This is a genomic window from Aquisalinus luteolus (assembly GCF_009712425.2).
GTDB classification, from domain to species: domain Bacteria; phylum Pseudomonadota; class Alphaproteobacteria; order Caulobacterales; family Parvularculaceae; genus Aquisalinus; species Aquisalinus luteolus.
Genome location: NZ_VCJR02000001.1, coordinates 286899 through 342142, shown reverse-complemented (window position 1 = coordinate 342142; position 55244 = coordinate 286899). Strand labels below are relative to the sequence as shown.

The window sequence follows — 55244 nt, the reverse complement described above, 5'->3', positions numbered from 1 at the left end:
GGCATGATGGCGCACATGGAAAAAGGTCGTCCAAGCCAAAGGATCGGAGTTGCCATCTTCGTGAACGCGCAGGATCAGCCCGCCATCGCGAACAGTTACGCGCGGCCACTCATAGATGTAGGACCGGTAGTTGGCGGAAACGATAATGATCGGAAAGTCATGAAAAGCGAAGGGTACGTGGCGCTCGAGCCGTTTCAACTGCTCCGCCGTATGCGCACAAGCTTGCTCGATATTACCTTCATATTCCGCCGAGATGAAAATCGGTGCTCCACCCTGCGCCGGACAGGCGATGTCCTTGTCGACCGCAATGATGGTCCTGAAATCATCCGACGTATCGTCATTGCGCCGTCGCAGCGTCGCGTAGGTGATGCTGCGTCCGATGACATATGGACGGTAACCGACGGCATCCAGACGTTTGGAGACGACTGCCTTATCATCGACCGGCTCAAGAAAGGCATAAAGCGGGCTGTACGGATCACTGACGCATGACGGCAACATTGCTGCCAATAGCGCCAGCATCAGTCCAATGCGCATTTTTCGAGCCGCCGAAGTCACGCTGCAACCGTTGCGCGACGGGCTGCCCGGGGTCAACCCGCGCCAACAAAAAAGCCCCCCGAAAACCGGGAGGCTTTTGCTTGATCAGATGATGATTTGATATCAACGCGAGGCGTATACGGCGTCGGTCTGCACGCGGGTTACGCGGGTGCGCAGGTCGCTTGTCAGGGCAACTGCCTTGCCATTGTAGAACAGCACCGTGTAGGTGCCCGCGCCGCGGGACGAGCGGCCGAGGTCGGCGCGGACGTCATAATCGACAGCCCAGCAATTGTATTCCTTGTTGCCTTTCAGCTTGGCGACAACCTGATAAGGCTGGCTGGCCTGGCGCACTGTGGCGCCGACGGAATCGCTCAGGCGCGATTCGATATAGTTCACGGCCTTGCTGTCATAGCTGGCAGGCTGTGCAGAGAAATCGCCGGCGAAAGCGCTCATGGCCGGCATGGCGATGAGGCAGGCTGCGGCGGCGAGACAGGTTTTCAGAGTGTTTTTCGTCATAATGTTTGCTCCCTTATAAAGTCGGGTTTCGGTATGGATTTGTCATCGAAACGAAACATATGTGTCACATTTCCTTCACATTAGTGACACGACTGCACTGAGTGCGCAAGAGAAAACATGCACTGAGTGCCTAAAAAGTGCACAGAGTTCGCCCCTAAACGGGTGCGAAAATCTCATAATCTATTGAAAATACTGAGATATCATTCTACAGCGCAATCAGTGCGACTCCTCTGGATAAGCTAGGTTGATCAGGTCAAAAGACCGAAAAACTGTCGCAAAACGTGACAATAACCGGAAAAACGACACAAAGAATCACTAGCTTTGGCTTCACGGCACGGTGTTTTCCGTTATTCTGAAACAGGCCTGCCTGCCCGACGACGAGTTTGGGCGGGGCTGTGGGGTCCCGTGTTGTATGAAGGGGTATTAACGCATGTCACGCTCTCTCGACCGATCCGTCCGTTTCAACGGACCCGGCGGTTACATCATCAACATGGTCATCTTCCTCGCAGGTGTCGGCGCGATCGCGTTCTACCTGTCGCCACTCAGCCCACAGCCGACGAACCTGCTGGTCGAGGCATTCCAGGCCAACGTCGCCTTGAACGGGCTGATCCTGTTCGTCCTCGGCCTCGGCATCATCTACAATCTTCGCCAAGCCGCCGTCGTCGGGCCAGCTGTCAGCTGGGTCAATTCATTCCGCAATTCCGTTGATCCGTCACGCACCCGCCTTCCCCGCCCGCCAGCGCTGATCGGCGCCATGTCGCGTATGCTGCTCGATGCAGACGAGCGCGGCGGCCGCCTGTCGCAGGCCTCGACCCGGGCGATCCTCGATTCCCTCGGCCAGCGTGTTGACGAGGGCCGCGAGTTCGGTCGCTATATCTCCAACCTGCTGGTCTTTCTCGGCCTGCTTGGCACGTTCTGGGGCCTGTTGCAGGTCGTCTCTTCCGTTGCGCTGGTGATCGGCTCTCTGGCCTCTGCCGGTGGCGGGGGTGAAGCCGGCGATGCCGTGCGCCAGCTGATCAACGGGCTGCAGGCGCCGCTCTCCGGCATGGGCACGGCGTTCTCCTCATCCCTATTCGGTCTCGCCGGATCGCTGATCATCGGCTTCCTCGATATCCAGGCCGGTCAGGCGCAGAACCGTTTTTATACGGACCTTGAAGACTGGCTGTCCGGCATCACCGAAACCGTCACGACCTCCAGCGGCGGCGACCGCGCTTCCATGGAAGTCGGCAAGCCCGAAGACCTGCTCTCAGGCCTGCAGCGTATCGAGGCTGCGGTCACCCGCCTCGCCAATGCGCAGTCCGAAGCGCAGACCAAGGCGAGCGAGGACGTGCGCCGCGAGATCCGCATGCTTGGCCGCACGCTGATCGAGGGCGTGCCCGCCGAGGACACACCGCCTGCGCCGAATTCTCCCAACAAGGGCCGGTAAACCATGGCCCGCCGCCGCTCACGCCAGGACGCCAATATATGGCCGGGCTTTGTCGACGGATTGTCGACGCTATTGCTCGTCGTCATGTTCGTCTTGTCGATCTTCGTCGTCGCCCAGTTCTATCTGGGCGAGGAACTGACCTCCAAGGAAACAGAACTTGAACGGTTGCAGGCGCGCATCGCCTCGCTCGCCGACCAGCTGGGGCTGGCCGAGACCGAGCGCGACCAGTTGCGCCAGCGCGTCCTAGCCCTGCAGGACACGATCGAACAGAAGGACGATGAACTCGCGGGCCTGACTGCGGCGCTCGCCGAATCCCAGAGCGCCGTCGCCGCCTCCGCCGAGGAGCTGGAAGCGGAAAAGGCGCTGAGCGAGGAACAGAAATCCGAGATCGCGACGCTGAACGCCCAGCTCGCCGCCCTGCGCCGCCAGCTTGCCTCCCTGCAGGAAGCGCTGGAAGCGGCAGAGGCCAAGGACGCTGAGCAACAAGCGCAGATCGAGAACCTGTCATCGCGCCTCAACGCCGCCCTTGCCCGCAAGGTGCAGGAGCTGGCCGATGTACGCTCGCGCTTTTTCGAGGCGCTGCGCGAGGCCTTGGGCGACCGGGACGATGTTCGCGTCGTCGGCGACCGTTTCGTGTTCGAGAGCGATATCCTGTTCGGCTCCTGCTCGGCGACAATCAGCCCGGCGGGGCAGGCAGAACTGCGCAAGCTCGCGGTCGTGCTCCTTGATATTCAGGACGATATCCCGAGCGAGGTGAACTGGGTGCTGCGGGTCGATGGCCACGCCGATTCCCAGCCGCTGGGGCCGGGCTGCCGCGCCTATTTCGAGGATAACCTCCAGCTGTCATCGGAGCGGGCCATGTCGGTCGTACGCTTCCTCGCCCAGAATTCCGTGCCTGAACGGCGTCTGGTCGCTGCCGGTTTCGGTTCCAACCACCCGCTGGTACAGGGCGGCGATCTCGCCCGGAACCGCCGGATCGAGTTCAAGCTGACGGAGCGCTAGACCCTTCATCGGATTGCTCGGTGACGTCGTGCCTGGCCCGCCAGTCGCGCCAGATCGTAGTGCCTGCGGCGATTGTCTGTGCCGCCATCAGGAAGCACAGCGGAATAGACCCAACCACGGCAAAGGCTCGCGTCGCCATCTGTCCCTGTGCTGACAACAGCGCACCAATGGTCAGCGCGATCAGCACCACGCCCCAGAATATCCGTTCCCAGCGCGGGGGCGACAAATCGGTGCGGGCCGAAAACATCGCCATGACATAGGCGCCGGAATCTGCGCTGGTTACAAGGAAGATGAAGACCAGCGTGAAGGCGACGATCTGGGTGATCAGTGTCAGCGGCAACTGCTCCAGCATCATGTAGGTCGCCATGGCAGCTGTGGAGAAATCGCTGACGCCGAGATCGACACCCTGTTCCAGCTGCAGGGAAATCGCCGTGCCGCCCATGATCGCGAACCACAACAACGTGACTATGCATGGCACCAGCATAGCACCGAGCACGAACTGGCGGATCGTCCGTCCACGGCTGACCCGGGCGATGAAGACGCTGACAAAGGGCGTCCACGCGATCCACCACAAAAAGTATGTCAGCGACCAATCGCGGGTCCACTCGCGCGCCACCCCTTCCGGGCGCAGCGTGAAGGACAGCGGCACGATATCGCCAAGATAGGCGGCCGCCATGTCCCCCATCGTGCCGATCAGCTCGCGCGTCGGCCCAACTGCGAAGACGAAGATCGCGAGCACGACGACGAGGATCATGTTGAAGCCGGAAAGCGGCTCGATGCCGCGTTTCAGCCCGCCCCAGGCAGAAAGCAGGAACACACCACCGAGGATCAGGATCAGCACAGATTGCAGGACCGGCCCGTCGATGCCCTCAACACCGCTGATGATCTCGACGCCTGCGCCCATCTGCAGGCCGCCCTGCCCGATCGAGGCGATGACACCGAAGATCACCGCCATCAACGCGATCATGTCTATGAGAACCTTCGCCCAGCGCGGCAGGAACCCGAAAACGACGCTCGGCAGCGGCGGCTTGCCCAGCCGAAACGCCATATAGGCAACGGCAAGCGCGGCGACGGTATAGATCGCCCAGGCCTGGAACGCCCAGTGAAACATGGTCAGCGCATAGGCCTGCCGGATCGCAGCCTCCGTTTCCGGTGGCGCGGTTCCGGGCGGTGGAGAGACGGTGAAGATCAGCGGTTCCGCCGCCCCCCAGAAGACGAGCCCCGCGCCCATGCCGGCGGCAAACAGCATCGACATCCATGACAGGGTCGAGAATTCAGGCTTCGATCCTGCCGTGCCGAGCCGCATGCTGCCCCAAGGTCCGAGCGCCGCGGCAAGACATGCGATAACGGCGAGCGAGGAGACGCCCAGCGTCAGCCAGTCGAAGTGGAGGAGGAACCAGCCTGCCGCCGCCTGCATGGCAGAAGTGACCGCGCCGGGAGAGAAAATGCTGAGCGCCGCGAGCAGGCCAATGATCGCGTGCAGGGCGTAACGTCTGATAAAGGAAGTCATTGCGGGCGAGCTTAACAGCCCTGCCCCTCAGCGCAACCGACACGAAATTCAGTCGCGCTTCATCGAGAAAAGGACAAACATTGCCAGTAGCGTCGCTGCGAGGCCGAACCACGTCCATGCATATTCGAGATGCCTGTTGGTGAAGGTGACCCGTGTGGTACCGCCGCGCGGCCAGTTGGCCGTGTTCTCCGCCCCGAAGCTGTCGATATACGTGCCGGTACCGCCATCTTCATAGAGGATTGTGCCGGTCACCTCGCCATCCTCATCGATTATGGGAACAGCGCCGAACAGGCGCGGGTCGCGTACATACCACTGATTGCTTTCGGGATTACTCGGTGCACTGACCATGCCGGCGACACCTGCTGGTTCCTCAGGCATCCGGAACAGGCCGGTGACCGTGACAGTGCCTTCGACCTGCCCCTCGATGCGAGATTCGGCGTCCTTCAGCCGATCGGGGACGAAGCCGCGATTGACCCAGATATGGCGGGGCGCCACGGCGGCACCCGGTGCCGTTACCTGTAGCGGCGTGAAGACATTCCATCCCGGCTCGCCTTCATAGGTTCCGAAGACATGGCGCTCTTCCTCGTGCAGATAAGTGCCGGAAATCGTCACCGGCGTATAGGTCATGGATTCGCCCAGCGCCTGCCGGTCACGCGCGATACCATAGGGGATTGGCTGCTGGTCGAGGCGCGTCTCGACCGTCTGAATGAGATCACGCTTCCATTCAAGGCGCTGCAATTGCCATGTGCCGAGCGAGATGAGGATGGCAAGGCCAACCAGCGCAAAAACCGTCAGGACAGGCTTGAACCGGAACGCCATCAGCGCCCATCCCCATCGGTATCGGACCAGTCGCTGCCTTCCTCTGTCAGCTGCCCTTCACGTGCCTTGTTGGCATATTGCAGGGCGATCATGTAAGCCTTCAGGGGACGGATCGATATCCATGTCGCAAAGACACAGGACAGCAGCGAGGCCAGCAAAGCCGCCCATGCCGGTGCCCCGAACCCGAAGCGCAGCAGGATCAGCACCAGCACGGCGATGAACCCGACAATGAACAAGAGAAAGATGGCCGGCCCGTCACCGGAATCTGCGCGGGAATAGTCAAGGCCGCAGCGCGGGCACCGCTCTGCGACCTTCAGGAAGCCGTCGAACAGCCTGCCCTGACCGCAGCGGGGGCATTTGCATGCCATGCCCGCTGAAAGGGGGGAAACAGGCGGATAATAGGCCAAGGACGCCTAGGACAGCAGGCCCTGATTGCCGAGCACATAAATGGCAGCAAACAGGAACAGCCAGACGACGTCGACGAAGTGCCAGTACCAGGCCGCAGCTTCGAAACCGAAGTGACGGTCCTTGGTGAAGTGACCGGCAAGGGCACGGCCAAGGCAGACAGCAAGGAACAGCGTGCCGATGATCACGTGCAGGCCGTGGAAGCCCGTCGCCATGAAGAAGGAGCCGCCATAGATGCCGCCGGAGAACGAGAACAGGCCATAGGCGATTGCCTCGTAATACTCGACAGCCTGCAGGAAGGAGAAGAAGACGCCGAGCGCGATGGTGATGGCGAGGCCCTGAACGAAACCCTTCTGGTCGCCAATGGTGATGGCGTGGTGCGCCCATGTGACGGTCGTGCCGGAGAGCAGCAGGATCAGCGTGTTGATCAATGGCAGCTGCCATGCGGACAGCGGCTCGACACCAACCGGCGGCCATTGCGCGCCCGTGGCATAGAAGCGGCCTTCATTCATCATGTAAGCCGGATCGCCATTGGCGTTCAGCATCTGTGTGCCGTCCGCCAGCAAGACCGGATCGCCAGCGCCCGGGAACAGGGCTGCCCCGAAGAACGCCCAGAACCAGGCGGCGAAGAACATGACCTCGGAAGCGATGAACAGCACCATACCATAGCGCAGGCCGATGCGGATGACCGGCGCAGTGTTCTCGCCCTTGAGGCTTTCCTTGATGATGTCGCGCCACCAGCCGAACATGGTGAAAAGGACGCCGGCAAGACCGAAGAAGAAGATCCAGTTACCCTTGAGGGCAAAAAGGCCTGCAACCTCTACGCCGTTCTCATTGGCACCTGAATGCGCCCAGGTTACGGCGCCCAGCATCATGATCATGGCGGAAACAGAGCCGAGGAGCGGCCAAGGGCTCGGATTGACGAGGTGATAATCGTGTTTAACGGCACCGGCCATCGGGCAGTATCCTTCTTATCTTAACGCGACGTCATAAAGACATTTAGAGGGTTCTCTAGCCTGCTTGTGCAGGAATTTCAAACGGTCAATGCCGTTTTCAGGCGGGACATTTTGGCCCTACGGTCCGGAAAAGATCAAAGGTCGCCGGATTGTCCCGGCAGGGCAGCGAGTTCGCGTGCTTCGGCCTTTTCATCGCGATAGAAGGTGTAGGACAGCGTGATCTCGAAGACATCGTCGAGATTGTCCTCGTCCTCGATCGCCGGATCGACGAAATAGGTAACCGGCATGTCCATCGTCTCGCCCGGCAGCAGCACCTGCTCGGTGAAGCAGAAGCACTCGATCTTGCGGAAATAAAGACCCGCCTTGGCCGGCTGGACATTGAAGGTGGCCGTACCGATGACCGGCTCGTCGGAATTATTGGTCGCGGAGTAATAGGCAAGATTGGTCTGACCGACCTTTGAGGTCTGGGAGACCTGCTGCGGCTTGAAATGCCATGGCAGCCCGTCGGCCGTCGTTGCGTCGAAGCGCACGGTGATCTCCCGGTCGATAACAGTGCGGGACGGTGCATCGGCACGCTGTGTCGTGCCATCAAAGCCTGTGATCTGGCAGAAGGCGCGATAGGCGGGCACAGCGGCGAACGACATGCCGACCATGCCGGCCACAACCACACAGACAGTCAGCGCGGTTTTCGAATTACGATTCATCGATCAGCCTCCAACATTCTCGGCAAGGCGCAGCATGGTGATGAGATAGATCAGGACGACAAAAGCGACGATGCCGAGCGCGATGGCGATGGAGCGGCGCTTCCGGCTTTTCTCTTCCTCTGGCGTCATGCGGTAATGTTCGCCCGTGGCGCGGGCATCGCGTGCAGAGAGGAAGTCATCATGCCCGGTATGCCCCTGGCCGCTGTCGCTTTCCGCAGCGTCGCGATCGAGCTGTTCCGCAGCCTCATCCGTGGACTGAGCGCGGTAGCGCCGGTCCTCTACAGCGCCTTCAGCAATTTCCGTCTTCTTGTCGTTATTGTCAGCCATGCAGCCCCAGCAGGTGTTCCGCCAGCAAGGCGGCATAGATCAGGAATAGGTAGAATATAGAGAAACCGAACAGGGATTTGGAGGCACGCATCGTCGCAGCCTCGTCCTTCGCCGCATACAAGCGGATCGATCCGGCGAGGAACACGCCCCCCAGAATCACGGCGACGGCACCATAGAGCCAGCTGGCGAACGCGAAGAAGACCGGCGTGATAGCAATCGCCGCGACGATCACGGTGTAGATCAGGATTTCCAGCTTCGTGCGGGCCTCACCCTTGACGTTCGGCATCATCGGGATGCCCGCTGCCTCGTAATCCTCGCTCTTGAACAGGGACAGCGCCCAGAAATGCGGCGGCGTCCAGAAGAAGATGATGGCGAAGAGGAGCCAGGCTTCCAGCGGCGCCGTGCCGGTGACCGCCGCCCAGCCGACAACCGGCGGCAAGGCCCCTGCCGCGCCGCCGATCACGATGTTCTGCGGTGTCGAGCGCTTCAGAAACATCGAATAGATGACGGCATAAAAGAAGATGGTGAAGGCCAGGAGACCGGCGGCCAGGTAATTGGCGGCGAGCGCCAGAACGATGACCGACAGGACCGACAGGAACAGCCCGAAACCGAAGGCGTCTGCGCGCTGGACCTTGCCGGAGGGGATCGGCCGGCCCTTCGTGCGGGACATGACGGCGTCGATGTCTGAATCCCACCACATGTTCAGCGCGCCGGAGGCCCCTGCCCCGACAGAGATGGCAAGCAGGGAGATCAGCGCTAAAGGCCAGTTGTCGATGGCACCCGGTGCGGCGACCATGCCGACCAGCGCGGTGAAGATGACGAGCGACATCACACGCGGCTTCAACAGCGCGAAATAATCGCCGGGCTGAGCCAGGTTGAAGGCCAGCGTCTCGTTTTGATCGTCTGTCAGATGGTCGGTCATTTCCGGCTGCTTATGCTCTTTTTGCCCGCCCAGGACAAGATAGCCCTGCCTGAAAGAGCATATGAAAAGGCCGGGCTGATACAGCCCGGCCCTCGTTCAGGTGATGATCCCGATTGCCCTATTTGACTTTCGGCAGTTCGTTGAACTGGTGGAACGGCGGCGGTGAGGACAGGGTCCACTCCAGCGTCGTCGCGCCCTCGCCCCACGGATTGGCTTCCGCCTTGCGGCGGCGCATGAATGCCTCTGCCACACCCATGGCCCAAATCAGGATGCCGAAGGCCATGATGAAATAGCCCCAGGTCGAAACCAGGTTCCAGAGGGCAAAACCTTCCGCATAATCGATATAGCGGCGTGGCATGCCCTGCAGGCCGAGGAAGTGCTGCGGGAAGAAGATCAGGTTCACACCGATGAACATCACCCAGAAATGGGCGGCACCGATGATCTCGTTATACTTCACGCCGAACATCTTCTCGAACCAGTAGTACCAGCCAGCGAAGATCGCGAACACGGCGCCGAGCGAGAGAACATAGTGGAAGTGCGCAACGACATAATAAGTGTCGTGCAGCGTGTGGTCGATGCCGGCATTGGCCAGAACGACGCCCGTGACACCGCCGACGGTGAACAGGAAGATGAAGCCAATCGCCCACAGCATCGGTGTGCGGAACGAGATAGACCCGCCCCACATCGTTGCGATCCACGAGAAGATCTTCACGCCAGTGGGCACCGCGATGACCATGGTCGCCGCGACGAAATACGCCTTCATATCGACGGACAGGCCGACCGTATACATGTGGTGGGCCCAAACGATGAAGCCGACAAAGCCGATCGCAACCATGGCATAGGCCATCGCCATGTAGCCGAAGACCGGCTTGTTGGAGAAGGTCGACACGATGTGCGAGATGATGCCGAAGGCCGGCAGGATCAGGATGTAGACTTCCGGATGGCCGAAGAACCAGAACAGGTGCTGGTACAGGATCGGGTCACCACCGCCGGCAGCATCGAAGAATGTCGTTCCGAACATGCGGTCGGTCAGCAGCATAGTGATGGCGCCAGCCAGAACCGGCAGCGACAGCACGAGCAGAAAAGCCGTTACAAGCACCGACCAGGCGAACAACGGCATTTTGTGCAGCGTCATGCCCGGAGCGCGCATGTTGAAGATCGTGGTGATGAAGTTGATCGCGCCGAGGATCGAGGAGGCACCGGCAAGGTGCAGCGACACGATCAGCAGGTCCATGGCAGGCCCTGGCGAACCGGAGGTCGACAGCGGCGGATAAAGCACCCAGCCACCGGCAAAGCCCAGCTGGCCCGCATAGCCCGGTACGAACATCGACAGGGTCAGCAGGAAGGCAGAAGCACCATAAAGCCAGAAGGAAATGTTGTTCATGCGCGGGAACGCCATGTCCGGCGCACCGATCATGATCGGCACGAACCAGTTGCCGAAGCCGCCAATCAGCGCCGGCATGACCATGAAGAAGATCATGATCAGGCCGTGATAGGTGATCAGCATGTTGTAGAAGTTCTTGGCCGCATCCAGCTGCGCTGCCGGCGGCAGGCTCTGGTCGGTGAAACCGGTCAGGAACGTCACGCCCGGCTCCATCAGCTCGATCCGCATCAGGCCGGACATGGCACCGCCGATCAGGCCGGCCAGGATGGCGAAGATCAGGTAGAGCGTGCCGATATCCTTGTGGTTGGTCGAATAGAACCATCGAACGAGGAAAGACGGCTTGTGGTCGTGGTCGGCCGCGTGGGCGTCGGTGTGTGCAGCATCAGCCATGATAGCTTAACCCTCTTGTCTTCTTACTGGGCCGCGTCGCTGCTGTCGGCAGCGTCGGCAAGTCTTGTTTCATTGTCAAAATACGGGTCCATGCCAGCCAGCGCGCGCTGCTCGTCGACCCATGCCTCGAATTCGGCATCGGAGACGACCCGCAGGCCAATCGGCATATAGGCGTGGTCCTTGCCGCAGATCTCGGAGCACTGGCCGTAATAGGTCGTGCCCGGCGTTGACGGCGCACGGAACCAGGTTTCGTTCAGGCGGCCCGGCACGGCGTCGATCTTCAGCGTGAAGGCCGGCATCGCCCAGGAGTGAATCACGTCGCGCGCCGTGGTGATGATGCGCACCGTCTCGCCGGCAGGAACGACGATGTCATTCGTTGCGGCTAGCAGGTAGAGCGAGGAATCTTCCAGATCATCTTTCTGGGCCAGCAGGGCGTCGAACTCGAAGTCGCCGTAATCTGGATAGGCATAGTTCCAGCCCCACTGATACCCTGTCGCCTTGATCGTCAGGGTCGGGCGGGTCGCGATCTCGGAATTGTCCTCGCCGAAGAGGTCGAGAAACTTGCCGCGGCCTATACGCGAACGGCCACCGACAACGGTGATCTCTGAACCGGCAGCCGGTGCGCTTTCAAGACTGACAAGAACTTCCGGCGTGCCAAGCCCCTCAAGGGAGTAGGCGTCACTGGCGAGCCTGGTGCGCTCACCTGCAGGCGATGTCACATAGACTTCCATATGCCTGGACTGCGTGACCATACGGTCTTGCTGGAAGTCATTCTCGAACGCATAGGCCGTCGATGTACCATCGCTGACATAGCTCACCTTTTGCCCGTCAGGCAGGACGTCTTCCTTGTACAGCAGGTCGAAGGAGAAAACAGCGATGTAGGCGAGAATGAAGATCGGGATCAGCGTCCACAGAACCTCGACCGTCGTGTTGTGCGAAAACTTGCGGGCGACCGGATTGGCGCGGCGGTTATAGCGCAAGATGACCCAGATCAGCAGCCCGAGCACGAAAAGGCTGATGAAGGTGATGATAGGCAACAGCACCACATTGTGGAAACGGTGCACTTCCTCTGCCAGCGGCGTCGCGGCAGCCTGGAAGCCAAGCTCGCCATCCGTGGGAACCTGGGCATGCGCGGCCAACAGCGTCGTACCGGCAAGAATGGCCAGCGTGGCGATGGAGGTCTTGAAGATATTCGTCATTGTCATCTCGGACTTCATTCCGTTTTTTGTCAGTCTGGCTGAACGTGAGCGTCTTATACGCCCATCCCTCGATAATTTGCACCGCTTATGCGCCGGATAAATGGTCGCATCAAGCGCCTTTACCGGGATTTTTTCCGGAAGAACAGGCTTCTTTTCACCTGCAACGGGGATCACCGGAAGGCACATGGTCCGGCTGCCCTCTTCACAATTTGCATATGCCAGGCACGCGGCACATCAAGGCGCAACTGGCACCCCTTGCGCAGGTGCTGCGCTTGGCTCACATATGAGGCATGTCAGATTCCTTTTTCTTTTCCCGCACAGACCTCGACCGTTCCCGCACTCAGGCGATTCTCGACGACGCGCTGCACCAGACCGATGATGGCGAGCTTTACCTCGAATATTCCCAGTCGGAGGCCTTCGTTTTCGACGATAACCGTCTGAAAACAGCCAGTTACGACGTCTCCTCGGGCTTCGGCCTGCGCTCGGTCCTCGGCGAGACGACCGGCTATGCCCATACGTCGGAGTTTTCCGAGGCAGCCCTGCGCCGTGCGGCTGATTCGGTGCAGGCGATCCGCTCCGGCCATACCGGCACCCTCGCCGACGGCCCGGCCAAGACCAATCTGCGGCTTTACGAGGATACCAATCCGCTGGAAGAAGTCGATTTCGCGACCAAGACCCGCCTGCTGGAAGAGATCAATTCCTATGCCCGTGATCTCGACAGCCGCGTGCGGCAGGTCTCCTGCTCGCTCGCCGGCGAGTGGGTTGTTGTCGAGATCATGCGCCCCGGCGGCCAGCTGGTGCGCGATGTGCGCCCCCTCGTCCGTCTCAACGTCTCTGTCACCGCCGGCGATGGCGACCGGCAGGAATCAGGCTCCTGTGGCTTTGGCGGTCGTCAGGGCTATGCCACCTATATCGACCCGACCGCGTGGAAACCGCAGGTAGACGAGGCCCTGCGACAGGCGCTGGTCAATCTCGAAGCAGAAGCTGCCCCCGCGGGCGAGATGGAAGTCGTGCTCGGCAATGGCTGGACCGGCGTCCTGCTGCACGAGGCTGTCGGCCATGGCCTTGAAGGCGATTTCAACCGCAAGGGCACCTCCGCCTTTGCCGGCCTGATGGGCCAGCGCGTTGCCGCCCCGGGCGTCACCGTCATCGACGATGGCACCATGGAAAAGCGCCGCGGCTCGCTGACGGTGGACGATGAAGGCACCCCGACCTCGCGCACCACGCTGATCGAAGACGGTATCCTGACCGGCTACATGCAGGACCGGCTGAATGCCCGGCTGATGGGCATGAAGGCGACCGGCAATGGCCGCCGCGAGAGCTATGAATACCAGCCGATGCCGCGCATGACGAACACCTTCATGCTCGCCGGCAATCATACTCAGGAAGAGATGATCGCCTCGGTGAAAGACGGCATCTTCGCCGTCAACTTCTCCGGCGGCCAGGTCGACATCACCTCCGGCAAGTTCGTGTTCAACTGCACCGAGGCGTATCGCGTGCAGAACGGCAAAGTCGGCGCGCCGCTGAAAAACGTTGCGCTGATCGGCAATGGCCCGAGCGTCCTCCACCAGGTTTCGATGATTGGCAACGACCTTGCCCTCGACCCCGGCATCGGTGTCTGCGGCAAGGGCGGACAGGGCGTGCCAGTCGGCGTCGGCCAGCCAAGCCTGAAGATCGACAAGCTGACCGTCGGCGGCGCCGGAGCGTAAGCCGTTGCCGGGGGGACTACAACGCCTCACCGCCCTGCCTGACAGGCGGGGCTGGTTGCTCAGTGGGCTGATCTATTTTCTTTTTGCTGCAATTTCGGTTCTGTTCGGTCTGGAGACAGGCATTTTGCGTTGGCAGCCGGATGGCAGCGGTCTCCTCGCAATGGCGCTCATCGCGCTAGTGATCCCTTCCCTGCTGGAGGAGCTTTTTTTTCGGGCTCCTCTGCTCTGGGCGACGCGCGGTCGGGCCTTCTTCTGGGGCGCTATATCACTTGCTCTCTTCATTCTCTGGCACCCACTGAACGCGTGGCTGTTCTTGGCCGAAGTCCGCATCCTCTTTTTCGATCCACGCTTCCTGATCATCGCAGCGGGTCTCGGCCTCGCCTGCACGATGTCAACGGTCATGACACGGAGCATCGTGCCGGCGACCCTGATGCACTGGCTGACGGTGACTGGCTGGAAAGGGCTGTTCGGCGGCGAACAGTTTATCGGCGCATGAGCGATTTCGTCACCCGCTTTGCCCCCTCGCCCACCGGCCATATGCATGTGGGCACGGCCTTTGCGGCCCTTCAGGTCTGGGAAGCGGCGCAGGCTGCAGGCGGACGCTTCATCCTGCGCATCGAGGATATCGATCGGACACGCTGCCTGCCGGAATATACCCAAGCCAAGCTGGAAGATCTCGCCTGGCTGGGGCTGGAATGGGACGAGCCGGTGCGGATCCAGTCGCAGCATCTGGCCGACTATGATGCGGCTCTCGCCCCGCTGATCGAGAAAATGCTCGTCTATCGCTGCTTCCTCACCCGCAAGGAGATTGCAGCGGAGATCACCCGGGCGCCGCATCTGGGCGCTGAGGGCCCGGAGGGACCGGTCTTCATGGGCGGTCCGCTGCCCGCGGAAATGGAGCAGGAAAAGCTCCGGGCGGGCGAGCCCTTCGCCTGGCGCCTGTCCATGGACGCCGTCCGCCAGCATCTCGGCGACGATTTCGACACGCTGTCCTTCATTGAGGAAGGCGAAGGGCCGAGCGGCGAATCCGGTGAAATCCACGCCACTCCGGAAATTTTCGGCGACGTCATCATCGCCCGCAAGGATATCGGCACCAGCTATCACCTCGCCTGTACCCATGACGACGCCCTGCAAGGCATAACCCATGTGATTCGCGGGCAGGACCTGTTCTTTTCCACGCACCTTCACCGGCTGATCCAGCGCCTGCTGGGCTTCCCGGAGCCGATTTACCGCCACCATCGCCTGCTAACCGGCCGTGACGGCAAGAAATTCTCCAAGCGTGACCAGTCCCTGACCATACGCGCCCTGCGCGAGGCGGGGGAAACCCCGGCAACCATCCGGCAGCGCTGGTTCCACTCCTGAAGCAGCAGGATACCCCTGATCACGAGGATTTCAGGTCACAGAGGCCTCTTTTTTGCGGCGCACGCTTAACGGCTCTTGCCAGAACCGTTACAGATGGTGAGTGTTGGGTAACCATGTCGCGGGCTTTGGGGGCTTGAGAGAGTGATACTGAAACGGCTGATTACTGGACTTGCCTGCCTCGCCACCGCGACGCTGGCCTTTTCCTATGCCCAGTCGGATCAGGCCGATAGTTTCGACTTTCCGCCATTGCTGCCAGCGGACGGCACTGTCGAGAGCCCGACCCCTTCGCCTGCAATACCGGCCTCCTCTCCGGTGGATCCTGCACCGGTTAATCCTAACCGCATCATCAGCAATGAAATCAAGCCACCCGAACAGCTGTTCGGTGGCGATACAGCCGAGTTGATGGCGCTGATCCCGCCAGCAAGGAACACCACCGACTACTGGCACATATACAAGACCGAATGGGACGAAGGCGACGAGCGCGGCTATCAGGCCTTCGTTACCGCCATCGGCCGCTCGCAATGCTCGACGCTCGACGAATGCATCCGCGACCCTGCGAACCCTTATCGCGACCTGTCCTCTGAAATCATTTATCTCGGCGACTGCGCCGACATGGCCTATTTCCTGCGCGCCTATTATGCGTGGAAAAACGGCCTGCCTTTCTCCTATCAGCATGTTGTGGCGACAGCCGACGGCTCGGGCCAGGACCTGCGTTATTCGGATAGCGGCAATATCATCATCGACCGGCGCGTCGTCATCGACTCCGCCAGCAGCGGGCCGATCCACGCGCCGACATGGCTGCAGCGCATCGGTGGCGAGGTGTCCACTGCAATGTTCCGTACACACCCGGAACCCGATGGCTCACGCACCCATGACGATTTCTTCCCGGTCGAAATCTCCCGCGACCATGTCGTGCCGGGCTCGATCGCTTATGATGTCTTCGGTCATGTCGGGCTGATCTATGAGGTAACGAAAGACGGGCGCGCGCTGATCGTCGCCTCCCACCCGGACATGAGTGTCACGCGCACGCTCTATGGCCCGAACTTCCTGCGCACCGGGCCGGACCATGGCGGCGGCATCAAGGCCTGGCGGCCGATCCGCCTTGTCGGCGCGAAGCTGCGCGATGACGGCACTTATGTTGGCGGGCGGATAGAGGCAGCGGGCAATGACGGCCTGCCCGGCTATTCCCTCGTCCAGTATTACGGCAATGGCGAGCATCCGGTCACCGACTGGCAGAACAGCGAATTCATCTGGCAGGGCCGCACGATGCAGTATTACGACTATGTGCGGTATGCCCTCGCCGAGCAGGATCACAAGTTCGACCCGAGCTACGAGATGCGGGCAGCGCTTCAGGGCCTCTGCTCCGACGTACGTGCCCGCCGCGTTGCCGTCGACCAGGCAATCCGCGACAAGCTGCACCTCAAAGACCATCCCGGTCGCCTGCCCCCGAATATCTATGGCACCTATGGTGACTGGGAATCCTACTCGACGCCGTCGCGCGATGCCCGTCTGAAGACCGCCTTCCGCGACCTGATGCGGATCAGCCGCCAGCTGGTCGCCGATGCCGGGCCGAACGGGCCTGAGCTGGCAGCCGAGCTGTTGCATATTTTCGAGGAAGAAGAGCAGGCCTGCCGCATTGCCTACAAGCGGATGGATGGGTCATTGGTCAAGCTGACGCTCGCGTCTGTCATGGACCGCCTGTTCGACATGTCTTTCGACCCCTATCACTGCCCGGAACGGCGCTGGGGCGCCCGCGGCGTTGAACTCGCCACCTGCGAGGAAACGGACGAGAAGCGCGACTGGTACGACGCCCAGAAATATCTCCGCAACCAGATCGACCGCACCTATGAGGTCTCGATGAGCTTCACCCTCGACCAGATGCGCTCACCACTAGATGCACCGCCTTCACGCGGCGGGCTGGGCGAGGCAGAGGCTCCTGATGTCGATGTCATGACCTGGCTTGCCAGCGTCGCTGCCCCGCACCCGTCGGAACGCCGGGCCATCGCCTCTTCCGTCGATACGATCTCCCAGGACGGTGCTGGCGGTCAATAGGCGGCTGCCCATCATCACACAGCACTCAAAGCTGCGACCATGCGCGCGGCTTTCCCTTTGCCCTGAAAGACACATATAAGGGGCAAGGAAAAAAGGTAAGACCGATGAGCTTTTTGCAATATGTCCTGATCCCCATAGCCATGCTGGCAACACTGGGTGCCCTCGGATTTGGCATCTATTCCCTCGCCAGGGGCGGGGAATTCGCGAAGAATAATTCCAACCGCCTGATGCGGCTGCGCGTCCTGTTCCAGGCGATCGCTATCGCCCTGATGATGCTGTTCCTGTGGCTGCTGACGCAAGGCAACTGATCGGCGGTCTTCCATGGTCAAACTGACCAAGATCTATACCCGTACAGGCGATGACGGCACCACCGGTCTCGTTACCGGTGACCGTGTGGCCAAGACCCATCCGCGCGTCGGGGCCATGGGCTCTGTCGACGAGTTGAATGCTGCCATCGGCATGGTACTGGCCGCCCTGCCAGCCGGTCACGACCTCTCAAAACCTCTCGGCGCAATCCAGAACGACCTTTTCGACCTCGGCGCCGATCTGGCGACACCGGGCGAGCTGGAGGGCGCGCTGCGCGTCACGCCGGAGCAGGTCACCTGGCTGGAGGAGCGCATCGACGCGGTGAATGAAACCATTCCGCCACTCACATCCTTCATCCTGCCCGCTGGCAATGCCGCTGCGGCGAATGCCCATCTCGCCCGCGCCATCGCCCGGCGGGCCGAGCGGGATGTCTGGCTGCTGATCGAGAACGACAGCGACAAGGCTGTCTCGCGTCACATCGCGACCTATCTGAATAGATTGTCTGATTTCCTGTTTGTCGCGGCCCGCCAGCTCGCCCGTGACACAGGCGAAGAGACGCTGTGGCAGCCTGGTGCGAACCGGCCTCGATGATCAGGGATGATCTTGGGCTGAGTTTGGTTGATCTGCTGCATACGCGAATTGAAAAGCCCGGACGGCCCGACTAGGGTGCCGGGCAACAATCCGGCGCAGTGCAGGACCAGCCTGCCACTCTCGCCTCGTAACAACGACCTGAAGGAGAAAATGCCTTGAAAGTCCTCGTCCCCGTCAAGCGCGTGATCGACTATAACGTCAAGGTCCGGGTCAAGCCCGACCAGTCCGATGTCGACCTCGCCAACGTGAAAATGTCGATGAACCCGTTCGACGAAATCGCCGTCGAAGAAGCCGTGCGCCTGAAAGAGGCCGGTACGGCAGAAGAAGTCATCGCCGTCACCATCGGCCCTGAGAAAGCCCAGGACCAGCTGCGCCAGGCCCTCGCCATGGGCGCCGACCGCGCGATCCTGATCGAGACGACCGAAACCGTCGAACCGCTGTCGGTTGCCAAGCTGCTGGCGAAAGTTTGCGAGGAAGAAAGCCCGCAACTGGTCGTCATGGGCAAGCAGGCGATCGACGATGACTGCAACCAGACCGGCCAGATGCTCGCCGCCCTGATGGGCTGGCCGCAGGGAACGTTCGCGTCAGCCGTCACCAAGGAAGGCGACAAGCTGCATGTTACCCGCGAGATCGATGGCGGCCTGCAAACGGTCGCCCTGAACCTGCCGGCGGTCGTCACCACCGACCTTCGCCTGAACGAGCCGCGCTATGCCTCGCTGCCAAACATCATGAAGGCCAAGAAGAAGCCGCTCGACAAGAAATCGCCGTCCGATTACGGCGTCGAGATCACCGCCCGCCTGAAGACCCTGAAAGTGACCGAGCCGCCGAAACGCGAAGCCGGTATCAAGGTCGGGAGCGTTGCCGATCTCGTCGAAAAACTGAAAAACGAAGCGGGGGTTCTGTAAGCCATGACCATTCTCGTTATTGCCGAACACACAAACGACCACCTCTCCGACGCGACGGCGAAAACCGTCAGTGCCGCAACAAAAATCGGTGGTGACATCCATGTGCTTGTCGCCGGATCCGGTGCCAGTGCCGCCGCCGAGCAGGCCGCGAAGATCTCCGGCGTTGCCAAGGTGCTGCACGCCGAAGACGATCATTACGCCAAGCAACTGGCAGAGCCGATGGCGGCGCTGATCCTGTCGCTGGCCGATGACTATGACGTGCTGATGGCCCCGGCCGGCACCGACGGCAAGAATTACATGCCACGCGTCGCCGCCAAGCTGGACGTGATGCAGGTCTCCGACATCATCGCCGTTGAAAGCGCGGACACGTTCCAGCGTCCGATCTATGCCGGTAACGCCATCGCAACCGTACAGTCTTCGGATGCCAAGAAGGTCATCACCGTGCGCGGCACGGCCTTTGATGCCCCGGCCATGGATGGCTCTGCCAGTGTCGAGACCATCGGCGCGGCGGAATTCCCGTCCATCTCCGAATTCGTCAAGGAAGAGCTGACGAAGTCCGACCGCCCGGAACTGCAGGGCGCGAAGATCGTCATCTCCGGCGGCCGGGCGCTGGCCTCCGGCGAGAATTTCGAGAAATATATCTATCCGGTCGCCGACAAGCTGGGCGCCGCCGTCGGTGCTTCCCGCGCTGCCGTCGATGCAGGCTATGTGCCCAACGACATGCAGGTCGGCCAGACCGGCAAGGTCGTCGCGCCTGAGCTCTATATCGCCGTCGGCATTTCCGGCGCGATCCAGCACCTCGCGGGCATGAAGGACTCCAAAGTCATCGTCGCCATCAACAAGGACGAGGAAGCACCGATCTTCCAGGTCGCCGACTACGGCCTCGTCGCCGACCTGTTCGAGGCGATGCCGGAACTCGAAAAAGCGCTGTAGATCGAGGCGACACCATCAAGACAAAAAAGCCGGCGCATGACGCCGGCTTTTTTAATGAGGTTTAATCTGTATCGTTACTTTAATATTTGCCCTGCGAACCGCTCCCCAGAGTCGGTGTTTCTTCTCCGGGACGCTAATGTTCCCCATGGAGATGAAAATGCCCAATACCGATCATGTCAAAGGTGAAGCCAAGAAAATGGAAGGCCGCGTGAAGGATGCCGTCGGTGGCGCGACCGACAATCCGAAGCTCCAGGCCAAAGGCAAGAAAGACAAACTGGAAGGCGAAGCCCGCAAGGCCAAGGGCGACCTGAAAGACGCCACCAAGCCAAAGAAAAAACACTGACACGACAAAGCCGCCCCATATCGGGGCGGCTTTATTCTTCCGTAAGCTGATATTAGAAACGCTCCATCCAGACAGACACCCTGTCCATGACCGCCGGATCGTTTATCAGCCCACCATGGGTTTGTCCCGGCACAACCACTGTTTCACCATCGCTGTTTGCCGACACGATTGGCTCGTAAGCCGAGGCGATGAAGGTGTCGTCATTCTCTCCCACCAGAACCAGCAGCGGTACATCTATGGCTGCAAGGGCCACAAACGTATCTGCAGGCGCGATCGGCTGGCCCGACATCACTGACGAGAAGGAATAAGCCGGCATTTCCGGGGGCGCATTGAAGTACAGCACCGGCTTGTCGTTGAGGGCGCTGACGCCGACACTGTCAAACATGATCAGGCCAATGAAGCGCTTCAGCTCGAAATGGACGATTGCCCGCACGAAAGCCCGTGTCTGTTCATCCATCGCTGCCGGATCAGCCTGCGTTGGCCCCTCACCGAAATTCGGCGCGAACAGCAGATACGCATCGGGCGCAACGGCATCATCCAGCAGAGCATGGCGCAACATGACCCCGCCACCCATGGAATGTCCGGCGAGGATGATCCGTTCATCCGGATTATCCTTTCGCAGTTGGGCAACCATGTCGGCAACGTCATCCTCATACTGACCGATATAGTCTACTGTATATCGATCCCCGCCGGACTGCCCTACGCCGCGCATGTCCGGTGTGATCACCCGGGCCCTAGTTGCTGCGTGCAACAGCCCTGCAGCATTATTCAGATAGGTCGAATCCGCCGCGACGCCGTGCAGGAAAACGATAGTCGTGCCAGTAGATGGACCGTAAACACGCGTGAAGAGATGCTCGCCATCGCGGGCGGAAAAAACCCGCTCCTCAAATGGTTTATCAAGGGTCATCACCGTACCGCCCGCCTGCTGCATACCGCGCCAGCTTGCCTCGTCCATAGGGTAATCGGCGAAAGGGTCATCGCCAGGCGAAAAGACCAGCCATGACGCCAGCCCGAAATAAATTGCCGCAAGACCCGCGACAATGCCCAAACCAATCTTCAGTGCTTTCATGAGAGTTCTCCCTTGCTATGGTTTATCATGTAAACCTGTTTACAGGCTGCGCAAGACTTAAGAACATGAATGTTTTCAAGCTTATGTAAAATCAGGGAAAATTCCGTGATTACCCACTCCGTCAAAGTCGATAGACGCAACTCTGGCGCCGCCATCGTGTTGGTAAAGCAAGGGAGCGAGGCGATGAAAGGAGATCGACATGACTGACGAACAACACATCAAGGGTGAAGCCAAGAAAATGGAAGGCCGCGCCAAGGACGCCGCAGGCGCCGCGACCGACAACGCAGAGCTTCAGGCCGAAGGCAAGAAAGACAAGGTCGAGGGCGAAGCTCGCAAGGCCGCCGGTGACGTGAAAGACGCGGCCGACGACGATAAGTAAGTCTGCGTCTCGCATTGCAAAAAAAAGCCGCCCTTGAAGGGCGGCTTTTTACTGTCAGAATTACTTTCCCTGAAGCCTGGGTGTTCCTAGAGTCTGGGCAAAGGCGAGAACAGTACGTTGCGAGCGCGTCCCGCCCAGTCGCGCGGCAACAGGCTGTTGACCTTGAGAAACAGGATCAGCCCGGCCAGCAACAGGGTGACGGCATTGGCAATGATCACCGGCAGAGAGCCGATGAACAGGCCATAGATGAACCAGGTCAGCACACCTGTGGTGAACATGATGTACATAACCAGTGAGATTGCACCGGTTTCCTTGGTCCGAAGGACCTGAATAGCTTGAGGGGCGAAAGAGGCCGTCGTCAGAACGGCGGCGAGCATTCCGATAAGTTCAATTGTCATACTCTGCTCCTGTTTTGCTGCGTTGCAGCATTCAATTTATAGATACAGCGTATGGGTGTGGTTGGCAAGGGGTCCCCGGCCAATCCGCCATGAATTATTCATGGCGGTACCGGTGTCATGGGCAGTCATTCGGGATGACTTAGTAAAAGCCGGCCAGAATGACAGCGACGGACAAGAGGCCAACAGTGCCTGCAATGATGAACAGGCTGGTCAGCACACCGGCAAAAGGATGAAATTGCTTCATTTTTTCCATAGTGCACCTCACGAAAGATATATGTGTATCGAGGCACCTTCGCGCAATATGCCAAGTGGCAGAAACGGCCACACACAGCTGAGAGTTATGCTTTGCTGCACCGCAATAAGGTGTTATCGTCCGGCAAAAATCGGAGAAAAAAATGCAAATCAACAAAATCGGGGTGATTGGCGCAGGTCAGATGGGTAATGGCATCGCACACGTCTTCAGCCTTGCCGGCTATGACGTGACGATCAGCGACATCAACGAAGACCAGCTTCAAAAGGCGCTGAAGACCATCGAAAAGAACATGGGCCGCCAGGTCGCCAAGGAGCAGATCTCGGAAAGCGACATGACGACCGCCCTGGGGCGCATCGACACGACGACGGGCCTTGATGGCCTCGGCGATTGCGACCTGGTGATCGAGGCTGCGACCGAAAACGCCGAGCTGAAGAAGAAAATCTTCCGCGATTTGTGCGCCCACCTCAAAAAAGATGCGCTGATCGCCACGAACACCTCCTCTATTTCCATCACGGCGCTCGCTGCCGTTACCGACCGGCCGGAGAAATTCATCGGGCTTCACTTCATGAACCCGGTCCCGCTGATGAAGCTGGTCGAGGTCATCCGCGGCATCGCCACCAACCGCGAGACGTTCGAGGCGGGCAAGGCACTGGTCGACAAGCTCGGCAAGACAATGGCGATCTCGGAAGACTTCCCGGCCTTCATCGTCAACCGCATCCTGATGCCGATGATCAACGAGGCGATTTACACGCTGTATGAAGGCGTCGGCACCGTGAACGCGATCGACACCGGCATGAAGCTCGGCACCAATCACCCCATGGGCCCGCTGGAGCTGGCGGACTTCATCGGCCTAGATACCTGCCTGTCAATCATGCAGGTGCTATATGAAGGGCTCGCCGATTCCAAATACCGGCCCTGCCCGCTGCTGGTGAAATATGTCGAGGCCGGCTGGCTCGGCCGCAAGACCGGCCGCGGCTTCTATGACTATTCCGGTGAGACACCTGTTGCGACAAGGTAGTCTTATTACTGATCATTGACGGAAGCGCTTGATCACCCCGTTGAAGGTGATCAGCTCTTCCGTGCCGTCCTTCACCGAACCCTCGACGAAGATGATGCTCGAGCCTTCGCGCACGATGCGCCCCTCGCAATGGATGAAGCGGCCCACCCTGCCTGGCTGAAGGTAGTTCAGGTTCAGCGACAATGTCGCCCCATTCATCAGGTCGCGCCCGTCTGCGGCAATCACGAACAGGCCGATATCGGCGAGCGTCGCCAGGGCCCCGCCATGGACGACGCCATTATTGTTGGCATGACGCGCCTCGGCCACGAAGCCCAGCCCGACAGGCTCGCTACGGCGATAAAACGGGCCGACCTCGTTGGCAAAATCGGATGTCAGCTGTACCCTTTCCCAGCCGGCGGGGATCACAATTTTCTTTGTCATATTAGTCGCTTAGGGCGGTTTCGCGGGAAAGACCAGCACCTGACGCAGCATGCCCACGACACTGATCGATAAAATTTTTGGAAAATTGTTTACAGGACTTCAATACGATAACTCTACCTTTGGTTGTATAGCGAGAATAGCGCTACCTGATTCTTTGAGGAGAGAGGCATGGGTATGCATCCAGGGAGGGCTCGCCACGTCAGCTTCAGAAATGACGAAAATGGCGTTGCGGCAGTAGAATTTGCGATCATCGCCAATGTCTTCATCCTGTTACTGACGGGTTTGTGCGGGTTCGGAATCTATCTGAGCGCTTCACATTCCATGCAACAGCTTGCGGCAGAGGCAGCACGCAGCGCCGTCGGCGGGATCGACCAGGCCGAACAGGAAGGACTGGCCCGGACGCATATCGCAGCGAAGGCAAATGATCACCCATTCCTCAAGGCTGAGCATATCGCGACAACGGTCACGCATCCGGACAGTTCGGTCATAACGATCACTGTCAGCTATGATACGAGCCATCTTCCTGTGCTGAACATGCTGACAGGCCTGAGCCTGCCACAAGGCACGATGACCGCGACCAGCTCTGTCAGGGTCGGGAGCATCGCACCATGAAACATTCACACGCCATCTTTCGGGAAACCGGTGGCAATGTTGCCATTTTCACCGGCATCATCCTGCCCGTCGCCGTCATGTTCTGCGGCCTCGTACTTGACCAGGGCTCGATGAACGTCCAGCAGCGCAAGCTGCAGAACGCCACCGACATGGCCGCCATTTCAGGCGCTTCGGCCATAACGCAGGCAGAACAGGTCGCCCTTGCATCACTGGCGGATAATGGCATCACTCTTTCCTCGCTGGACGATCCGGACGCGCCTGAACAGGAACAGGAGAAAATCGCGGCCAACGTTACGGTCGAAAGAGGACAGTATCTCGAAGATGCCCTGCTCTCCGTGAGCGAACGCTTTACCGCCGGACGGCAACCCTATAACGCCGTTCGGGTCAGTGTTAATGACACGATGAAAGCGCATTTCAATCCACTCGACAGAGAGCCGCAACGCGTCACCAAGACAGCAACGGCAGCCATCAGGCCGGCCGTCGCCTACTCGGTCGGATCGCGTCTTGCCAGCCTTGATGGCGGAATTGCCAATGACTTGCTCGGTGCACTGACTGGGAGCGATATCGACCTGACGGTCATGGACTACAACGCCCTCACGTCGGCAGATGTCGATCTGTTGGGCTTTCTTGATGCCCTTGCGAGAGAAGTGAATATCACCGCAGGAACCTATCAAGATGTGTTGCAGACCGATATTACCCAGCAACAGCTCATGTCTGCCCTGAAGGCCGTCAGCTCAGGCGGCGCATGGACGGCGCTGGGCAAGCTGGGCCAGGACGTGTCAGGGTCATCACAAACATTCAGCCTGGACAGCATTATCGATCTGGGGTCCTTTGCACGCTCCCCGATCAATGTTAGGGCCCTGACCGCAAAGATTGGTGTCATGGAGTTGCTTTCTGTAAGCGCCATGGCCGCCAACGGGACAAGGCAGGTTGAGGTTGATCTTGATACAGACTTGCCCGGCCTTGCAGGCATCACCCTTGACCTTGCCATTGGCAGCCCGATGGAAAGCGGGACATGGATGAGCCTCGGCCCATCGGGCACCACCCTCAGGACAGCACAGACGCGGTTGCGCCTGCTGGTTTCAATTGGCGACGACAGCCTGCCCGAGGGCAGCCTCGTCTCATTGCCATTATATCTTGAACTTGCATCCGCAGAGGCCGGGATAAGCAGCGCCAGCTGCGCCTATCGCGACCCGTCCCGCAGCAGCGCAACGATCGCCGCCCGCCCGGGCATCGCGCAGGTCTGGATCGGCACGACAAATGACAGCGACTTCACTGACTTCAGCAGCGACATGTCACCCGCCAAGGCGACACTCCTCAACCTGACATTGGCCCGCGTGAAGGCTCGCGCACATGCAGAAATGGCCAACAGCCAACCGCAAAACCTGTATTTTTCGGCCTCCGACATCAGCCAAGGCACAATAAAGACTGCCCAAACGAATCAGTACACAGAGTTGTTATTGCAATCACTGCTGGATGATCTTGAAATCGACATCGAAGCTCTGGGGCTGGGTCTTTCAGTGCCTGGCGGCCTGGGCAGTATTGTCAGCGAAGTCCTGGGGGATGTTACACCCTCCCTCGACACGTTGCTGTCTTCCGTCCTGCAAACACTTGGCGTCGGGCTGGGCGAAGCGGATGTCCGCGTCCACGTCGTTCACTGCACACTGGCAGAGCTTGTCCAGTAATCAGCTTCCGCTTGCGCAATAGTCCGCGATGACCTTGATGAAGTCTTCGGCATAGGCATCAGCCTTCTTGTCTCCCACGCCGAAAACCTCGTTGAAGTCATCGCGGGCGAGCGGTTTCTTCTGGGCCATGTCGATCAGCGTGCGATCAGAGAAGATAACATAGGCGGGGACCGATTTGACCCGCGCAAGCTCCAGGCGTTTCTTCTTCAACGCAGACAACAGCTTGGCATCAACCTGCCCCTCAGCCAGAGGCGTCTTGCTGCGTCCGCCACCGGCCTGCGCCAGGTCATCCTGGCGGAAGGAAACCTCCAGCGCCCCTGCCAGCACCTGTCGACCTCTCGCAGTCAGCTGCAGCGAGCCGAACTCTCCGCCCACGGCGTAAAGTCCGTCAGCATACATCTGCCGGAAAAGGGAGCGCCATTGCTTGTCGGTGCGGCCCTTGCCCGCGCCATGGGTATCGAGCCGGTCATGACCGGCATTGCGCACCTTTTCCGTATCCGCCCCGCGCAGGATAGCGACGATATGGGTCTGGCCATATACCTCACCGGTGGCAAGGATTGTCTCCAGCGCCAGCTTCGCCTCAGCCGTGCCATCGGCCATGACGGGCGGCGTGCGGCAGATATCGCACTTGCCGCATGGGTCGTCGCGCATATCGCCAAAGTAGGAGAGCAAAACATTCCGGCGACAGGTCACCGCTTCGCAGAAGGCGGCCAGTGCATCGAGGCGATGACGTTCGACCCGCTTGACATCTTCAACGGCACCGGACTCGTCGATCATCGTGCGGCGCAGGCGAAGGTCATTATATCCATACAGAAGGATCGCTTCCGCCGGCTCCCCATCGCGCCCGGCCCGGCCAATTTCCTGATAGTAGGCTTCCATCGACGCCGGCAGGTTCATGTGGATGACATAGCGGATATCCGGCTTGTCGATGCCCATGCCGAACGCAACCGTGGCACAGATGACGAGATCATCTTCTGTCAGGAACCGGTTCAACCGCTCGGCCCGGTCGTAATCCTCCAGCCCCGCATGATAGGCGAGCGCATTGTGTCCGGCAGCGCGAAGGGACTCAGCCGCCTGTTCCGCGCCTTTGCGCGACAGGCAATAGACGATGCCCTGATCGCCCTCGCGCATCTTGACCAGCGTTTCCAGTCGCTTCGCGCTAGAACGCTTTTCCTCGACCGTGATCGCGATGTTCGGGCGATCGAAGCCTTGCACATATTGCCGGGCCTGACCGTGAAAGATACGCCTGACGATATCGCCGCGCGTTGCCTCGTCGGCAGTTGCCGTAAAGGCAGCGAGCGGCACTCCCGGGAACTGGGTCTTCAAATCGGCAAGGCCGAGATAGTCCTTGCGGAAATCATGTCCCCACTGGCTGATGCAGTGGGCTTCGTCGATGACAAACATGGACACAGGCATATTCCCCAGCGCTTGCCGCATGCGCGGGGTCAGCAACCGCTCCGGCGACATGTAGAGCAGCTTGATCTCGCCCGATGCGACGCCTTGCCAGTCAGCGACATTTTCGGCCCGGCTGCGGCCTGAATGGATCATCCCCGCCGGAATGCCGGACGCCTTCATCAGGGCGACCTGGTTTTCCATTAGGGCAATGAGGGGCGAGATGATGACAGCGAACCCGTCCTTCATCATCGCAGGCAGCTGGAAGCAGAGCGACTTTCCTGCGCCGGTCGGCATCACGGCGAGCACATCCTCGCCGCGCAGCAGCGACTCAATGACTGGCTCCTGCCCGTCACGGAAGGACGAAAAGCCGAACAGGTGCTGCAGCATCTCGTGCTTGTCACCGAGCGCTGCTTTCTCCTCGAAACCTGACTGTGCCGCCGCCGTGTCAGCCACGAAACCCGCTTCCATCCATACCATTACACCCAGGATGCACCATGGCGTGCTTCGCCCCTATGGCCAATGGCCGCCGAGGAACCGTAAGGCATGGTTTTCCACAATAGACGCGGCCTTGCGTGGCCAGTCCGCCATTCCTATTTAAGATGAAGAGGGCGATTTTGCAGGAACGGGAACCATGGTGCTCGACACTCAGGATCGTATTTACATCGAACAGCGCGTAACCAACGACGCCCCTTCGCCGGTCGTCGCCTATCTGCTGTGGATTTTCGGCTGGTGGATTTCAGCCCACAGGTTCTATCTGGGCAAATGGGGCACGGCCCTGTTGCAGATCGCCAGCTATTTCATTTTCATCGGTTTTGTCTGGGTTCTGCTCGACGCATACCTGATCACCCTGATCATCAGGCAGCGCCGGGATCGGATCCGTGACCATGTCGCCGGAGGCCTCGCCGCCTAGATACTGCTGAGACTTGTTGATTTTGCGGGCCCGAGGCAACAGATTCGGATCCATGAGCGATATTCCAGCCTATTACTCAGGCCCCGATTTTCCCGACGCCCGGTTCGTGACCGCGGGCGATGTCACTTTCGCCGTCTATGAGGATGGACCGGAGGATGGCCGCCCCATCCTGCTGCTGCATGGCTGGCCGGAGCTTGCCTATTCATGGAAGCTGGTGATGCCGGAGCTGGCTGCAGCAGGTTATCGCGCCATTGCGATCGACATGAAAGGGTTCGGGCGCTCGTCCCGCCCTGATGACGCCTCACCCTACAGCGCAGACGTCATGACCGACGACCTTGCCCGGCTGATCCCGGCGCTGGGGTATGACAAAGTCATTCTTTGCGGCCATGACTGGGGCGGGGCGCTGGTCTGGCCCATGGCCTACCGCCACCCGGACCTGATCGAAGGTGTGGTCGGCATCTGCACACCCCATGTGCCGCGAGCGCCGATCCCGCCACTGACAATTTATCGCAAACGCGGCACCGACCGGCATTACATGGTGCAGTTCCAGGATGCAGACCTGCCCGACCGCGTCTTTGGCGGCAAGGAAGACCTGTTCACGCAATTCATCTTCTCCGTCACGCCGCCACGCAGCGTCTGGCCGAAGGTCCTGCCGCAGGCCCTGTTCCTGCCGGACCGGTTCGAGAAATTTACGGGCAATCCGGACGAAAAACTGATCATGGGCGCCGGAGACCGCGCCGTCTTTGCCCGTACCTATGCACAGACAGGCCATCGCACGCCGACCCATGTCTATCGCAATATCGACCGCAACTGGGAGATTACCGAGGGTGTCGACCTTACGGTGAGCCAGCCCTGCCTGATGCTGATGGCGGAGCTGGACATGATGCTGCCGCCGGAACTGGCTGACGCGATGGATGGTCTGTGTCCAGATCTTGAAAAGCAGCTGCTGCCAGACACTGGCCACTGGGCGATGTGGGAGAACCCTGACGCCGTCAACCACTCCATACTCGACTGGCTGGAGCGGCGCTTCCCGGCCTAGGCAGAATATCCGTCTATACGCCGGGCCAGGCTATCCACCGCCTGTTTGGCGGCATAAGGCCCAACGCCTGAAACCTCGCGCACGCGCTTGATCGCCTCGATCTTGCGGCCATTGCGCAGAAGCATCTGCAATTCAAATTCCAGATCCGGCGTGATGGCACCCTTCGCCTGATCGATATCCGCCTGCACAAGGGCGGGGTCCTTCTTTTCCGCTGTCAGGAAAAGCAGGACGATCAAGGCGATGACCGTACCGACACCTAGAAAGAACATACCCATGGCATTTCTCCTGTCCGTGCCAGCGTGTCAGAGACTTTCGTATAAAGCATTAATGAGGCTGATCGCGCGCGGGTCGGCAACAAGATGCGGCGACATCCTGTTTGGCACATAGGCGAAGCTGACGCGGTTGATCGGATCGGCGAACACGCAGGAGCCGCCAAACCCGTAGTGCCCGCGCGCCGCCGCTTCCGGGCCATATGCGCCTTCGGTATTGCACATAAGCCCGGCAGCCCAGGTCAGGTCGAAGGGCAGGACGAGATCATCGCCGGTAATGCGCGGCTTTACCGCCTGCTCTAAAACCTCTTCGGAGAATAGTCGTTCACCCTCGAACTCACCCTTCATCGCAAAGGTACTCATCAACCGGGCAAGCGAGGCGGCATCCGCGTGCATGTTGGAGGCCGGCATTTCCGCTTTTGCCCAGTCCTCGCGAGACACACCGCCGGGCGATGCCCAGCGCGTCAGGAAGGCGGCTTTCTTGTATTCATTCATCTCGCCCAGTACAGGGGCGGAGGTCGGCTTGGTCATGTGCGAGGCAAGCGGGATTTCTTCATCGCTCAGCCCACAGAACACCTTGATGCCATGGGGCTCGTAAAAATCCTCGCGCAGGGTCTGCCCGACCGTACGGCCGGTGACACGGCGCAGCACCTCGCCGGCGATGAAACCAACCGTCTGCGGATGATAGCCATTGGCCGTGCCCGGTTCCCACATCGGTGTGGCAGCGGCGATCTTCGCGCACAGCCCGTCCCAGTCGAGCCACAGGGCGGGGTCCATTTCCTCGGCAAACCCCGGAATACCGCTCTGGTGCGACAGGGCCTGCGCCAGCGTGATCTCGCCCTTCCCCTCGGCGGCGAATTCCGGCCAGTAGCTGGCAACAGACGCATCATAGTCGAGACGGCCGGCGCTGACCTCCCGCGCTATCAGCAGCGCGACCACCGCCTTGCCGGAGGAATAGATCGTGACGATCGTCTCCGGCGTCCAGCTTTCGGTCTTCTTTCGATCCTGCCAGCCGCCGGACAGGTTGACGACAAGCTCGCCCTCCACGGTCACGGCGACGCCGCCGCCGAGATCCTCGCCGCTTTCCAGGTTTTCTTCGAATACGTCGCGGACGCGCTCGAAACGCGGGTTCGCTCTACCGTTCAATTGCATCAGGTTTCCTGATTGTTTGCCTTGGATAGAGGTAGGGCCAGTACCTTACGGAGCAAGGGCGCAAGACAAGGCCGAGGCGGTCGCCGCAGCGATGACGCGCGGGTTGTCGATCCGCTTCAGCGAGCCGAGCGCTGCCTGGCTGTTATTCGCGCGGGTCAGGCGGGAGACGTGCCATGCCAGTTCCTGCAGGTCACCGCCATCAAGCCGGTCTTCCAGCTGGTCGGCCATGCAGACCGAAATGTTTTCCGAGAAGCCGATCCGCTGCAGATCGTTGCGCAGGGAGTTTTTTGCGACGGTGGTGCAGCCGGTGATGATGAAGGCGGCGGTGATGGCAAGAATGGCAAGGCGCATGGGTGTTCTCCTCCAGAATCTATCGGCTTCACTATAGCCATTAACCGCGATTAGGCCAGCAACTCCGGCTGTTGCCATGAAGAAACACGCGAGCCTCAACCTTCAAAAAACCATGACGCAGCTATTGCATTCCCGCGCCGTTTCTGCGAATAGCTCGCATTATCATTCTCAGTTTTGATTCCAGTTTCAGGGGTACCCTCAGTGAAATCCTTTATCTCCTCCGTCTCCGCCATCGCCCTGCTCGCTGCGACACTGCCAGCCAATGCGCAGGATAGCGCCACCGATGAGGACGAGGACATCATCGTCGTCACCGGCGGCTCGCAGGTCGACCTGACCGGCGAATATGCCGGCGACCAGGTCGCCCGGGGCGGTCGCGCCGGCCTGCTTGGCAATCTCGACTATATGGACGCGCCCTATGCCGGCACGGCCTATACCGAGCAGTTGATCAAGGACCAGCAGGCAAAAAGCGTCGGCGATGTGCTGCAGAACGACCCGGTCGTGCGCGTGGCCAAGGGTTTCGGCAACTTCCAGGAGCTCTATGTTATCCGCGGCTTCCCGGTCTATTCCGACGACATGACCTATAACGGTGTCTACGGCATCCTGCCGCGCCAGTATGTGGCCGCTGAACTGCTGGAGCGGGTCGAGGTCTTCCGCGGCGCCAACTCCTTCCTCAATGGCGCGGCACCCGGCGGGTCGGGTGTCGGCGGTGCCTTCAACCTTGTGCCCAAGCGCGCCGGAGAGGAACCATTGAACCGCTACACCGTCGGTGTCGAAAATGCAGGCCAGTTCTATGGCGCGGCTGACATCGCCCGCCGTTTCGGCGAGGGCGACGCCTTCGGCGTAAGGGTCAACGCCGTGCGCCGCGATGGGGAGACCTCGATCGAGGATCAGGAGCGCGAGCTATCCGTCCTGTCGCTGGGCACGGATTATCGCACCGACGATCTGCGCCTGACCTTCGACCTCGGCTGGCAGGACCATCACATCGACGCACCGCGCCCGCAGGTCACGCCGCTGGGCGACATCCCCGAGGCACCTGATGCCGATACAAACTATGCGCAAGACTGGACCTATACGGATGAAGAGCAGCTTTTCGGCGTCGTGCGCGGCGAATATGACCTGAACGATTTCGTCACTGTCTGGGCTGCCGCCGGTGGTCGCCATGGCGAGGAAGCCAATGTGCTCGCCAATCCCAGCGCCGCAGCGGACGGCACGACGAGCGCCTATCGCTTCGACAACACCCGCGAGGACGATGTCTTCTCCGCCGATGCCGGGATCCGCGCAGACTTTGCGACCGGCCCGGTCGGCCACCGCCTGATCGCGTCGGCCTCCGCCATCCAGCTTGAGTCGAAGAACGCCTATGCCTTCTCCAGCTTTGCCGGGTTCGCAGGCGATCTCTACGACCCGTTCGCGGTCGATGCGCCGGCAGCCGATTTCTTCATCGGCGGCGAGCTTTCCGATCCGGGCAAGACGGAAGAAGTCGACAACTCTTCCTTCGCCCTTGTCGACATGATGACTTTCCTAGACGGCAAGGTTATCGCCACCATCGGTCTACGCAACCAGAATATCGAGACGGCCTCGTTCGACTACAACACCGGCGATGAGCTGTCCCGCTATGAGGACAGCGCGACGACACCTGCCTTCGGGCTCGTTTACAAACCCTCGGAAACGATCTCCGTGTACGGTAACTATTCGGAAAGCCTGCAGCCGGGTGCACTCGCACCCGCCTCCTCCGGCGGCACGCCGATCGATAATGCCGGGGATATCCTCGAGCCCTATCGCGGCGAGCAGGTAGAGGTCGGCATCAAATATGATGGCGGCAATTTCGGCGGTACGCTCAGCGCGTTCACCCTGTCCAAGCCAAACGCCATCGTCATCGACAATGTGTTTACCGCGTCGGGCGAGCAGGAAAACTCAGGGCTTGAGCTGTCTGTCTTTGGCGAGCCGACGGAAGGCCTGCGCCTGCTCGGCGGGGCGACCTTCATCGATGCCGAACTGTCCGAAACGCAAGGCGGCCTAAACGAAGGCAATGAACCGATCGGCGTGCCGGAACTGCAGGCAAACGTAAACGTCGAATGGGACGTACCCGCCCTGCCCGGCCTGACGCTAGATGGCCGCGTCATCTATACCGGCGAGCAATTTGTGAACGAGGGCAACACGACCGAGCTCGACGCATGGACGCGTCTCGACCTCGGTGCCCGCTATGCCCTCACCGTCAGCGGCAAGGACGTGACCCTGCGCGCACGTACCGAGAACGTCACCGATGACAGCTACTGGGCCTCGACCGGCGGCTTCCCCGGCGCGAACTACCTCGTCCAGGCCGCGCCTCGCACCTTCGTGCTCTCCGCCACGCTGGACATGTAGACACACCCCGGTTAAGGGCGGCGGTCAATTTCCGCCGCCCGACAGGATGATATGAAACCCGCCACGATCCGTCTCTGGTCAGCGATCCATAAATGGACGAGCCTCATCCCGACGCTCTTCCTGTTGATGCTGTGCATCACCGGCCTGCCGCTCATCTTCCATGACGAGATCGACGATGCGCTGAACCCGGACGAATGGCAGGCTGCAAATCCGGGCGGGCCTCTTCTGGATCTCGATACCATTCTCGACCGGGCGCTGGCGAACCGACCCGGCGAAGTGCCGCTCTATATGAGCTTCGACATCGACCGGCCTGTGATCAACGTAACGACCGGGCCAACGCCCGATGCCCCCGGCACGCAGATGCATTTCGCCAGTTTCGATGCGACCAGCGGTGACCTCGTGCCGCCGAAGAGCGGCGGCGCGTTCATGGAAGTCATCCTGCAGCTGCATACGGACATGTTTCTCGGTCTGCCGGGCATGCTCTTCCTCGGCGCGATGGGCGCCCTGATGATCGTCGCCATCATCTCCGGCGTCGTTCTGTACACGCCCTTCATGCGCAAACTCGGTTTCGGCACGGTTCGGGCGAGCCGCAAGCCGCGGATCAAATGGCTCGACTATCACAACCTGCTCGGCATCGTCACGGTCGCCTGGCTGACCGTCGTTGGCCTGACCGGCGTCATCAACACGCTGGAAGCGCCGATCATCGACACATGGAAGTATAACGAACTGGCCGACCTGACGGCGGGTTACGAGGAAGGCACGGTGCCGACACCCGCAGAGATGGCCTCCCTCGATGCCGCCGTGCGAGATGCGCAGGACGCAGCACCCGGCATGCAGCTGCAATTCGTCGCCTTTCCCGGCGGTGACTTCTCGACCAGCCAACACTTCGCGGTCTTCTTCCATGGCGATACGCCGCTGACGGAGCAAATCATCACCCCGGCGCTGATCGATGCCCGCACGGGAGCGCTTGCCGGTATCCGCCCGATGCCGTGGTATGCCAAGGCTCTGTCGCTCTCCCGTCCCCTGCATTTTGGCGATTATGGCGGGCTGCCGCTGAAAATTCTCTGGTTCGTGCTCGACGTGATGACGATCATCGTGCTCGGCAGCGGCATCTATCTGTGGCTGACCCGGCGCAAGAGCGTGCCGGCGGAAGTGAAAGAGCTCCGCGAGATCGAAGGGAAAACAGCATGAGAAAACGCCTGTCCCTGCGCGCCATCTTCGCCATCCCCCTCTTCATAGCGGTCACGAGCCTGATCGGGCTGGTCACGGCACTGGTCGGCAACGATCTGTGGGACGCCCTGTCCTGGCTGACCCTCGGCTTGCCGGTGGCCATAACCATCTGGGCCCTGATGAAGCGGCGGGTTTAACCTACCTGAAAGGTGGTTCCTCGAAACTGCGCAGCTTGCGCGAGTGCAGCGCGTCAGCACCGTCACGGCGAAGGCTTTCCAGTGCCTCGATACCGATGAGCATGTGCTCGGAGATCGCCCGCTCGTAGAAGCGGTTGGCCGCGCCCGGCAGCTTGATCTCGCCATGCAGCGGCTTGTCTGACACACACAAGAGCGTGCCATAGGGCACTCGGAAGCGATAGCCATTGGCGGCAAGCGTCGCGCTTTCCATGTCGACCGCGATGGCGCGGGACTGGTTGAAGCGCTGGGCTTCCTCTGTGAAGCGAAGCTCCCAGTTGCGGTCGTCATTCGTCACGACCGTGCCGGTGCGCATGCGCGCCTTCAGCTCCGCCCCCCTGTCGCCGGTCACGACACCGGCGGCGCGTTGCAGCGCCTGCTGGATCTCCGCAATCGGCGGGACCGGGATTTCCGGCGGCAGATCCTGGTCCAGCACGCCGTCATAGCGCAGATAGGCGTGGGCGAGGACATAGTCGCCAAGGCGCTGGGAATGGCGCAAGCCACCGCAATGGCCGATCATGATCCAGCATTGCGGACGCAGTACGGCGAGGTGGTCGGTGATCGTCTTGGCGTTGGACGGGCCGACGCCGATATTGACGAGGCTGATACCGCTGCCATCCTTTGCTTTCAGGTGATAGGCTGGCATCTGGTGGCGACGCCATGGTGCGGCGGCAACGATCTCCTCGGCATTTTCCGTCTCGGCGGTAACGCGCACATTGCCGGGCGCAACAAATTCCGTGTAGTGATTATCCTGCCGCAGCTTCTCGACGCCGATGCCGACGAACTCGTCCATATAGCGCTGATAGTTGGTGAACAGGATGAATTGCTGCACGTCCTCCGGATCTGTCCCGGTGTAATGTTTCAGACGCTGCAGCGAGTAATCGGTGCGCAGCGCAGAGAAGAGCGATAGCGGCTTGACGCGGTCGGCCTGCCCGGCACTGCCGAGCGCGACGGCGGGCATCCAGTCGCCATTGGGGATCTTGTCATCGATCACGGCAAGGTCCGGCACCGGGAAGATGCGGGCAAGCACGGAGGGCGGCACCTCGTCCGTATCGACACCGCGGCCGCTTTCCAGAACGTATGGATACGGAATTTCCGCATCGGCAATACCGACTTCCATCCTGAAATCGTACTCTTCCAGCAGCAGCCCGATCTGCTCTTTCAGATAGGCGGCATAAAGCGTCGGCCTCGTGATATCGGCGACATAGATGCCCGGCGTGTCGAACTTGCCAAACGCGCGGGAGAATGGCGGGACCGGCCCGTCCGGGCGATAGGTCATGCGCAGGCGCGGATAGGCAAAGGAGCCTTTCTTGCGGGCCTCGGCATCGGGCAGGTCGCCATCGTCGAGATAGGCATCGAAGGCAACCCTGAGGTTTCCGGCACTCGCTTCATAAACCTCGGTAATCGCGTCGAGCGCTTCCTGAGGCGTTGAAACCGCGCGCCAGTCGCCGCGCTTCAAGGGGAGTTTTACCGGTGCTGCCAAAATCTTTGTCCTGTTCTCTGGTTAGTCTGCGTCCTTGCGCACGAAGGTGACAGCGAAAAGCGGTTCGCCATCGAACATGTCCTTCGGCGGCTCATGCCCCTCGATGATCTGGAAATGGCGCGGGGTGATCGTGCCTTCCATGCGATAGCCGCGCTCGGCCATCTTGCCCCGGTGGAATTCCAGCGCCGCGGCGGTGAACTCACGCGCCAGGATGGTAATGCGTTGCGGATCCGTTGCCATGGATCACTCTCCCGTTTTGCCCGTCATCCGGCTGCTCCCTGCCGGGTTCTCGTCAGTATCGCTTTTCTCCCCCGGCTGGCAACACTTTGCGCCATCTACGGTTGGCAAAAGTGAACCGCGCGGCCTGCGATCCTGTTGCCAGAGAAAGACCAAGGGAGAAGACATCATGAAAAGGCTTATCCTGAGTACCTCAGCCCTGTGCCTGATGGCTGCCTGCGACGACGCCGCCAATCGGGAAATTGCAGTATCCGACCCTGCTGCCGAAGAAGACCTCGGCTCGGACGTCAGCCCGGATCGCCCGGACTTCAAACCCGGCTCGAAACGCGCGGCAGACGGCCAGGTGGACTTCACCGCCATCGGCCAGGAACCGGGCTGGATCCTGGAGCTGACCGCCGGGCAGGATGTCACCATCGAATGGCAGTATGCGACAAAGTCCGCTACCTTCCCGTTCGAACAGACGGACGACATGGAAGGCCCGCTCGACCTCTCTATGCAGTCCGGCAGCGACACGCTGGAGCTGACCGTCATCCGCGAAGACTGCATGGACCCGATGAATGGCAGCGAATATGCCTATTCCGTCACGGCGGTCATCAATAGCGAAAGGCTGCGGGGCTGTGGTGAATGGCTGACCGAGTGATCATATAATGGTCATGCAGAAATTGCTGATCATTGCCGGGATCGCCCTGGTGCTTGCCGGGTTTTTATGGCCGTGGTTGTCCCGTCTCGGCCTGGGGCGCCTGCCCGGCGACATCATCTTTCGCGGCGAGACTACGCAAATCTATTTCCCGATCGTCACCTGCCTGATTCTCAGCGCCGTCCTGTCCCTCGCCTTCTGGCTGTTTAACAGATAGCTGGAGCCGACTTTACAGGCGATCGGCGAGGCCCGAGCCCTGCAGAGCCGGTGTCGCGATCAGGTCATTGCAGCGGAACCAGCCAGCGATGGACGCACGCGGCCTGTTTGCGACTGTCACCTCATGGGGCACTTCCTCGGACAGGAAGACGGCAAAAGTCGCCATGGTCGGAACGACCTCATGCAGGACTGTTTCCTCATCCTCGCCAAATAACCGCAACAGGCCGCCATCGGCGCGCTGCCAGTCCTCGTTCAGATAAAGCACGGTCGAGACCAGCCGATTGCGCGCGCCGACGAAAGAGTCGCGGTGCATCTTGTAAAAGCCGCCTGCCTCGTAGAGCGCAAAATGCGCCTCATAGCGGAACAGGCCAAGCATAAGGCGGCGGTTCAGCTCGACCCGCAGCTTTTCCGCAAAGGCCAGGTAAGCTTTCTGGGCGACACTTTGCCCATCGAGCCAGAGGATGCGGTCGCGGCGGATCGAGCGGGCGAGCTGGAAATCGTCCGACCTGCCGATACCGGCGGGGGCCAGCGATTCCTCATCGCGGTGCCCAGCCAATTCTTGCCTGAGCGCGCCCATCAGCCGCTTACGCATGGAGAGTGAGCGCACTGACCAGCCCTGACGGACGAGCTCGTCGCACAGGCCCGCCACATCGAAGGGCAGGATGTCGGTCTCGATTGTCGGTGCGTGGCTCATTGTCGGTCACTCTTCGTGAAGTGACGCGCCAATAGGACCAGCCAGGGTTTCTGTCTACTGCTATCGGTATGGATCAGGCTTCGGCGCGGCGGCGGAAAGGCGCAGTGATGAGCGCCCAAATGCCAGAGAAGATCGCCCAGAACCCGGCAAGGCCGCCACCGGCATAGGCGGCACCATCGGCAGTCGTCGGCACGGCGGGCTTGAACTCTTCCATCACCGAGTCGACGACATTCTCGCGATAGGTCCGCGCCAGCAGGATCGGGCGTTCATAATCGGAGGTAGCACGCAGCTCTTCCAGATGGGCACTGAGGTCAAGATAGTCGCGCACCGTCACTTCGTAGCCGTCGCACAGGGCATCGAGCAGCCCCTCGGCATCGGTGCATTCGCGCAGGGCCTGTTCACGGGTATATCCATAACGGGCGATACCGGCGTCGAACTCTTCGACCAGTTCCTTCAACTGGGCGACGCGGCCCGACAGGTCCTGCATATATTGCAGCGTGAAACCCGGTGCCTGCGAGCCCAGAAGGCCGCCGGCGATGCCGATAACGAGTGCGAGAAACTTACCCATAGATACAACACCCCAGTTCAGACCCGATGACGGGCCCGCAAATCCCCAGTTTGACCCCCAAAGCCGCCCGTTCAGAGAACGACCGCTCTCTATCCTCACATCATAAGCGGAAAAAAGGCAACTGCCGAATAGTTTTCTCGGGCGCTGCCATCAGGCAGCATTCGGGAACGCGCCGGGGTCCCTGCGTGTCATATGCCTATGAGTTATCACCTGAAACTAAAGGATAAATCGGTCCAGAAGGGCGTCAGGCGGCTGGCCAAAAGCCAGCTCGTCAAGGCCCTGAAGGAAATCGACGATGGCTCGATTCCATCAGGAAAGACCATCCACCAGGTGCGCAAGCGCTGCAAGAAACTGCGCGGGCTGATCCGGCTGGTGCGGCCCTGTTTCAAGAAATACTCAAAGGAAAACAAGGCCTTCCGCGATGCCGCCCGCGACCTTTCAGCCGCCCGCGATGCAGAGGTGATGGTCGAGACGCTGGACAGGCTGGAGGCCGCCTATGCTGACCAGTTGCAGCATGACGCCGTCCTGCCCCTGCGTGATGAGCTGATCGAGCTGCTGTCGGACACGACAGAAGACGATGTGATCGAGGACAGGCTCGCCGATTTCCGCTTCATCATGAGCGAGGCGCTCGACCGCTCGCACGACTGGAAGGTGAAGGAAGACGGGTTCGAGGCGCTGGCTGGCGGTCTCACCAAAACCTATCGCCGGGCGCAGAAGGCGCTGGCCGCAGCCGAGGACGACCCTTCCCCCGCCGCGTGGCACGAGTGGCGCAAGCGGGTGAAATATCACTGGTACCATGCCCGCCTGTTGCGCGAGATCTGGCCCGATATGGTGAACACACGTCGCGACCTGGCTGATCGCCTGAGCGACCTGCTCGGCGATCACCATGACCTCTCCGTGTTCGAGCGCCGGATGGGCGAGTGGGATACAATCAAGAAAGACCCGCGCCTCGGCGACCTTTTGCTCGGGGCAATCAAGGCAAGGCAGGATGAGTTACTGGAGGAAGCCCTGCCGCTTGGCCGGCGGTTGTTTGCGGAGGATGCCGACGCCCTGCAGGAGCGCTGGCAGCTCTATTGGACTGAATGGCGCAGCGCCGCCTGAAACAATACCGCAACCGCAAACACCGAAAGGAATTCCCATGCCCATGCATCTTGAAGGCTCTTGCCGTTGCGGCGCTGTTCGCTTCAGCGTCGACAGCCACACACCCGTTCCCTATCAGCGTTGCTATTGCCGCATATGCCGCAAGACGGCGGGTGGTGGTGGCTATGCCATCAATCTGGGTGCCGACAACCGGACAATGAAGATCGACGGCAAGGAAAGCCTGTCCGTATACCACGCCGCAATAGACCGCGACGGCACCTGCGAGACAAGTTCGGGCGAACGGAATTTCTGTTCGAAATGCGCCAGCGCCATATGGATGTATGACCCGAACTGGCCGGACCTGATCCACCCCTTCGCCTCTGCCATGGATACGGACCTGCCAGAGCCGCCGGAAAGCGTACATCTGATGCTGAAGTTCAAGGCAAATTGGGTGGTTCCGCAACTGGGCGAAAACGATCAGTGTTTCGATCTTTATCCGGAAGAAAGCCTTGAGCAATGGCACAAGGCACGAGGAATGTGGGTGGAGTAGCCGCTCTCCAGAACGACAGCAGGCCACCCCTTGCAAGACTTGCTAACTGGCGTCGCCAGCCTTTTCACTGCACAGCAGCGCTTCCTTGCTGGCAGCCAGGCGGGCAACAGGCAACAGGGCCATGATGACGCCCGTCGCAGCGATAGCGGCGAGAATGATTTCAGGCATGGGCCCGACAGCGGCAAGACCGACCCAGGACAATACCAGCCAGACGATCAGTGCCGTCACGATGGCCGCCTCGATCCCGACCAGCGCGAGCATCGGCGCCAAGGGAGACAAACAGAATTTCATAAAGACCTCTCTGAATATGGCCGGAATGTGGTGGCATCAGGCCAGCTCCGCAAGGGGCGGACAGTTGCCATACAAACAAATAATTGTGACTGGCTGAGGATCACATTCAGGTGATTTGATGGCTGTAAACTTCTTCAACCGTCATCACTTGATTCTACGAACGCGAACTTGCCTGTTCAGTTCCTCCTCCGCCTTATGATTAGCGTCCCGTTACAACACAGAAAGCGTTGAGTTTGTGCAACAGGGGCTTCTTTTGGCCCCATCATGGCCATCTGGCGCAGTTTTTGCGGAACCGAATCACCCCCGCGAGCCTTAGGCACGTAACCTTGTAACAATCGCGACTTATCGGAGACTGACAGATGGTAGAGACATCCATCGACGAATATCGCCGCGCCCGCTATGGAGCGCGCCAGTTGAGCGCAGCTCCTGCCGCCGAAGACGTAACCGCTTTCGTCCTGACACGGATCATACGGGCGATGAGCGTCCCAATGCTGGCTGTTGCCGCGCTCGCCGGCCTGATGGTATTCGGGGGCATGAGCCTCGCCGTCGCCCTGCTTTTCGTCTTGCTTGTCGGCCTGCCGACAAGCTGGTTCATCTGGCGGCTCTAGAACGGACTGGCGGTTCGCACCGCAAGCCCCGACCTAGCGGTCAATCTGTTCCAGTTGATCGTAGATTGCATCCCGTACGACATCGTTGACGTCATTGCCGGCCGCCGGGCGGTTATGAACCTGGCTCATGACGAGGCCGATCAGCTCGCGCTCTGTATCGATCCAGAAATAGGTACCTTCGTAGCCACCGCCGGTCCACACCCCGTCGTTCACACCGAGATTATATCCATTGTAGTTTTCCTCGCTCACGATCTGTGTATGCGGCGAGGTCAGACCCTCAATGGTGATTTCATCGAGAATTCTTGTCTCCCCCACGGCGCCACGCCCAAGAAGCATGTGCAGGAAATCGGCATAGGCGGCGGTCGTACCGATCATACCCTCGCCGCCGAGATAGAGCGGCACGTCCGGGTCATAGCCCTGCGGCGGTGTGCGATAGATGTCCAGCGCTGCCGGGTCGGTGACTTTCAGCTCACCGCCATTGCCGGTGAAACGTGGCAGCATCTCCTCGCCTTCTGGCAGGCCATAGCGCAGGGTTTCGATACCGAGCGGCCCGGTGATCCGCTCCCGGACGATCTCCTGCAATGACTGGCCCGCCGCCCGCTCCATGACGAGACCGAGGACCGTCGTGTTCATGCCGTAATAATAGCCCTCGCCCGGCTGGCGGATCAGCGGCAGGGCGGCAAGATCGGCGATCAGCTCGTCGCTGTTCTGTGCTGCGCCGATTTCCTGTTCGCCCATTACGGCATTGAGGCATTCGGTTGGCTGGAAGGTGTAGTAAAACCCGCCTTTATGGTTCAGCAGGTCGCGTACGGTCATGACGGTTTCGACCGGCACCGTCGGCAACGGGCACGGCATGGTCTGCAATGTCTCGCGCACGGCCTCGTCACCCCAGGCCTGCCCGGCCATCTCGGCGAGGTTCTCGCCATTCGGGCCGGTCGCCACGGTGAGGTCCGAAAACTCCGGAATATAGTCCGTTACCGGATCATCGAATTTCAGCAGGCCATCCTCGATCATGTCGAGCGCGGCGGAAATGGTGATGATCTTGCTCATCGACCAGACGCGCAGCCAGGTGTCGCCATCGACCGGCTGGCTGACGAGATCGCTGTTCCGCGCCGAATGCTCATAGACGACATCACCGCTCGCATCTTCCAGCCTGACATAGAGGAAGGGCAGCGAGCCATTGTCGACGTAACCATCGACGACCGCATCGACAGCGCTGTCGTCTGGCAGCTGCCAGCTTTTCTCCTGTGCGAGAGCAGGTGTCGCAGCGAATGACAGGGCGGCGATGAGCGCAAGGCGCGATGGCGTGAGCAGTGTCATGTTTCTTCCCTCTGTATGATTTTCAGGCAGCCTAGCGCGTTTAGTCCTCTTCTGCCATCGGCTCATCCAGCCATGCCTGACAAGCCGCCGCCGCGCCATCCGACGGCTCTTCGACCTTGCCGAGGGTGAGCAGCTGCATGTCGGCGCTGTCGGTGACCTCGATCTCGAAAAAGCCCTCAAGGTTCAGGAACAGGATGCCCATGGAATAGGCCTCGATCGCGTCTTCCTCGACGCCGACGAAGCGCACATAGGTCGGCGCGACCGCACGCTCGGCCCAGTTGACCGTCGGGAACGGGAAGGTGACATCCGACAGCGGCTTGTCGAAAATCTCCGTCGAGTCATAGAGCGGATAGGCCTCGAGGATCTCGTAATTCTCGCGCACGCTTTCGGAGAACTCCCACGTCGCGCCGATATAGACGGTCTCGCCCGCCTGCTGGGTGTACCAGCTGTGCTCGGTCGTGGAGTTGTAGCCGGTCATCAGCACGGTATCCGACGTGGATGGCACCGGGCACTCCTGTGCGGAGGCATTGGTGACGGCGGCGACGAGCGATGCGGTGAGTGCGGCGATGGCAGTGCGTTTGGTGAGCATGGATGGGTCCCCTCTCTTTGGGCCAGCATAGCAAGGGAGAGGTGTATGTCACGCAACACTCCCTTCAGGCCGGCCTCAATCCTCCCGCGAAAGACCATGCAGGTCGAGATCTTTCATCCCCAGATGCAGGAAGTCCATCGCCACATCGAGAGACCCGCAGGCTTTGTCCCTGTCAGCCTCCACGAAGAGGGCGTTCACCTGATCGGTGATCATCTGCCCCGCTGGCAGGACGTGGTCGTAGTCTTTGCAGTTCTCGTAGATGACCGAATAGAGACCACTGGAATTCCAGAAAAGATATTTCGGTTCGACACGCTGGCCCGCCTGCGACGACCGGTCGATGACCAATGCCGAAACGGCCGGTTTCAGGGCCCGGCCCAGCGCATCGCGCACGAGATGGTCCCATGCCTCGCCGATGAAAATATAGGCGTGGTCGGAGATATCCTCCGCACCGAAACCATGTTCGGCAAGCAGATGATTGAGCGCGGACCGAACCTTGCCGGTAAGGGTCCAGCGATCGTCCCAATTTCCCTTGGCGGTATCGATGCCCAGAGCGTCCACATCTTTCGAACGGCTCAGGATGATGTTGAGGAATGGCACAACGAGGACTGTACCGTCAGCCAGTTGGCGCGCGCAGTGCGATTTCCGCGCCCTGCGAAACTGCCACGCCCCGACATTGAGCCCGAACCGGGCCAGCATGGCGTCGATCGCGGCATGGAGTGATGAGCCGGGGGCGATATCGGATCGCTCAGCCAGCCTGTCACGTAGCGCCTGCACGGCGTCAACGCCGATCTCGATGATAGTGGTCGCCATATCCCCTCTCCGTTCTGGCCGGGGCAGCATAGCAAGGGTGGAGCGCTTGTCACGTAGGATCGGCGCGTAGAGCCGGCTTGGTGTTGCGCCTTCGGCGGGATGACACGGAAGGCAGCACTAAGCGCACCGTCAGAGTTCACTGCGGTGTTTAAACGATCCGTCTTCGCCCTGCGGGCTTCGACGCAATAAAGGGGGCCCGTGGAAGCGGGGCGGTGCCCTTCAAGAATCTAGTGGTATGGGCAAGGCCCACTTCCACGGCGGTGATCTGGTGCGGGGCCGATACCCAGCTCTCCCGTCCGCCATGCTAAATGACGGAACACCGCTCGGACGGACGATGCGAAGCTTGCGCACACCCTCACCAGTTCCACCGGAACCTCGGCCACCCGAAACCTGATACGCCGCCCGCCCCCGCAGGTCACGGGGTCAGGCAACGCCTGCGCCAGGGTCCTCACCCCGGCGTCACGGGGGAGAATAAGGGGGTGTGAATGAGCGGGGATAAGATTGTGCTGGCAAATCCCACAACCATGAATATACGAATCATACATTTATTGATTATAAATAAGAAATAGGGAGATTGACGTAAGGGATGCGCTATGGCTGAAGATATTCTGTACCCACTCATAACGACACCCTCTTCCCGTACTACGGAAAGAAAAAAGCGGAAAGATTCTTATGTTCGCGAGACTCTGACGCACAGCCAAGCCGATGCCCTCATTGATAAAGGTGGATGGGAGCTTGATAAGAAACATAAGTACAAAACTCGCATCAAACGTGAAAAATCTATAGACGAAGAACTCGAAAATCGCTTCTGGCTGTTATTAGACGCCCTTGGATTTTCAGAGCTCAATCAAGGTAGAAAATTTCAAGTTAAATTCGTACGGCGAGGAAATGTAGAGGGCGTCAAACAAATCGATGTTTTCGCTAAAGATGATGAAACCGTTATCGTCGCTGAATGCAAGGCTTGCTCTGAACTCCGGAAGCGTAGTCTCCAGAAAGATATTGAAGAGTTTTCGAATCTCAAAAAACCAATCGCCGACGCTATTCGGAAGCATTATGGCAACAACTTCAAGCCGAAAATCATCTGGGCTATCGTTACGGATAAAATTATCTGGTCCACTCCCGATAAAGACAGAGCGACAGGCGAGCAAATAGCAGTCGTTACCGAGCGAGAATTACGATACTTCCTCGAATTAGCTAAACACTTGGGGCCAGCGGGAAGATACCAGTTTTTAGCGCATTTCCTTGAAGGCCAGAAAGTGCCGGGGTTAGAAAACAGATCCGTTCCCGCCATTAGGGGAAAACTCGGCGGGAGAACCTTTTACTCGTTTGTTACCACTCCGGATCGGCTACTCAAGATAGCATTCGTCAACCATAGAACACTCAATGACCCTAAGGGGATGCCGACATATCAAAGATTGATAAATAAAAAGCGAATCAAAGATATTGGGAATTTTATTGAGAAGGGTGGATTTTTTCCCACCAACATTATTGTCAATTTCCGCGACAAAGCAAGATTCGATACAATTAAAAAGGAAGATGAAGCTGGAATTCATTTTGGCTTACTTCACTTTCCTGAAAAATATAAATCTGCTTACGTAATTGACGGCCAACATAGATTATATGGCTTCTCAGGGCTAGAGCACCACCAAGCAAGTGATAATGTTCTAGTGTTGGCATTTGAGAAAATGGATTTTGAAGACGAGGCTGACCTATTTGTCACAATAAATCATGAGCAGAAGTCCGTACCGAGAACACTTCTCGCCGATCTTCAGGGAGAACTTCATTGGGATTCTGACAATCCTCGACAACGCCTAACGGCAATAGCTTCGCGATTAGTAAATACACTTGGCTCAGATCCATCCAGCCCCTTTCATGAAAGAATCGTTCAAACTGGACTTCGCGGAAGTCGAGAAACGTGCCTAACATTGCCTCAGCTTGAAGAGGCATTACGACGCTCTGGCTTACTCGGCTCTGTAAGCCAAAAGCTGAAAGCATATCAATCTGGGCCATTTACTGGCAAAGATGATTACGAGACACTCGACCGCGCAAGAAATTGTCTTGACGACATATTCGGCTTGTTGGCCGAGGCTAATCCAAAGGCATGGAGAGCTGGACAGGATGGCGGTATATGCACGAATGCCGGTGTGGGCGGGCTATTCTTTGTAATATCCGAGGCGATCCGTGACTATGAGAATGATACGCGTAATGAAGTTAAAGAGCTGGATACCACAGAGATATCATTATTTCTTCAAGATTATGTTACACCGATAATTGATGAAATTAAGACTTTAGATGCCAAGGGTGTATCAAGGCTATTTAAAGAAGATGTGCCATACGGCAGCAAAGCCCCCCAAGAGGTGTTTCTCAAATTAGTTCGCATCATAAGGCGGAACTATCCAGAATTTGGCCCTCCAATTTTTGAGACTTGGCTTGCGGAACAAAATACCGAGAGATTGAATGAAGCCTCAGCAAAGGTGCAGGAATTAAACCAACTAGTATGCAACGCCATTTTCAATAAGTTTCGACAGATTTATGGCGAAAGTCAGTATTGGGAGCGTGGAGTCACTAATAAAGACATGAAAACAGATGCCTATGCTCGCAGCCAAGATGTTGATCCAGATGAGCGAGGCCCCTTGGAAGAATATTTATTCTTCATAGAATACCGCAAAATCGTGGAAAAAAAGGAAAATTGGGATCACTTCAAAGCCATTTTTGACATCCCTCTTCCCGGTGAAAAAGGCCAAGCAAAAAACCTGAAGTGGATGGACAAAATAAACGACATACGTAAGAAAACAACTCACCAGAGTACAAATCGCAGACTGACTGATGCGGAAGTTAATATAGTTGATTTCGTACACGCCAAATTTATAAACCAGATAAGCGCGGCTGATCACAATGAATCAGAGTAAGGACCATCTCGAGCCTTTTCTAAAATGGCCCGGCGGAAAGCGTTGGCTAGCACCATTTTTAAAGGATCTTATCGATGTTGAAGGCGCGAGATATGTCGAGCCCTTCCTCGGTGGCGGCGCGCTCTTCTTCTGCTTAGCACCGCCAAAAGCTCTCCTATCCGATATCAACAGCGATCTAATCAATACATATAAGCAACTGAAGCAAAATCCAATTCAGTTTCAGAACGCACTCTACTCATACGAACCACTTCACTCGAAAGAATTTTACTATGCCGAAAGATCGAGATTTTATGAATCGAATTTTGATAGAGCCGTTCAATTCACTTATTTAAATAGAACCTGCTTTAACGGTATCTATCGCGTTAATTTAAGTGGCACATTCAATGTACCAATTGGGTCTAAGACAAAAATACGCCTCCCTTCTGATGATTTTGAACGCACCGCCAAACAACTTCGAAGAGCGAGTATTCAGTGTTCAGATTTTGAAAAAGTCATTAGTGCGACAAATGAAAGGGACTTGATTTACGCAGACCCTCCTTACACAGTCCGCCATAATTTGAATGGCTTTGTTAAATACAACGACAAAATCTTCTTATGGGAAGATCAGGTGCGTCTACACGATGCCTTAGAAGACGCCTCATCTCGTGGAGCATCTGTGATCGTGAGCAATGCCAATCATGAATCAATTCGAGAGCTATATTCTGATTGGCATCAGTATGAAGTCAATCGAAGTAGTGTCATTTCCGCTAACGCGTCCCATCGAGGCAAAACCAGCGAAATTCTGATTACTAATTTTGAAATTGAAAAAGAGAAAATTGTCGAATCTGGGGCACTGCAAATGCAGCAAATGCCCCTCGGGTTTTGATCCGCGCGCCCTATGCGTTCTCTTTGTCCTTAGCGCGCTTCTTGCGCATGTGGGGTTCCAGCTCCCTCTTGCGCAGGCGGATGTTCTGGGGGGTTACCTCGACCAGCTCGTCATCGTCGATATAGGCGATGGCCTGTTCCAGACTTAGTCTGCGCGGGGTGGTCAGGCGCACGGCCTCGTCCTTGCCGCTGGCGCGCATGTTTGTCAGCTGCTTGGCCTTTAGCGGGTTGACGTCGAGATCGTCCGGCTTGGCGTTCTCACCGATGATCATGCCGAGATAGACCTTCTCGCCGGGGGAGATGAACATGACCCCCCGCTCCTCCAGGTTCCACAGGGCGAACGGCACGGCATCGCCCTGGCCGTTGGAGATGAGCACGCCATTGCGGCGGCCCTCGATCTTGCCCTTGTGGGGGCCATGCTCGAGGAACGACCGGTTCATGACGCCGGTGCCGCGCGTGTCGGTCAGGAATTCGCCGTGATAGCCGATGAGGGCGCGGGCCGGCCCGTGCAGGACGAGGCGAGTCTTGCCGCCGCCGGTCGGCTTCATTTCCTTCAGCTCGCATTTGCGCTGGGTCAGCTTTTCGATGACGGCGCCGGAATAGTCGTCATCGACGTCGATGACGATCTCCTCCATCGGCTCCATCAGCTGGCCGGTTTCCTCGTCGGTGAAGGTGAGGACGCGCGGGCGGGAGACGGCGAGCTCGAACCCCTCGCGGCGCATGTTCTCGATCAGCACGCCGAGCTGCAGCTCGCCGCGGCCGGCGACCTCATAGGCGTCCTTGTTCTCGGTTTCGGTCACGCGGATGGCGACGTCGCCCTCTGCCTGTCGCAGCAGCCGCTCGCGGATGACGCGGGACTGGACCTTGTCGCCCTCGCGGCCGGCGAGCGGGGAGTCGTTGGCGGAGATGGTGATGGAAAGGGTCGGCGGGTCGACCGGCTGGGCTTCCAGCGGCTTCGTCACGGACGTGTCGCAGATGGTGTGGGAGACGGTCGCCTTCTGGAAGCCGGCAATGGCGACGATGTCGCCGGGCTCGGCCGTGTCGACCGGCTGGCGCTTCAGCCCGCGGAAGGCTAGCACCTTGGTCATGCGGGCCTGCTCGATCAGCTTGCCGTCGACGGACAGGGCCTTGTAGGTCAGGCCCGGCTGCGGGCGGCCGGAGACGATGCGGCCGGTCAGGATGCGGCCGAGGAAAGGGTCGGCTTCCAGCGTCGTTGCGAGGATGCGGAAGGGCTGCTCGGCGGCGCCCTCCTCGATCGGCGGGGACGGCACGTGTTTGACAACCGTCTCGAACAATGGCTTCAGATCCTCGCGCGCGCCCTCGAGCTCGGTATCGGCCCAGCCTTCCTTGCCGGATGCATAGAGCGCGGGGAAATCGAGCTGGTCTTCGTTTGCGCCCAGCGACGCGAACAGGTCGAACACCTCGTCCAGCACGCGGTCCGGCTCGGCATTGGGGCGGTCGACCTTGTTGAGGACGACGATGGGCTTCAGGCCCAGCGCCAGCGCCTTGGACAGGACGAACTTGGTCTGCGGCATCGGGCCTTCCTCGGCATCGACCAGCAGGAGGCAGCCATCGACCATGGAGAGGATGCGCTCGACCTCGCCGCCGAAGTCCGCGTGGCCCGGCGTATCGATGATATTCAGGCGCATCGGGCCTTCAGAGGGGCTCTCCCACTCGACACTCGTACATTTGGCGAGGATGGTAATGCCGCGCTCGCGCTCGATATCGTTGGAATCCATGGCGCGCTCTGCCATGTCGGAGTGCGCGGCGACGGCGCCGGACTGGCGCAGCAGCTCGTCGACAAGCGTGGTCTTGCCGTGGTCGACGTGCGCGATGATGGCGATGTTGCGAAGGGCGGGCGTGGTCATGACGATACTCTTTTCGGCGGGCCGTGTCGGGCGCTTATATGGGTTGGGGGTTGGGGCGCTCTTGTTGCGGCGCAAAATTTTCGCGTGCATAGCCGATATGGCGGCCCGCGTCGAGGGGTTTCTTGGGGACGAGGGAGACACAAGCGGCAGGAGCGGAGCGGGGCAGCGGGACGCGCGGGCGGGTGGCTCGCCTCCTTCGGAGGGCAAAAATCAACAAAAATGATCCGTTTGGAAACAATATGTGATCGTCGCAGCCGGGCGACCCCATTGCGGGCCGTCACGGACAGCATAAAATATGGGGCAGTATCGGATTTGCCGGTACACTCATGGAGGCCAACATGGCAGACAAAAAAGCAAAACCCGCCGCTCCGTCCAAACCTGGCACGAAGCCGGCCCCGAAAGCCGCCCCGAAGAAGAAGTAAGGGTTTCCCCCTAACCTTTCATTCTGACGAGAGGTCGCCTGCCCGCGTTACCCCAATCGCGGCGGCGGCCTCTTTGCTTTTCCGGGAGCTTTAAAGCCGTTAAAGCCCACTGACCTGCCGAATAGGCCCCTTACGGATAATACATGCCCCTTCCCTGTCGTGGCGGGAACATGATCCCGGGTTGCCCTGTCACCTGAGTCCAACCGGGGCGAGCGAGAACAGATCCGAAGGAGGAAACCAATGACCCAGCATATCAGGGACATCATGACGACGGACGTGAAATTCGCCACACCCGGCACCAGCATTCCGCATGCGGCAAAGATGATGCGCGACAGCGATATCGGCTCCCTGCCCGTCGGTGAGAACGACAGGCTGGTCGGGATGATCACCGACCGCGATATCGTCACCCGTTGCGTTGCCGATGGCGGCGACATCAATGCCGCAGAGGTTCGCAGCGCGATGACGGGCGAAATCCGCTATTGCCGGGAGAGCCAGACGGTGGATGAGGTCTGCCGCAATATGGGCGATATCCAGATGCGCCGCCTTCCGGTTGTCAATGACGAGGACAGGCTCGTCGGGATTGTCAGCCTCGGCGATCTTGCTGCGCGCGCCGGTGCGGCAGAAGGCGGCGAGGCCCTGCGCGAGGTTGCGCAGTAGACGTTATCTCCTGATACAAACGCTTAAAACGGATTAAACGCCTCCGGCAGGGTTGACTTGCCGGGGGCAGCGCTTGAGTCTGCTTCACAGAGGGGAGAGCATAAGGGGACCAATACATGGGACGGCTCAACCACGCGCTGCTGTGCAGCCTTTTTGCACTTTCGACAGCTTGTTCGGGTACGGAATCTGATAGTAGTACAAACCCGGGTGAGGCCGCGCTGCCGCCACCCTTCGATACTGTGATTGTCGGCATGATCTATACTGGCAGCGAGACCGCGCCGGTCGCCGAATGGGTGACGATCAAGGACGGCTATGTGCACGAAGTGGGCACGGAGACGTTTGATCTCGACACGATCGAGCGCGGCGCAGATTTCAACGGTGACCTTATCATTCTTGACGGCGGCAAGGTCGCCTATCCCGGCTTCACCGACGCCCATGCCCACCTGATCGGCATCGGCCAGCGCGAGCTGACGCTGAACCTTGAGGGTGTTGCCTCCATCGCCGAACTGAAAGAACGCATCGCCGCAGAGGCCGAAGGAAAGGCTGAAGGCGAGGTGATCTTCGGCCGCGGCTGGATCGAGACCGGCTGGCCGGAAGGGCGTTTCCCCAATCGCGATGACCTTGATGAGGCTGCGCCGGACAATCCGGTCGTGCTGGTGCGGGCCGACGGCCATGCGACGGTGGCGAACTCCGCCGCGCTGGATGCCGGCGGCATCACAGATGAGACGCCGGACCCTGATGGCGGACGCATCGAGCGCGACGCCAATGGCCGCGCCACTGGCATGCTGATCGATACCGCCGACCGGCCCGTCCGTGCCCTGATCGATGAACCGAGCGATGCCGAACGCCGCGAAGCGTTGAAAAAGGGTGCGGAAGTCTATGCCTCCTGGGGCTGGACCGGGCTGCACAACATGTCGGTGGATATCCGCGATGCGCAGATCATCGGCGAGCTGGAAGAAGCCGGCGAAATGCCGATCCGCGTCTACAACGCCATCAACCCGGGCGACATGGATGCGCTGATCGAAAGCGGCATCTGGGAGCTGAATGACGGCAAGGTGACGACGCGCGCGGTGAAATTCTATGTCGACGGGGCGCTGGGTTCGCGCGGTGCCGCCCTGCATGAACCGTATACGGACCAGCCGGAGACGAGCGGGCTGTTGCTGATGACACCGGAAGAGGCGATGGCCGGCTATCGCAAGGCCTATGACAACTCCATCCAAGTGACGACCCACGCGATCGGCGATCGCGGCAACACGCTGGTGCTGGACTGGTATGAGGATATCCTGCCCGCCGATCGACTGACCTATGCCGATGGCCCACGCTGGCGTGTGGAGCATGCACAGATCGTCGACCCCGCTGACATCCCGCGCTTTGCGGCGCTGGGCATCATCGCGTCGATGCAGCCCTCCCACGCCATCGGTGACCTGCACTTCGCCCCGGCGCGGCTGGGCGATGAACGCCTGACCGGCGCCTATGCCTGGCGCAGCCTGTCGGACTCAGGCGCGATCATCGCCGGTGGCTCCGACGCACCAGTGGAGCGCGGGGACCCGATGATCGAGTTTTATGCGACGGTGGCCCGTCGTGACCTTGAAGGCTATCGTGGTGACAACTGGCACCCTGACGAGGCCCTGTCGCGGGCAGAGGCCCTTGACCTGTTCACCATCAATCCGGCCTTTGCCAGCTTCAACGAGGTACGGCTGGGCACGCTGGAGGCGGGCAAGAAGGCGGACATCACGGTGCTGGACGGCGACATCATGACCATGCCCTCAGGCGACCTGCCGGGCGTGAAAGCGGTGATGACGATTGTAGACGGAGAAATCGTTTACGAGGCTTCGGCGGAGTGATCATTAGCGGCAGGTGAAACCGCATCCGGCAGACGCTCGGCCATATAGGCATCGAAGGCCTGCCAGAACTGGTCGCGATAGACATCCTGTTCCATCAGCACTTCGTGCAGGGCGCCCGCGACCTCTATCGTGGTGATCTGGTCATAGAGCTTACCCAGCCGTACCGAATTCGCCCCATCGACAGTGGTGTCATCGCCTGACGAGACGATCAGCACCGGGATCTTTATGCCGGAGAGTGCACCGGGCGCATTGATCTCGTCCAGTGCCTCGATCGCTGCCTTCAGCCAGCCATAGGTCGGCGCATGGACAGCGGCATTGGGCGCTGCCTCCAGCAACTGCCGGAACATGGTGTGACGCGGCTCGTCGGAGGTCAGGTTGTTGCCCTCGAAATGCATGGAATGTTCGGGGATGCCGAAGATCTGTTTCTGTCCCATGCCCATGGTCACCGCCCCTTGCGCCATCAGCCGGACGGCGTGACGGGTCGGCAGGTTTTTGAACAGGCGGGTCATGGGTGAGGACAGCACGGCCCCCTCGAACCCGTCATAGCCCTCCGCCAGCAATTGCAGCAATGGCGTGCCGCCCATGGAATGGGACATCGCGAAGTACGGTCCGGGGAACTGTTTCTGCACGACCTTTTTCAGGAACAGCTTCAGGTCGGCGAGATACGTGCCGAAACTCTTTATGTGGCCCTTCTCGCTGACCGCCAGCATGCGCGAGGAAAGCCCCTGCCCGCGCCAGTCCATGGTCGCGACATTGAACCCGCGTGAGAGAAGCTCCTGCGTGACCTCGAAATATTTCTCGATGATCTCGCAACGACCATTCAACAGCACGATGGTACCGCGTGGCTCGTCGGCGGCAAACGTTGCCACCCGCAGGTGCGCGCCGTCCGGCGTCGGCAGGAAGAAGCACTTAGCACCCGGGGGCACCGGGGCCGCATCGATTTCAATGAAGTCAGCTGGTTCCAGTGATAGCTCGTTCATGACCCGGTCATTCCTCGCCGATCTCCAGCCGTGACATCACCGCCATATCGCCGGAGATGGCGAGCCGACCGGCGATATAGGCCCCCTCCAGCCGCCGCGTTTCCGGCGACAGGATGCGCGTCAACGTGTTGCTGGAGGTGCGCCAAAGGCAGAAATCGCTGCTGACATTTTCCGGCGCCTGCATGGAGACGACAGGCGGCTCTGTCCGCCCGTCGACCCAGATTGCTGACGAGGCATTATCGATCTCGATACGGATCACCCCGTCAAAACGCCTGCGGAAATAGTCTCCCGCCTGTGCCAGCAGCTCTTCCATGCGGTGCTATTCCAGCATGGCGCCATCAGCCGTGACCGGCTTTGAAAACTTCAGCGTCATGCGGTCGCTTTCGCCGATCTCCAGATATTTCGAGCCATCGAACTCCGGATCCGGGTCCTCGCCATAATTGCTGCTGCGGCTGTTGGGAGGCAGGGTCCAGACACCGAACGGGTGATCCGCCGTGTCCGCCGGGTTGGCGTTGATCTCGCTTGCCTCGACGAACTGGAAGCCGGCAGCCTCTGCCATGGCGATGACGGCGCTTTCCTTGACATAGCCGCCTTCGGCATCTTCGGCCCGATCCTCAGGCAGGCGGTGCTCAACGACACCAAGGGTGCCGCCCGGCTTCAGCGCTGCGTAGAAATCCTCAAACGCCTTGTCGGCAAATCCACCACTCATCCAGTTATGGACATTGCGGAAGGTCAGGACCATGTCGGCGCTGCCTTCAGGCGCGACGCCGTCTGCATTGGCGGAAAGGACCGTGAAGTCGACATCGCCATATTCGGACATGGCAGACTGGAAGCTCTCGAAGGACTGACGCGCCCGTTCGCTGTCACCGATCTCGAACCCGGCTGCGATATAGTCGCCACCGCCCTGTTCCAGGTAGGGGGCGAGGATATGGGCATACCAGCCGCCGCCCGGCCAGACTTCGACGACGGTCATGTCCGGCTCGATGCCGAAGAATTCCAGCGTCTCGACCGGATTGCGATACTGGTCGCGCGCGGCATATTCGGCAGGGCGCTGATCACTGGAGACAATCTCTTCGAGCGTCGGCGCCTGCGCCGTTGTCTCGGTGTCCATGGTTTCCTGCGCCGGGGCGGAGTCTGCCGCTGTATTATCGGCACTGTCGGTCGTTTCTGCGCTGCAGGCAGCGAGCGTGCCGGCCATGAGAAGGGCCAGTATGGAAGCTGTGTATTTCATCGTCTCAATCCCCATCGGTTTGCTTGATGCAGGCCCCTTTTAGGGTGCTTTTGACGATATAGAAAGGGATGGCCGCATAGCCAGCATGGCGCGCGCAGAGGGCGGAAATGGCGGATTTCCTGCGCGTTACCTGATCTTTTCCCGGCATTTTTTCGGTTTTGGACCTCTTGAAATGGCAAAAAACCGGTCACATCTCAGTCAGGTCGGAGGCCTGAAGGCTCCGGCGCTTTGACGGCCTGCCATCGCCAGACGGGATGACGGGCCAGTTTCAGTAACCATTGCTTCTACAGAAGGATGAAGACCCATGAGAACCTATGACATGACCCCCCTATATCGCTCGACCGTCGGTTTCGACCGCCTGTTCAACGAGCTGTTCG

General features: G+C 59.7%; 60 protein-coding genes (2 of these 60 cut by a window edge). 30 read left to right on the top strand and 30 right to left on the bottom strand.

Going from position 1 to position 55244, the window contains the following annotated elements:
- Both FF098_RS01460 and FF098_RS01455 read right to left on the bottom strand, forming a co-directional pair.
- Window positions 1–534: the 5' portion of a hypothetical protein gene (locus tag FF098_RS01460; RefSeq protein WP_155136345.1), read on the bottom strand. 60 nt of this gene lie to the left of the window's left edge; the window shows 534 of its 594 coding nt (coding positions 1–534); the start codon lies at window positions 532–534; its stop codon lies off the left edge, out of view.
- A gap of 123 nt (window positions 535–657) precedes the next feature.
- Window positions 658–1050 carry a hypothetical protein gene (locus tag FF098_RS01455; RefSeq protein ID WP_155136342.1) on the bottom strand — a complete coding sequence of 131 codons (393 nt, stop codon included), beginning with the start codon at window positions 1048–1050 and terminating at the stop codon, window positions 658–660.
- A 430-nt stretch (window positions 1051–1480) separates the two neighbouring features.
- Between FF098_RS01455 and FF098_RS01450 the strand changes: the two genes are divergently transcribed.
- Both FF098_RS01450 and FF098_RS01445 read left to right on the top strand, forming a co-directional pair.
- Complete coding sequence (locus FF098_RS01450; protein ID WP_155136339.1) at window positions 1481–2476, top strand: hypothetical protein; 996 nt, start codon at window positions 1481–1483, stop codon at window positions 2474–2476.
- Window positions 2477–2479: 3 nt separating this feature from the next.
- Window positions 2480–3478 carry a peptidoglycan -binding protein gene (locus FF098_RS01445; RefSeq protein WP_155136336.1) on the top strand — a complete coding sequence of 333 codons (999 nt, stop codon included), beginning with the start codon at window positions 2480–2482 and terminating at the stop codon, window positions 3476–3478.
- Here the strand turns inward: FF098_RS01445 and FF098_RS01440 are convergent.
- The 9 genes from FF098_RS01440 to FF098_RS17480 all read right to left on the bottom strand — a co-directional run bounded on the left by FF098_RS01440 (window position 3459) and on the right by FF098_RS17480 (window position 12100).
- Window positions 3459–4988 carry a BCCT family transporter gene (locus FF098_RS01440; protein WP_155136333.1) on the bottom strand — a complete coding sequence of 510 codons (1530 nt, stop codon included), beginning with the start codon at window positions 4986–4988 and terminating at the stop codon, window positions 3459–3461. The two genes, FF098_RS01445 and FF098_RS01440, sit on opposite strands and share 20 nt — an antisense overlap.
- 48 nt (window positions 4989–5036) lie before the next feature.
- The gene (locus FF098_RS01435) at window positions 5037–5807 is read right to left on the bottom strand and encodes an SURF1 family protein (RefSeq protein WP_155136330.1); all 771 of its coding nucleotides are present in this window, start codon (window positions 5805–5807) and stop codon (window positions 5037–5039) included.
- Complete coding sequence (locus FF098_RS01430; protein ID WP_155136327.1) at window positions 5807–6175, bottom strand: DUF983 domain-containing protein; 369 nt, start codon at window positions 6173–6175, stop codon at window positions 5807–5809. The genes FF098_RS01435 and FF098_RS01430 overlap by 1 nt, the downstream gene beginning before the upstream one ends.
- A 45-nt stretch (window positions 6176–6220) precedes the next feature.
- Window positions 6221–7168, bottom strand: a complete 948-nt coding sequence (locus FF098_RS01425) for a cytochrome c oxidase subunit 3 (RefSeq protein WP_155136324.1) — start codon at window positions 7166–7168, stop codon at window positions 6221–6223.
- Window positions 7169–7302: 134 nt separating this feature from the next.
- The gene (locus FF098_RS01420; protein WP_155136321.1) at window positions 7303–7872 is read right to left on the bottom strand and encodes a cytochrome c oxidase assembly protein; all 570 of its coding nucleotides are present in this window, start codon (window positions 7870–7872) and stop codon (window positions 7303–7305) included.
- 3 nt (window positions 7873–7875) lie between these two features.
- Window positions 7876–8199: a hypothetical protein gene (locus FF098_RS01415; protein ID WP_155136318.1), complete on the bottom strand. Its 324-nt coding sequence runs from the start codon at window positions 8197–8199 to the stop codon at window positions 7876–7878.
- Window positions 8192–9121 carry a heme o synthase gene (locus FF098_RS01410; protein ID WP_155136315.1) on the bottom strand — a complete coding sequence of 310 codons (930 nt, stop codon included), beginning with the start codon at window positions 9119–9121 and terminating at the stop codon, window positions 8192–8194. The genes FF098_RS01415 and FF098_RS01410 overlap by 8 nt, the downstream gene beginning before the upstream one ends.
- 118 nt (window positions 9122–9239) lie before the next feature.
- Window positions 9240–10895, bottom strand: coding sequence for a cytochrome c oxidase subunit I (gene ctaD / locus FF098_RS01405; protein WP_155136312.1), 1656 nt, complete (start codon window positions 10893–10895; stop codon window positions 9240–9242).
- Between the two features lie 23 nt (window positions 10896–10918).
- On the bottom strand, window positions 10919–12100 hold the full coding sequence (locus FF098_RS17480; RefSeq protein WP_188544040.1) for a cytochrome c oxidase subunit II: 1182 nt from the start codon (window positions 12098–12100) through the stop codon (window positions 10919–10921).
- Between the two features lie 284 nt (window positions 12101–12384).
- On the opposite strand from FF098_RS17480, the gene tldD reads away from it, so the two are divergent.
- The 9 genes from tldD to FF098_RS01350 all read left to right on the top strand — a co-directional run bounded on the left by tldD (window position 12385) and on the right by FF098_RS01350 (window position 20295).
- Window positions 12385–13803 (top strand): metalloprotease TldD, encoded by a 1419-nt coding sequence (gene tldD, locus FF098_RS01390; RefSeq protein ID WP_155136306.1) that lies wholly within the window; start codon window positions 12385–12387, stop codon window positions 13801–13803.
- A gap of 55 nt (window positions 13804–13858) precedes the next feature.
- Entirely contained in the window at window positions 13859–14299 is a 441-nt protein-coding gene (locus FF098_RS01385; protein WP_155136303.1) for a CPBP family glutamic-type intramembrane protease, read from the top strand.
- On the top strand, window positions 14296–15165 hold the full coding sequence (gene gluQRS / locus FF098_RS01380; RefSeq protein ID WP_155136300.1) for a tRNA glutamyl-Q(34) synthetase GluQRS: 870 nt from the start codon (window positions 14296–14298) through the stop codon (window positions 15163–15165). Before FF098_RS01385 ends, gluQRS begins: the two co-directional genes overlap by 4 nt.
- Before the next feature lie 141 nt (window positions 15166–15306).
- Complete coding sequence (locus tag FF098_RS01375) at window positions 15307–17217, top strand: hypothetical protein (protein WP_155136297.1); 1911 nt, start codon at window positions 15307–15309, stop codon at window positions 17215–17217.
- A gap of 104 nt (window positions 17218–17321) precedes the next feature.
- Window positions 17322–17525: a twin transmembrane helix small protein gene (locus FF098_RS01370; RefSeq protein ID WP_155136294.1), complete on the top strand. Its 204-nt coding sequence runs from the start codon at window positions 17322–17324 to the stop codon at window positions 17523–17525.
- Window positions 17526–17538: 13 nt separating this feature from the next.
- Window positions 17539–18114, top strand: a complete 576-nt coding sequence (locus FF098_RS01365; protein WP_155136291.1) for a cob(I)yrinic acid a,c-diamide adenosyltransferase — start codon at window positions 17539–17541, stop codon at window positions 18112–18114.
- Between the two features lie 155 nt (window positions 18115–18269).
- Window positions 18270–19019: an electron transfer flavoprotein subunit beta/FixA family protein gene (locus FF098_RS01360; protein ID WP_155136288.1), complete on the top strand. Its 750-nt coding sequence runs from the start codon at window positions 18270–18272 to the stop codon at window positions 19017–19019.
- Window positions 19020–19022: 3 nt separating this feature from the next.
- On the top strand, window positions 19023–19952 hold the full coding sequence (locus tag FF098_RS01355; protein WP_155136285.1) for an electron transfer flavoprotein subunit alpha/FixB family protein: 930 nt from the start codon (window positions 19023–19025) through the stop codon (window positions 19950–19952).
- A 157-nt stretch (window positions 19953–20109) separates the two neighbouring features.
- Entirely contained in the window at window positions 20110–20295 is a 186-nt protein-coding gene (locus FF098_RS01350) for a CsbD family protein (RefSeq protein ID WP_155136282.1), read from the top strand.
- Window positions 20296–20347: 52 nt separating this feature from the next.
- Here the strand turns inward: FF098_RS01350 and FF098_RS01345 are convergent, their stop codons facing one another.
- Window positions 20348–21364: an alpha/beta hydrolase gene (locus FF098_RS01345; RefSeq protein WP_155136279.1), complete on the bottom strand. Its 1017-nt coding sequence runs from the start codon at window positions 21362–21364 to the stop codon at window positions 20348–20350.
- 199 nt (window positions 21365–21563) lie between these two features.
- Between FF098_RS01345 and FF098_RS01340 the strand changes: the two genes are divergently transcribed.
- Window positions 21564–21743 (top strand): CsbD family protein, encoded by a 180-nt coding sequence (locus FF098_RS01340; protein WP_155136276.1) that lies wholly within the window; start codon window positions 21564–21566, stop codon window positions 21741–21743.
- 86 nt (window positions 21744–21829) lie between these two features.
- Here the strand turns inward: FF098_RS01340 and FF098_RS01335 are convergent, their stop codons facing one another.
- Window positions 21830–22141 (bottom strand): SemiSWEET family sugar transporter, encoded by a 312-nt coding sequence (locus tag FF098_RS01335; protein WP_155136273.1) that lies wholly within the window; start codon window positions 22139–22141, stop codon window positions 21830–21832.
- Window positions 22142–22536: 395 nt separating this feature from the next.
- On the opposite strand from FF098_RS01335, the gene FF098_RS01330 reads away from it, so the two are divergent.
- Complete coding sequence (locus tag FF098_RS01330) at window positions 22537–23412, top strand: 3-hydroxybutyryl-CoA dehydrogenase (RefSeq protein ID WP_155136270.1); 876 nt, start codon at window positions 22537–22539, stop codon at window positions 23410–23412.
- A 12-nt stretch (window positions 23413–23424) separates the two neighbouring features.
- Here FF098_RS01330 and FF098_RS01325 read toward each other — a convergent pair whose 3' ends face one another.
- The gene (locus FF098_RS01325; RefSeq protein WP_155136267.1) at window positions 23425–23832 is read right to left on the bottom strand and encodes a PaaI family thioesterase; all 408 of its coding nucleotides are present in this window, start codon (window positions 23830–23832) and stop codon (window positions 23425–23427) included.
- A 168-nt stretch (window positions 23833–24000) separates the two neighbouring features.
- Here FF098_RS01325 and FF098_RS01320 point away from each other — a divergent pair, with 168 nt between their 5' ends.
- Together FF098_RS01320 and FF098_RS01315 are read left to right on the top strand one after the other, a co-directional pair.
- Window positions 24001–24444: a TadE/TadG family type IV pilus assembly protein gene (locus FF098_RS01320; protein WP_155136264.1), complete on the top strand. Its 444-nt coding sequence runs from the start codon at window positions 24001–24003 to the stop codon at window positions 24442–24444.
- Complete coding sequence (locus tag FF098_RS01315; RefSeq protein WP_155136261.1) at window positions 24441–26129, top strand: pilus assembly protein TadG-related protein; 1689 nt, start codon at window positions 24441–24443, stop codon at window positions 26127–26129. Before FF098_RS01320 ends, FF098_RS01315 begins: the two co-directional genes overlap by 4 nt.
- Here the strand turns inward: FF098_RS01315 and recQ are convergent, their stop codons facing one another.
- A complete protein-coding gene (recQ, locus tag FF098_RS01310) occupies window positions 26130–27977 on the bottom strand; it encodes a DNA helicase RecQ (protein WP_205967332.1) in 1848 nt (615 codons plus the stop codon).
- Between the two features lie 178 nt (window positions 27978–28155).
- On the opposite strand from recQ, the gene FF098_RS01305 reads away from it, so the two are divergent.
- The gene (locus FF098_RS01305; protein ID WP_155136255.1) at window positions 28156–28434 is read left to right on the top strand and encodes a TM2 domain-containing protein; all 279 of its coding nucleotides are present in this window, start codon (window positions 28156–28158) and stop codon (window positions 28432–28434) included.
- A gap of 52 nt (window positions 28435–28486) precedes the next feature.
- Window positions 28487–29473: an alpha/beta fold hydrolase gene (locus FF098_RS01300; RefSeq protein ID WP_155136252.1), complete on the top strand. Its 987-nt coding sequence runs from the start codon at window positions 28487–28489 to the stop codon at window positions 29471–29473.
- Here FF098_RS01300 and FF098_RS01295 read toward each other — a convergent pair.
- The 3 genes from FF098_RS01295 to FF098_RS01285 are packed head-to-tail and all read right to left on the bottom strand — an operon-like array spanning window position 29470 to window position 31245.
- Window positions 29470–29748 carry a hypothetical protein gene (locus tag FF098_RS01295; RefSeq protein ID WP_155136249.1) on the bottom strand — a complete coding sequence of 93 codons (279 nt, stop codon included), beginning with the start codon at window positions 29746–29748 and terminating at the stop codon, window positions 29470–29472. The two genes, FF098_RS01300 and FF098_RS01295, sit on opposite strands and share 4 nt — an antisense overlap.
- A gap of 27 nt (window positions 29749–29775) precedes the next feature.
- Complete coding sequence (locus tag FF098_RS01290) at window positions 29776–30894, bottom strand: serine hydrolase domain-containing protein (protein ID WP_155136246.1); 1119 nt, start codon at window positions 30892–30894, stop codon at window positions 29776–29778.
- A gap of 45 nt (window positions 30895–30939) precedes the next feature.
- Entirely contained in the window at window positions 30940–31245 is a 306-nt protein-coding gene (locus FF098_RS01285) for a hypothetical protein (RefSeq protein ID WP_155136243.1), read from the bottom strand.
- A 201-nt stretch (window positions 31246–31446) separates the two neighbouring features.
- Here FF098_RS01285 and FF098_RS01280 point away from each other — a divergent pair, with 201 nt between their 5' ends.
- The 3 genes from FF098_RS01280 to FF098_RS01270 are packed head-to-tail and all read left to right on the top strand — an operon-like array spanning window position 31447 to window position 34973.
- Window positions 31447–33606: a TonB-dependent receptor gene (locus FF098_RS01280; protein ID WP_166426267.1), complete on the top strand. Its 2160-nt coding sequence runs from the start codon at window positions 31447–31449 to the stop codon at window positions 33604–33606.
- Between the two features lie 51 nt (window positions 33607–33657).
- A complete protein-coding gene (locus FF098_RS01275; protein WP_155136237.1) occupies window positions 33658–34797 on the top strand; it encodes a PepSY-associated TM helix domain-containing protein in 1140 nt (379 codons plus the stop codon).
- Window positions 34794–34973 (top strand): hypothetical protein, encoded by a 180-nt coding sequence (locus tag FF098_RS01270; protein WP_155136234.1) that lies wholly within the window; start codon window positions 34794–34796, stop codon window positions 34971–34973. The genes FF098_RS01275 and FF098_RS01270 overlap by 4 nt, the downstream gene beginning before the upstream one ends.
- Window position 34974: 1 nt before the next feature.
- On the opposite strand, the gene FF098_RS01265 is transcribed toward FF098_RS01270, so the two are convergent.
- Together FF098_RS01265 and FF098_RS01260 are read right to left on the bottom strand one after the other, a co-directional pair.
- Window positions 34975–36468: an AMP nucleosidase gene (locus FF098_RS01265; RefSeq protein WP_155139301.1), complete on the bottom strand. Its 1494-nt coding sequence runs from the start codon at window positions 36466–36468 to the stop codon at window positions 34975–34977.
- A 45-nt stretch (window positions 36469–36513) separates the two neighbouring features.
- On the bottom strand, window positions 36514–36732 hold the full coding sequence (locus tag FF098_RS01260) for an AMP nucleosidase (RefSeq protein WP_155136231.1): 219 nt from the start codon (window positions 36730–36732) through the stop codon (window positions 36514–36516).
- A gap of 166 nt (window positions 36733–36898) precedes the next feature.
- Here FF098_RS01260 and FF098_RS01255 point away from each other — a divergent pair, with 166 nt between their 5' ends.
- Together FF098_RS01255 and FF098_RS01250 are read left to right on the top strand one after the other, a co-directional pair.
- Complete coding sequence (locus FF098_RS01255; RefSeq protein WP_155136228.1) at window positions 36899–37369, top strand: hypothetical protein; 471 nt, start codon at window positions 36899–36901, stop codon at window positions 37367–37369.
- A gap of 13 nt (window positions 37370–37382) precedes the next feature.
- Window positions 37383–37583, top strand: a complete 201-nt coding sequence (locus FF098_RS01250) for a DUF2905 domain-containing protein (protein ID WP_155139299.1) — start codon at window positions 37383–37385, stop codon at window positions 37581–37583.
- A gap of 12 nt (window positions 37584–37595) precedes the next feature.
- On the opposite strand, the gene FF098_RS01245 is transcribed toward FF098_RS01250, so the two are convergent.
- Together FF098_RS01245 and FF098_RS01240 are read right to left on the bottom strand one after the other, a co-directional pair.
- The gene (locus FF098_RS01245) at window positions 37596–38276 is read right to left on the bottom strand and encodes a 2OG-Fe(II) oxygenase (RefSeq protein ID WP_155136225.1); all 681 of its coding nucleotides are present in this window, start codon (window positions 38274–38276) and stop codon (window positions 37596–37598) included.
- 73 nt (window positions 38277–38349) lie between these two features.
- A complete protein-coding gene (locus tag FF098_RS01240) occupies window positions 38350–38844 on the bottom strand; it encodes a DUF2937 family protein (RefSeq protein ID WP_155136222.1) in 495 nt (164 codons plus the stop codon).
- Between the two features lie 192 nt (window positions 38845–39036).
- On the opposite strand from FF098_RS01240, the gene FF098_RS01235 reads away from it, so the two are divergent.
- A complete protein-coding gene (locus FF098_RS01235; RefSeq protein WP_155136219.1) occupies window positions 39037–39945 on the top strand; it encodes a CHAD domain-containing protein in 909 nt (302 codons plus the stop codon).
- 37 nt (window positions 39946–39982) lie between these two features.
- Entirely contained in the window at window positions 39983–40474 is a 492-nt protein-coding gene (locus FF098_RS01230; protein WP_155136216.1) for a GFA family protein, read from the top strand.
- Window positions 40475–40516: 42 nt separating this feature from the next.
- Here the strand turns inward: FF098_RS01230 and FF098_RS01225 are convergent, their stop codons facing one another.
- The gene (locus tag FF098_RS01225; protein ID WP_155136213.1) at window positions 40517–40765 is read right to left on the bottom strand and encodes a hypothetical protein; all 249 of its coding nucleotides are present in this window, start codon (window positions 40763–40765) and stop codon (window positions 40517–40519) included.
- A gap of 359 nt (window positions 40766–41124) precedes the next feature.
- Here FF098_RS01225 and FF098_RS01220 point away from each other — a divergent pair, with 359 nt between their 5' ends.
- Window positions 41125–41373: a hypothetical protein gene (locus FF098_RS01220; protein WP_155136210.1), complete on the top strand. Its 249-nt coding sequence runs from the start codon at window positions 41125–41127 to the stop codon at window positions 41371–41373.
- Between the two features lie 33 nt (window positions 41374–41406).
- On the opposite strand, the gene FF098_RS01215 is transcribed toward FF098_RS01220, so the two are convergent.
- The 3 genes from FF098_RS01215 to FF098_RS01205 form a co-directional block, all read right to left on the bottom strand.
- Window positions 41407–42693, bottom strand: coding sequence for a serine hydrolase domain-containing protein (locus FF098_RS01215; protein WP_166426266.1), 1287 nt, complete (start codon window positions 42691–42693; stop codon window positions 41407–41409).
- A 40-nt stretch (window positions 42694–42733) separates the two neighbouring features.
- Window positions 42734–43282 (bottom strand): hypothetical protein, encoded by a 549-nt coding sequence (locus FF098_RS01210; protein WP_155136204.1) that lies wholly within the window; start codon window positions 43280–43282, stop codon window positions 42734–42736.
- A 75-nt stretch (window positions 43283–43357) separates the two neighbouring features.
- Complete coding sequence (locus tag FF098_RS01205) at window positions 43358–44092, bottom strand: hypothetical protein (RefSeq protein ID WP_155136201.1); 735 nt, start codon at window positions 44090–44092, stop codon at window positions 43358–43360.
- A gap of 593 nt (window positions 44093–44685) precedes the next feature.
- Here FF098_RS01205 and FF098_RS01200 point away from each other — a divergent pair.
- Together FF098_RS01200 and FF098_RS01195 are read left to right on the top strand one after the other, a co-directional pair.
- Window positions 44686–47001, top strand: coding sequence for a DGQHR domain-containing protein (locus FF098_RS01200; RefSeq protein WP_155136198.1), 2316 nt, complete (start codon window positions 44686–44688; stop codon window positions 46999–47001).
- On the top strand, window positions 46988–47866 hold the full coding sequence (locus FF098_RS01195) for a DNA adenine methylase (protein ID WP_155136195.1): 879 nt from the start codon (window positions 46988–46990) through the stop codon (window positions 47864–47866). Before FF098_RS01200 ends, FF098_RS01195 begins: the two co-directional genes overlap by 14 nt.
- Window positions 47867–47876: 10 nt before the next feature.
- Here FF098_RS01195 and typA read toward each other — a convergent pair whose 3' ends face one another.
- Window positions 47877–49733: a translational GTPase TypA gene (gene typA, locus FF098_RS01190; RefSeq protein ID WP_155136192.1), complete on the bottom strand. Its 1857-nt coding sequence runs from the start codon at window positions 49731–49733 to the stop codon at window positions 47877–47879.
- Window positions 49734–50395: 662 nt separating this feature from the next.
- Here typA and FF098_RS01185 point away from each other — a divergent pair.
- Both FF098_RS01185 and FF098_RS01180 read left to right on the top strand, forming a co-directional pair.
- A complete protein-coding gene (locus FF098_RS01185; RefSeq protein ID WP_155136188.1) occupies window positions 50396–50812 on the top strand; it encodes a CBS domain-containing protein in 417 nt (138 codons plus the stop codon).
- A gap of 116 nt (window positions 50813–50928) precedes the next feature.
- The gene (locus FF098_RS01180) at window positions 50929–52656 is read left to right on the top strand and encodes an amidohydrolase (protein ID WP_155136185.1); all 1728 of its coding nucleotides are present in this window, start codon (window positions 50929–50931) and stop codon (window positions 52654–52656) included.
- Here FF098_RS01180 and FF098_RS01175 read toward each other — a convergent pair.
- From FF098_RS01175 to FF098_RS01165, 3 genes are read right to left on the bottom strand one after another with little or no spacing between them, the layout of a single operon-like run.
- Window positions 52635–53636 (bottom strand): alpha/beta fold hydrolase, encoded by a 1002-nt coding sequence (locus tag FF098_RS01175; protein WP_155136182.1) that lies wholly within the window; start codon window positions 53634–53636, stop codon window positions 52635–52637. The genes FF098_RS01180 and FF098_RS01175 overlap by 22 nt on opposite strands.
- 7 nt (window positions 53637–53643) lie before the next feature.
- Window positions 53644–53949, bottom strand: a complete 306-nt coding sequence (locus FF098_RS01170; protein ID WP_155136179.1) for an SCP2 sterol-binding domain-containing protein — start codon at window positions 53947–53949, stop codon at window positions 53644–53646.
- A gap of 6 nt (window positions 53950–53955) precedes the next feature.
- Window positions 53956–54867 (bottom strand): class I SAM-dependent methyltransferase, encoded by a 912-nt coding sequence (locus FF098_RS01165; RefSeq protein ID WP_188544038.1) that lies wholly within the window; start codon window positions 54865–54867, stop codon window positions 53956–53958.
- A gap of 304 nt (window positions 54868–55171) precedes the next feature.
- On the opposite strand from FF098_RS01165, the gene FF098_RS01160 reads away from it, so the two are divergent.
- Window positions 55172–55244: the start of an Hsp20 family protein gene (locus tag FF098_RS01160; RefSeq protein ID WP_155136173.1), read on the top strand. 410 nt of this gene lie beyond the right edge of the window; only the first 73 of its 483 coding nucleotides appear in the window; the start codon lies at window positions 55172–55174; the stop codon falls past the right edge of the window.

Excerpts from the sequence above, each read along its gene's own strand:
- FF098_RS01455 (WP_155136342.1), bottom strand. The coding sequence starts at position 1,050 with ATGACGAAAAACACTCTGAAAACCTGTCTCGCCGCCGCAGCCTGCCTC.
- FF098_RS01450 (WP_155136339.1), top strand. The coding sequence starts at position 1,481 with ATGTCACGCTCTCTCGACCGATCCGTCCGTTTCAACGGACCCGGCGGT.
- FF098_RS01445 (WP_155136336.1), top strand. The coding sequence starts at position 2,480 with ATGGCCCGCCGCCGCTCACGCCAGGACGCCAATATATGGCCGGGCTTT.
- FF098_RS01440 (WP_155136333.1), bottom strand. The coding sequence starts at position 4,988 with ATGACTTCCTTTATCAGACGTTACGCCCTGCACGCGATCATTGGCCTG.
- FF098_RS01435 (WP_155136330.1), bottom strand. The coding sequence starts at position 5,807 with ATGGCGTTCCGGTTCAAGCCTGTCCTGACGGTTTTTGCGCTGGTTGGC.
- FF098_RS01430 (WP_155136327.1), bottom strand. The coding sequence starts at position 6,175 with ATGGCATGCAAATGCCCCCGCTGCGGTCAGGGCAGGCTGTTCGACGGC.
- FF098_RS01425 (WP_155136324.1), bottom strand. The coding sequence starts at position 7,168 with ATGGCCGGTGCCGTTAAACACGATTATCACCTCGTCAATCCGAGCCCT.
- FF098_RS01420 (WP_155136321.1), bottom strand. The coding sequence starts at position 7,872 with ATGAATCGTAATTCGAAAACCGCGCTGACTGTCTGTGTGGTTGTGGCC.
- FF098_RS01415 (WP_155136318.1), bottom strand. The coding sequence starts at position 8,199 with ATGGCTGACAATAACGACAAGAAGACGGAAATTGCTGAAGGCGCTGTA.
- FF098_RS01410 (WP_155136315.1), bottom strand. The coding sequence starts at position 9,121 with ATGACCGACCATCTGACAGACGATCAAAACGAGACGCTGGCCTTCAAC.
- ctaD (WP_155136312.1), bottom strand. The coding sequence starts at position 10,895 with ATGGCTGATGCTGCACACACCGACGCCCACGCGGCCGACCACGACCAC.
- FF098_RS17480 (WP_188544040.1), bottom strand. The coding sequence starts at position 12,100 with ATGACAATGACGAATATCTTCAAGACCTCCATCGCCACGCTGGCCATT.
- tldD (WP_155136306.1), top strand. The coding sequence starts at position 12,385 with ATGTCAGATTCCTTTTTCTTTTCCCGCACAGACCTCGACCGTTCCCGC.
- gluQRS (WP_155136300.1), top strand. The coding sequence starts at position 14,296 with ATGAGCGATTTCGTCACCCGCTTTGCCCCCTCGCCCACCGGCCATATG.
- FF098_RS01370 (WP_155136294.1), top strand. The coding sequence starts at position 17,322 with ATGAGCTTTTTGCAATATGTCCTGATCCCCATAGCCATGCTGGCAACA.
- FF098_RS01365 (WP_155136291.1), top strand. The coding sequence starts at position 17,539 with ATGGTCAAACTGACCAAGATCTATACCCGTACAGGCGATGACGGCACC.
- FF098_RS01355 (WP_155136285.1), top strand. The coding sequence starts at position 19,023 with ATGACCATTCTCGTTATTGCCGAACACACAAACGACCACCTCTCCGAC.
- FF098_RS01350 (WP_155136282.1), top strand. The coding sequence starts at position 20,110 with ATGCCCAATACCGATCATGTCAAAGGTGAAGCCAAGAAAATGGAAGGC.
- FF098_RS01345 (WP_155136279.1), bottom strand. The coding sequence starts at position 21,364 with ATGAAAGCACTGAAGATTGGTTTGGGCATTGTCGCGGGTCTTGCGGCA.
- FF098_RS01340 (WP_155136276.1), top strand. The coding sequence starts at position 21,564 with ATGACTGACGAACAACACATCAAGGGTGAAGCCAAGAAAATGGAAGGC.
- FF098_RS01335 (WP_155136273.1), bottom strand. The coding sequence starts at position 22,141 with ATGACAATTGAACTTATCGGAATGCTCGCCGCCGTTCTGACGACGGCC.
- FF098_RS01330 (WP_155136270.1), top strand. The coding sequence starts at position 22,537 with ATGCAAATCAACAAAATCGGGGTGATTGGCGCAGGTCAGATGGGTAAT.
- FF098_RS01325 (WP_155136267.1), bottom strand. The coding sequence starts at position 23,832 with ATGACAAAGAAAATTGTGATCCCCGCCGGCTGGGAAAGGGTACAGCTG.
- FF098_RS01320 (WP_155136264.1), top strand. The coding sequence starts at position 24,001 with ATGGGTATGCATCCAGGGAGGGCTCGCCACGTCAGCTTCAGAAATGAC.
- FF098_RS01315 (WP_155136261.1), top strand. The coding sequence starts at position 24,441 with ATGAAACATTCACACGCCATCTTTCGGGAAACCGGTGGCAATGTTGCC.
- FF098_RS01305 (WP_155136255.1), top strand. The coding sequence starts at position 28,156 with ATGGTGCTCGACACTCAGGATCGTATTTACATCGAACAGCGCGTAACC.
- FF098_RS01300 (WP_155136252.1), top strand. The coding sequence starts at position 28,487 with ATGAGCGATATTCCAGCCTATTACTCAGGCCCCGATTTTCCCGACGCC.
- FF098_RS01295 (WP_155136249.1), bottom strand. The coding sequence starts at position 29,748 with ATGGGTATGTTCTTTCTAGGTGTCGGTACGGTCATCGCCTTGATCGTC.
- FF098_RS01290 (WP_155136246.1), bottom strand. The coding sequence starts at position 30,894 with ATGCAATTGAACGGTAGAGCGAACCCGCGTTTCGAGCGCGTCCGCGAC.
- FF098_RS01285 (WP_155136243.1), bottom strand. The coding sequence starts at position 31,245 with ATGCGCCTTGCCATTCTTGCCATCACCGCCGCCTTCATCATCACCGGC.
- FF098_RS01275 (WP_155136237.1), top strand. The coding sequence starts at position 33,658 with ATGAAACCCGCCACGATCCGTCTCTGGTCAGCGATCCATAAATGGACG.
- FF098_RS01270 (WP_155136234.1), top strand. The coding sequence starts at position 34,794 with ATGAGAAAACGCCTGTCCCTGCGCGCCATCTTCGCCATCCCCCTCTTC.
- FF098_RS01260 (WP_155136231.1), bottom strand. The coding sequence starts at position 36,732 with ATGGCAACGGATCCGCAACGCATTACCATCCTGGCGCGTGAGTTCACC.
- FF098_RS01255 (WP_155136228.1), top strand. The coding sequence starts at position 36,899 with ATGAAAAGGCTTATCCTGAGTACCTCAGCCCTGTGCCTGATGGCTGCC.
- FF098_RS01250 (WP_155139299.1), top strand. The coding sequence starts at position 37,383 with ATGCAGAAATTGCTGATCATTGCCGGGATCGCCCTGGTGCTTGCCGGG.
- FF098_RS01245 (WP_155136225.1), bottom strand. The coding sequence starts at position 38,276 with ATGAGCCACGCACCGACAATCGAGACCGACATCCTGCCCTTCGATGTG.
- FF098_RS01240 (WP_155136222.1), bottom strand. The coding sequence starts at position 38,844 with ATGGGTAAGTTTCTCGCACTCGTTATCGGCATCGCCGGCGGCCTTCTG.
- FF098_RS01235 (WP_155136219.1), top strand. The coding sequence starts at position 39,037 with ATGCCTATGAGTTATCACCTGAAACTAAAGGATAAATCGGTCCAGAAG.
- FF098_RS01230 (WP_155136216.1), top strand. The coding sequence starts at position 39,983 with ATGCCCATGCATCTTGAAGGCTCTTGCCGTTGCGGCGCTGTTCGCTTC.
- FF098_RS01225 (WP_155136213.1), bottom strand. The coding sequence starts at position 40,765 with ATGAAATTCTGTTTGTCTCCCTTGGCGCCGATGCTCGCGCTGGTCGGG.
- FF098_RS01220 (WP_155136210.1), top strand. The coding sequence starts at position 41,125 with ATGGTAGAGACATCCATCGACGAATATCGCCGCGCCCGCTATGGAGCG.
- FF098_RS01215 (WP_166426266.1), bottom strand. The coding sequence starts at position 42,693 with ATGACACTGCTCACGCCATCGCGCCTTGCGCTCATCGCCGCCCTGTCA.
- FF098_RS01210 (WP_155136204.1), bottom strand. The coding sequence starts at position 43,282 with ATGCTCACCAAACGCACTGCCATCGCCGCACTCACCGCATCGCTCGTC.
- FF098_RS01205 (WP_155136201.1), bottom strand. The coding sequence starts at position 44,092 with ATGGCGACCACTATCATCGAGATCGGCGTTGACGCCGTGCAGGCGCTA.
- FF098_RS01200 (WP_155136198.1), top strand. The coding sequence starts at position 44,686 with ATGGCTGAAGATATTCTGTACCCACTCATAACGACACCCTCTTCCCGT.
- FF098_RS01195 (WP_155136195.1), top strand. The coding sequence starts at position 46,988 with ATGAATCAGAGTAAGGACCATCTCGAGCCTTTTCTAAAATGGCCCGGC.
- typA (WP_155136192.1), bottom strand. The coding sequence starts at position 49,733 with ATGACCACGCCCGCCCTTCGCAACATCGCCATCATCGCGCACGTCGAC.
- FF098_RS01185 (WP_155136188.1), top strand. The coding sequence starts at position 50,396 with ATGACCCAGCATATCAGGGACATCATGACGACGGACGTGAAATTCGCC.
- FF098_RS01180 (WP_155136185.1), top strand. The coding sequence starts at position 50,929 with ATGGGACGGCTCAACCACGCGCTGCTGTGCAGCCTTTTTGCACTTTCG.
- FF098_RS01175 (WP_155136182.1), bottom strand. The coding sequence starts at position 53,636 with ATGAACGAGCTATCACTGGAACCAGCTGACTTCATTGAAATCGATGCG.
- FF098_RS01170 (WP_155136179.1), bottom strand. The coding sequence starts at position 53,949 with ATGGAAGAGCTGCTGGCACAGGCGGGAGACTATTTCCGCAGGCGTTTT.
- FF098_RS01165 (WP_188544038.1), bottom strand. The coding sequence starts at position 54,867 with ATGAAATACACAGCTTCCATACTGGCCCTTCTCATGGCCGGCACGCTC.